This window comes from Stenotrophomonas testudinis (assembly GCF_024499815.1).
Classification (GTDB): domain Bacteria; phylum Pseudomonadota; class Gammaproteobacteria; order Xanthomonadales; family Xanthomonadaceae; genus Stenotrophomonas.
In genome coordinates this window covers 1-55705 of the sequence record NZ_JAMOKY010000017.1, presented here as the reverse complement: position 1 = coordinate 55705, position 55705 = coordinate 1, and the positions used below count along the sequence as shown (strand labels likewise).

The 55705-nt window shown below is 67.0% G+C and carries 51 protein-coding genes (1 of these 51 cut by a window edge); 25 read left to right on the top strand and 26 right to left on the bottom strand.

Annotated features, from left to right (window positions below):
* From NQ204_RS11450 to NQ204_RS11440, 3 genes are all read right to left on the bottom strand, one after another.
* On the bottom strand, positions 1 to 1552 hold the 5' portion of the coding sequence (locus tag NQ204_RS11450; RefSeq protein WP_256643917.1) for a GMC oxidoreductase. The gene continues 134 nt to the left of window position 1, outside the view; the window shows 1552 of its 1686 coding nt (coding positions 1-1552); it begins with the start codon at positions 1550 to 1552; its stop codon lies off the left edge, out of view.
* Positions 1553 to 1579: 27 nt separating this feature from the next.
* The gene (locus NQ204_RS11445; protein WP_256643916.1) at positions 1580 to 2476 is read right to left on the bottom strand and encodes a hydroxypyruvate isomerase family protein; all 897 of its coding nucleotides are present in this window, start codon (positions 2474 to 2476) and stop codon (positions 1580 to 1582) included.
* A gap of 214 nt (positions 2477 to 2690) precedes the next feature.
* The gene (locus NQ204_RS11440) at positions 2691 to 3269 is read right to left on the bottom strand and encodes a single-stranded DNA-binding protein (protein WP_256643915.1); all 579 of its coding nucleotides are present in this window, start codon (positions 3267 to 3269) and stop codon (positions 2691 to 2693) included.
* A 375-nt stretch (positions 3270 to 3644) separates the two neighbouring features.
* Here NQ204_RS11440 and NQ204_RS11435 point away from each other — a divergent pair, with 375 nt between their 5' ends.
* Positions 3645 to 4676, top strand: a complete 1032-nt coding sequence (locus NQ204_RS11435; RefSeq protein ID WP_256643914.1) for a LacI family DNA-binding transcriptional regulator — start codon at positions 3645 to 3647, stop codon at positions 4674 to 4676.
* A 34-nt stretch (positions 4677 to 4710) separates the two neighbouring features.
* Here NQ204_RS11435 and NQ204_RS11430 read toward each other — a convergent pair whose 3' ends face one another.
* Positions 4711 to 5088 carry a hypothetical protein gene (locus NQ204_RS11430; RefSeq protein ID WP_256643913.1) on the bottom strand — a complete coding sequence of 126 codons (378 nt, stop codon included), beginning with the start codon at positions 5086 to 5088 and terminating at the stop codon, positions 4711 to 4713.
* Positions 5089 to 5257: 169 nt separating this feature from the next.
* On the opposite strand from NQ204_RS11430, the gene NQ204_RS11425 reads away from it, so the two are divergent.
* Together NQ204_RS11425 and NQ204_RS11420 are read left to right on the top strand one after the other, a co-directional pair.
* A complete protein-coding gene (locus NQ204_RS11425; RefSeq protein WP_256643912.1) occupies positions 5258 to 6157 on the top strand; it encodes an ABC transporter ATP-binding protein in 900 nt (299 codons plus the stop codon).
* 13 nt (positions 6158 to 6170) lie between these two features.
* Positions 6171 to 9749, top strand: coding sequence for an ABC transporter permease/M1 family aminopeptidase (locus NQ204_RS11420; RefSeq protein ID WP_256643911.1), 3579 nt, complete (start codon positions 6171 to 6173; stop codon positions 9747 to 9749).
* Between the two features lie 135 nt (positions 9750 to 9884).
* Here NQ204_RS11420 and NQ204_RS11415 read toward each other — a convergent pair whose 3' ends face one another.
* The 8 genes from NQ204_RS11415 to NQ204_RS11380 form a co-directional block, all read right to left on the bottom strand.
* Positions 9885 to 10187, bottom strand: a complete 303-nt coding sequence (locus NQ204_RS11415; protein ID WP_256643910.1) for a hypothetical protein — start codon at positions 10185 to 10187, stop codon at positions 9885 to 9887.
* A complete protein-coding gene (locus NQ204_RS11410; RefSeq protein WP_243402667.1) occupies positions 10184 to 10495 on the bottom strand; it encodes a hypothetical protein in 312 nt (103 codons plus the stop codon). The genes NQ204_RS11415 and NQ204_RS11410 overlap by 4 nt, the downstream gene beginning before the upstream one ends.
* A gap of 160 nt (positions 10496 to 10655) precedes the next feature.
* Entirely contained in the window at positions 10656 to 10826 is a 171-nt protein-coding gene (locus NQ204_RS11405; RefSeq protein WP_256643909.1) for a hypothetical protein, read from the bottom strand.
* Positions 10827 to 10838: 12 nt separating this feature from the next.
* On the bottom strand, positions 10839 to 11225 hold the full coding sequence (locus NQ204_RS11400; RefSeq protein ID WP_256643908.1) for an SseB family protein: 387 nt from the start codon (positions 11223 to 11225) through the stop codon (positions 10839 to 10841).
* 131 nt (positions 11226 to 11356) lie between these two features.
* Complete coding sequence (locus tag NQ204_RS11395) at positions 11357 to 11752, bottom strand: hypothetical protein (RefSeq protein ID WP_116864421.1); 396 nt, start codon at positions 11750 to 11752, stop codon at positions 11357 to 11359.
* Between the two features lie 86 nt (positions 11753 to 11838).
* Positions 11839 to 13554 carry an alpha-amylase family glycosyl hydrolase gene (locus tag NQ204_RS11390; RefSeq protein WP_256643907.1) on the bottom strand — a complete coding sequence of 572 codons (1716 nt, stop codon included), beginning with the start codon at positions 13552 to 13554 and terminating at the stop codon, positions 11839 to 11841.
* Positions 13554 to 15041 carry an MFS transporter gene (locus tag NQ204_RS11385; protein ID WP_116864419.1) on the bottom strand — a complete coding sequence of 496 codons (1488 nt, stop codon included), beginning with the start codon at positions 15039 to 15041 and terminating at the stop codon, positions 13554 to 13556. Before NQ204_RS11385 ends, NQ204_RS11390 begins: the two co-directional genes overlap by 1 nt.
* A complete protein-coding gene (locus NQ204_RS11380; RefSeq protein WP_256643906.1) occupies positions 15038 to 17230 on the bottom strand; it encodes a glucosidase family protein in 2193 nt (730 codons plus the stop codon). Before NQ204_RS11380 ends, NQ204_RS11385 begins: the two co-directional genes overlap by 4 nt.
* Positions 17231 to 17465: 235 nt before the next feature.
* Here NQ204_RS11380 and NQ204_RS11375 point away from each other — a divergent pair, with 235 nt between their 5' ends.
* Together NQ204_RS11375 and NQ204_RS11370 are read left to right on the top strand one after the other, a co-directional pair.
* Positions 17466 to 19517 (top strand): glycoside hydrolase family 97 protein, encoded by a 2052-nt coding sequence (locus tag NQ204_RS11375; protein WP_256643905.1) that lies wholly within the window; start codon positions 17466 to 17468, stop codon positions 19515 to 19517.
* 270 nt (positions 19518 to 19787) lie between these two features.
* Positions 19788 to 22550, top strand: coding sequence for a TonB-dependent receptor (locus NQ204_RS11370; protein WP_165835726.1), 2763 nt, complete (start codon positions 19788 to 19790; stop codon positions 22548 to 22550).
* Between the two features lie 207 nt (positions 22551 to 22757).
* On the opposite strand, the gene NQ204_RS11365 is transcribed toward NQ204_RS11370, so the two are convergent.
* The 3 genes from NQ204_RS11365 to NQ204_RS11355 all read right to left on the bottom strand — a co-directional run bounded on the left by NQ204_RS11365 (position 22758) and on the right by NQ204_RS11355 (position 25480).
* Positions 22758 to 22892: a hypothetical protein gene (locus tag NQ204_RS11365; protein WP_256643904.1), complete on the bottom strand. Its 135-nt coding sequence runs from the start codon at positions 22890 to 22892 to the stop codon at positions 22758 to 22760.
* Positions 22893 to 22910: 18 nt separating this feature from the next.
* On the bottom strand, positions 22911 to 23714 hold the full coding sequence (locus tag NQ204_RS11360; RefSeq protein ID WP_256643903.1) for a hypothetical protein: 804 nt from the start codon (positions 23712 to 23714) through the stop codon (positions 22911 to 22913).
* Positions 23715 to 23866: 152 nt separating this feature from the next.
* Entirely contained in the window at positions 23867 to 25480 is a 1614-nt protein-coding gene (locus NQ204_RS11355; protein ID WP_256643902.1) for an alpha-glucosidase family protein, read from the bottom strand.
* A 215-nt stretch (positions 25481 to 25695) separates the two neighbouring features.
* Here NQ204_RS11355 and NQ204_RS11350 point away from each other — a divergent pair, with 215 nt between their 5' ends.
* Positions 25696 to 26694, top strand: a complete 999-nt coding sequence (locus tag NQ204_RS11350; protein ID WP_116864415.1) for a polyprenyl synthetase family protein — start codon at positions 25696 to 25698, stop codon at positions 26692 to 26694.
* Positions 26695 to 26769: 75 nt separating this feature from the next.
* Here the strand turns inward: NQ204_RS11350 and NQ204_RS11345 are convergent, their stop codons facing one another.
* Positions 26770 to 27555, bottom strand: a complete 786-nt coding sequence (locus tag NQ204_RS11345; RefSeq protein ID WP_116864414.1) for a dienelactone hydrolase family protein — start codon at positions 27553 to 27555, stop codon at positions 26770 to 26772.
* Between the two features lie 131 nt (positions 27556 to 27686).
* Here NQ204_RS11345 and NQ204_RS11340 point away from each other — a divergent pair, with 131 nt between their 5' ends.
* Positions 27687 to 28283 (top strand): SMI1/KNR4 family protein, encoded by a 597-nt coding sequence (locus NQ204_RS11340; protein ID WP_116864413.1) that lies wholly within the window; start codon positions 27687 to 27689, stop codon positions 28281 to 28283.
* 33 nt (positions 28284 to 28316) lie between these two features.
* Here NQ204_RS11340 and NQ204_RS11335 read toward each other — a convergent pair whose 3' ends face one another.
* The 4 genes from NQ204_RS11335 to NQ204_RS11320 all read right to left on the bottom strand — a co-directional run bounded on the left by NQ204_RS11335 (position 28317) and on the right by NQ204_RS11320 (position 34385).
* Positions 28317 to 28850, bottom strand: a complete 534-nt coding sequence (locus NQ204_RS11335) for a hypothetical protein (RefSeq protein ID WP_116864412.1) — start codon at positions 28848 to 28850, stop codon at positions 28317 to 28319.
* A 108-nt stretch (positions 28851 to 28958) separates the two neighbouring features.
* Positions 28959 to 30368, bottom strand: coding sequence for a UDP-N-acetylmuramoyl-L-alanine--D-glutamate ligase (gene murD / locus NQ204_RS11330; RefSeq protein WP_116864422.1), 1410 nt, complete (start codon positions 30366 to 30368; stop codon positions 28959 to 28961).
* Positions 30349 to 31701, bottom strand: coding sequence for a UDP-N-acetyl-alpha-D-muramoyl-L-alanyl-L-glutamate epimerase (gene murL / locus NQ204_RS11325; protein ID WP_116864411.1), 1353 nt, complete (start codon positions 31699 to 31701; stop codon positions 30349 to 30351). Before murL ends, murD begins: the two co-directional genes overlap by 20 nt.
* 89 nt (positions 31702 to 31790) lie before the next feature.
* A complete protein-coding gene (locus tag NQ204_RS11320) occupies positions 31791 to 34385 on the bottom strand; it encodes a bifunctional aspartate kinase/diaminopimelate decarboxylase (RefSeq protein WP_256643901.1) in 2595 nt (864 codons plus the stop codon).
* Between the two features lie 75 nt (positions 34386 to 34460).
* Between NQ204_RS11320 and NQ204_RS11315 the strand changes: the two genes are divergently transcribed.
* Positions 34461 to 35339, top strand: a complete 879-nt coding sequence (locus NQ204_RS11315) for a PhzF family phenazine biosynthesis protein (protein WP_256643900.1) — start codon at positions 34461 to 34463, stop codon at positions 35337 to 35339.
* 112 nt (positions 35340 to 35451) lie between these two features.
* Positions 35452 to 36330: a PhzF family phenazine biosynthesis protein gene (locus NQ204_RS11310; protein WP_116863015.1), complete on the top strand. Its 879-nt coding sequence runs from the start codon at positions 35452 to 35454 to the stop codon at positions 36328 to 36330.
* Positions 36331 to 36403: 73 nt separating this feature from the next.
* On the opposite strand, the gene NQ204_RS11305 is transcribed toward NQ204_RS11310, so the two are convergent.
* Positions 36404 to 36835, bottom strand: a complete 432-nt coding sequence (locus NQ204_RS11305; protein ID WP_108768081.1) for an OsmC family protein — start codon at positions 36833 to 36835, stop codon at positions 36404 to 36406.
* A gap of 370 nt (positions 36836 to 37205) precedes the next feature.
* Here NQ204_RS11305 and NQ204_RS11300 point away from each other — a divergent pair, with 370 nt between their 5' ends.
* The 4 genes from NQ204_RS11300 to NQ204_RS11285 all read left to right on the top strand — a co-directional run bounded on the left by NQ204_RS11300 (position 37206) and on the right by NQ204_RS11285 (position 39455).
* A complete protein-coding gene (locus tag NQ204_RS11300) occupies positions 37206 to 37604 on the top strand; it encodes an HU family DNA-binding protein (protein ID WP_079220963.1) in 399 nt (132 codons plus the stop codon).
* A 268-nt stretch (positions 37605 to 37872) separates the two neighbouring features.
* Positions 37873 to 38181, top strand: coding sequence for a DUF3861 family protein (locus NQ204_RS11295; RefSeq protein WP_108768079.1), 309 nt, complete (start codon positions 37873 to 37875; stop codon positions 38179 to 38181).
* A gap of 56 nt (positions 38182 to 38237) precedes the next feature.
* Positions 38238 to 38780: a hypothetical protein gene (locus NQ204_RS11290; RefSeq protein ID WP_116863014.1), complete on the top strand. Its 543-nt coding sequence runs from the start codon at positions 38238 to 38240 to the stop codon at positions 38778 to 38780.
* 78 nt (positions 38781 to 38858) lie between these two features.
* Positions 38859 to 39455: a YceB family lipoprotein gene (locus NQ204_RS11285; RefSeq protein ID WP_116863013.1), complete on the top strand. Its 597-nt coding sequence runs from the start codon at positions 38859 to 38861 to the stop codon at positions 39453 to 39455.
* Between the two features lie 120 nt (positions 39456 to 39575).
* Here NQ204_RS11285 and NQ204_RS11280 read toward each other — a convergent pair whose 3' ends face one another.
* Both NQ204_RS11280 and NQ204_RS11275 read right to left on the bottom strand, forming a co-directional pair.
* Complete coding sequence (locus NQ204_RS11280; RefSeq protein ID WP_116863012.1) at positions 39576 to 40118, bottom strand: type 1 glutamine amidotransferase domain-containing protein; 543 nt, start codon at positions 40116 to 40118, stop codon at positions 39576 to 39578.
* A 175-nt stretch (positions 40119 to 40293) separates the two neighbouring features.
* Complete coding sequence (locus NQ204_RS11275; protein ID WP_116863011.1) at positions 40294 to 40761, bottom strand: SET domain-containing protein; 468 nt, start codon at positions 40759 to 40761, stop codon at positions 40294 to 40296.
* Positions 40762 to 40981: 220 nt separating this feature from the next.
* Between NQ204_RS11275 and NQ204_RS11270 the strand changes: the two genes are divergently transcribed.
* From NQ204_RS11270 to NQ204_RS11250, 5 genes are all read left to right on the top strand, one after another.
* Complete coding sequence (locus tag NQ204_RS11270; RefSeq protein WP_108768075.1) at positions 40982 to 41437, top strand: SUF system Fe-S cluster assembly regulator; 456 nt, start codon at positions 40982 to 40984, stop codon at positions 41435 to 41437.
* Positions 41438 to 41455: 18 nt separating this feature from the next.
* Complete coding sequence (gene sufB, locus NQ204_RS11265; RefSeq protein ID WP_116863010.1) at positions 41456 to 42931, top strand: Fe-S cluster assembly protein SufB; 1476 nt, start codon at positions 41456 to 41458, stop codon at positions 42929 to 42931.
* A 74-nt stretch (positions 42932 to 43005) separates the two neighbouring features.
* Positions 43006 to 43770 carry a Fe-S cluster assembly ATPase SufC gene (gene sufC, locus NQ204_RS11260; RefSeq protein ID WP_108764333.1) on the top strand — a complete coding sequence of 255 codons (765 nt, stop codon included), beginning with the start codon at positions 43006 to 43008 and terminating at the stop codon, positions 43768 to 43770.
* Complete coding sequence (sufD, locus tag NQ204_RS11255; RefSeq protein WP_116863009.1) at positions 43770 to 45032, top strand: Fe-S cluster assembly protein SufD; 1263 nt, start codon at positions 43770 to 43772, stop codon at positions 45030 to 45032. The genes sufC and sufD overlap by 1 nt, the downstream gene beginning before the upstream one ends.
* The gene (locus NQ204_RS11250) at positions 45029 to 46285 is read left to right on the top strand and encodes a cysteine desulfurase (protein WP_116863008.1); all 1257 of its coding nucleotides are present in this window, start codon (positions 45029 to 45031) and stop codon (positions 46283 to 46285) included. Before sufD ends, NQ204_RS11250 begins: the two co-directional genes overlap by 4 nt.
* Before the next feature lie 179 nt (positions 46286 to 46464).
* Here the strand turns inward: NQ204_RS11250 and NQ204_RS19680 are convergent, their stop codons facing one another.
* From NQ204_RS19680 to NQ204_RS11235, 3 genes are read right to left on the bottom strand one after another with little or no spacing between them, the layout of a single operon-like run.
* Positions 46465 to 46713, bottom strand: coding sequence for a transposase (locus NQ204_RS19680; RefSeq protein WP_488192359.1), 249 nt, complete (start codon positions 46711 to 46713; stop codon positions 46465 to 46467).
* Positions 46714 to 46769: 56 nt separating this feature from the next.
* Positions 46770 to 47096 carry a hypothetical protein gene (locus tag NQ204_RS11240; RefSeq protein ID WP_116863007.1) on the bottom strand — a complete coding sequence of 109 codons (327 nt, stop codon included), beginning with the start codon at positions 47094 to 47096 and terminating at the stop codon, positions 46770 to 46772.
* Positions 47097 to 47147: 51 nt separating this feature from the next.
* Positions 47148 to 47648 carry a hypothetical protein gene (locus tag NQ204_RS11235; protein WP_133249387.1) on the bottom strand — a complete coding sequence of 167 codons (501 nt, stop codon included), beginning with the start codon at positions 47646 to 47648 and terminating at the stop codon, positions 47148 to 47150.
* Between the two features lie 95 nt (positions 47649 to 47743).
* On the opposite strand from NQ204_RS11235, the gene NQ204_RS11230 reads away from it, so the two are divergent.
* From NQ204_RS11230 to NQ204_RS11200, 7 genes are all read left to right on the top strand, one after another.
* Positions 47744 to 48283 carry a GNAT family N-acetyltransferase gene (locus NQ204_RS11230; protein WP_116863005.1) on the top strand — a complete coding sequence of 180 codons (540 nt, stop codon included), beginning with the start codon at positions 47744 to 47746 and terminating at the stop codon, positions 48281 to 48283.
* Entirely contained in the window at positions 48280 to 48612 is a 333-nt protein-coding gene (locus NQ204_RS11225) for a non-heme iron oxygenase ferredoxin subunit (RefSeq protein WP_116863004.1), read from the top strand. Before NQ204_RS11230 ends, NQ204_RS11225 begins: the two co-directional genes overlap by 4 nt.
* A 266-nt stretch (positions 48613 to 48878) precedes the next feature.
* Positions 48879 to 49280: a hypothetical protein gene (locus NQ204_RS11220; RefSeq protein ID WP_116863003.1), complete on the top strand. Its 402-nt coding sequence runs from the start codon at positions 48879 to 48881 to the stop codon at positions 49278 to 49280.
* Positions 49281 to 49395: 115 nt separating this feature from the next.
* Positions 49396 to 51720: a catecholate siderophore receptor Fiu gene (locus tag NQ204_RS11215; RefSeq protein WP_116863002.1), complete on the top strand. Its 2325-nt coding sequence runs from the start codon at positions 49396 to 49398 to the stop codon at positions 51718 to 51720.
* A 52-nt stretch (positions 51721 to 51772) separates the two neighbouring features.
* On the top strand, positions 51773 to 52450 hold the full coding sequence (locus NQ204_RS11210; protein ID WP_116863001.1) for a Fe2+-dependent dioxygenase: 678 nt from the start codon (positions 51773 to 51775) through the stop codon (positions 52448 to 52450).
* A gap of 176 nt (positions 52451 to 52626) precedes the next feature.
* A complete protein-coding gene (locus NQ204_RS11205) occupies positions 52627 to 53028 on the top strand; it encodes a hypothetical protein (RefSeq protein ID WP_116863018.1) in 402 nt (133 codons plus the stop codon).
* A 157-nt stretch (positions 53029 to 53185) separates the two neighbouring features.
* Positions 53186 to 55606, top strand: coding sequence for a TonB-dependent receptor domain-containing protein (locus tag NQ204_RS11200; protein WP_256643899.1), 2421 nt, complete (start codon positions 53186 to 53188; stop codon positions 55604 to 55606).
* Positions 55607 to 55705 lie beyond the last annotated feature (99 nt).

Genomic DNA, 55705 nt, shown 5'->3' with positions numbered 1-55705 from the left:
CATCCCAGACCTGGTTGTTGGCATTGAGGACCGAGGTCTTCCGGTCACGGCCCATGCGTGCGGTGCCCATTTCGTGGATGCCCTTGCCCGGCGCATAGTCGTTGTCGTGCATCTCCACGTCCTTGACGCCGGCCGCTTCCAGCATTTCCGCCGCATCAGCCGCCATGTCCTTGCGCATCGCCTTCTCGTTCTCGCGCATGGCAACGTCCATCGCCAGCACCGGCAGCCCCCAATTGTCCTTGCGTTCGTGGTCCAGGCGGATGGTGTTGTCGTGGTGCGGCAGCATCTCGCCGAAACCGGTCATGCCGATGCGCCAGTCACCCGGCAGGCTCAGCGCCTCCTTCAGGTCGGCACCGATGTTCAGCTCGGCGATCTCGCGCGACCAGCCGTTGCGGCTGGCGCCGCCCTGATAGCCGAAGCCGCGCAGGTAGCCACGCTTGTCCGACGCCACGTTGCGGAAGCGCGGAATATAGAACCCGCAGGGGCGACGCCCGAAGTAGTACTTGTCGTCGTAGCCTTCCACCCGGCCCGATGCACCCGCGCCAAAGTGATGGTCCATCACGTTGTGCCCAAGCTCGCCGGACGATGAACCCAGTCCTCCCTCCCAGACATCGGTGGCCGAGTTCATCAGCAGCCACGTCGAATTGAACGAGGACGCGTTGAGGAAGATGACCTTGGCCGTGTACTCATAGGTCTGCCCGGTCTCGGCGTCGATGATCTCCACGCCGCGCGCACGCTTGCGGTCCTTGTCGTAGAGCACTTCCTTGACGATCGAGAACGGCCGCAGCGTCAGGTTGCCGGTCTTCATCGCCGCCGGCAGCGTGGCCGCCTGGGTCGAGAAGTAGGCGCCGAAGGGACAGCCGAGAATGCACTTGTTGCGGTACTGGCAGTTGACCCGGCCCTGCTCGGGCATCGGCTTGGTGATGTTGGCGGTGCGCGAGTGGATCATGTGGCGCGTGCCACCAAACGCCTTCTGGATCCGCGCGGCGACGTCCTTCTCGACGATGTTCAGCGGGATCGGTGGCAGGAACTCGCCATCAGGCAGCACATCCAGCCCCTCGCGCGTGCCGGCGATGCCAGCGAACTTCTCCACGTGGTCGTACCACGGCGCGATGTCGGCATAGCGGATCGGCCAGTCGGTGGCGATGCCTTCCTTGAGGTTCGCTTCGAAATCCAGATCGGAGAAGCGGTAGCTCTGACGCCCCCACATCAGCGAACGGCCACCGACGTGGTAGCCACGAAACCAGTCGAAGCGCTTGGTCTCGATGTAAGGCGAGTCCTGTTCGTCGGCCCACATGCCTTCCAGGTTCTCGGCAAGGGCGTAGTCGCGCATCAGCACCGGGAACGCGGCCTTCATCGCCTGTGTCGGCCGGTTGCGATGCGGGAAGTCCCACGGTTCCTTCATCGCATTGACGTAGTCCTTCACGTGCTCGATGTTGCGCCCGCGTTCCAGCATCAGGACTTTGAGACCTTTTTCGGTCAGTTCCTTCGCCGCCCAACCGCCACTGATTCCCGAGCCAACAACGATGGCGTCGTAATGATTATCTGCCATGGGTCTATCACCTGGGTGGATATCGTTTCAGACGTCGCAGAGACGGATCGCCTCGCGCAATGAGCCAACGGGATCGGGCGCTGCAGGCATGAATTCCTGCGCCAGATACCCATCAAAACCGGTGTCGCGGATCGCGCGACAGATGGCCGGATAGTTCAGTTCCTGCTGGTCACCGATCTCGTGCCGGCCAGGCACGCCTGCGGTGTGGTAGTGCTTGAAGTACGCGTGGTCCCGACCGATGGTGGCGATGATGTCGCCCTCCATGATCTGCATGTGGTAGATGTCGTAGAGCAGGCCGAAATTGTCCGAGCCGAGCCGCTTGCACAGCTCCACGCCCCAGGCCGAGTGGTCGCACAGATAGTCGGGATGGTCGACGCGCGAGTTCAGCAGCTCCATCACCAGTACGACGCCACGCTTCTCGGCATGGCCGAGAATGCGCTTGAGGCCAGCCTCGGCGTTGGCCATGCCCTGCTGGGGGTCCATGCCGTTGCGGTTGCCGGAGAAGCAGATGAGGTTGCGATAGCCGGCATCGGCGACCCGGTCGATGTGCTGGGTGTAGCGCGCCACCAGCACATCGTGGAATTCTCGGCCGGCAAAGCCCTTGGTCAGGCCCAGCTCGGCGCCGTTGCACATCGCGCTGTCCACGCCATGCGCTTTCAAGGTGGGCCAGTCCTCCGGGCCGACCAGGTCGATGGCGGCAAAGCCGAGGCCCTTCACGGTCTGGCAGAGCTGGGCGACCGACAACTGCGGAAAGGTCCAGCGGGCGACGGAGTGCTTCAGCCGGCCCTTGAGGGACGCAGCAGACGCGACAGAGGGCAGAACGCCTGCAGCCGCCAGGCCCAGGCTGCCGGCGACGGCCATGCGCAGCGCATCGCGCCGCGTGAGCCCCGGCGCAGGCGCCGGTTCGATGGAATGGATCGACATCCACTTCCCGGCCTCCCAACCGGTGCAAACACTGAGCATTCACAGCAATGCAATCGATTGCACCATACGGGAGGAATTATTTTTTTTGCAAGACGCGGTGCACGAAAAGCCATGCTGCGGAGCACAACGTTTCTCACCAGACGCGCAAAAAAAAAAGAGCCCCACGAATGGGGCTCCTTCTGGATTCACGCCTGTGCCTGTTGCCAGGCATGCATCAGAACGGAATATCGTCGTCAGCGAAGTCGTCCATCGGCGGTGCCTGCTGCGGCTGCGGGCGCTGGTTGCCGCCCTGGTTGCCGTAGCCGCCACCCTGGTTGCCACCGCCCTGGTTGCCGTAACCACCGCCCTGGCCGCCACGATGGCCGCTGCCACCGCCGCCGTACTCCTGGCGTGGGGCCTGCTGGCGCTGCGGACGGTCGCCGCCGAAGTTGCCACCACCGCCGCCACCGCCGCCTTCACCGCGGCCGCCCAGCATCTGCATTTCGTCGGCGATGATGTCGGTGGAGTACTTCTCCACGCCATCCTGGCCGGTGTACTTGTCGTAGCGCAGGCTGCCTTCAACGTAGACCGAGCTGCCCTTGCGCAGGTATTCGCCGGCGATTTCGCCGAGCTTGCCGAAGAACACCACGCGGTGCCATTCGGTGCGCTCCTGCTGGTTGCCGTCCTTGTCCTTGCGGACGCTGGTGGTGGCCAGGCTGATGCGGGTGATCGCCATGCCGCCCTGGGTGTACTTCACGTCCGGGTCGTTGCCGAGGTTGCCGACCAGGATGACTTTGTTGATGCCACGCGCCATAGGTGTGTTCGTCCGTTGTACAGGGGCAGACCACGATTGATAGCACGTCCTCCTGGCAGGAGGCAGTGGCCCGGGGCCGCCCCCGATGCATTTGGGGGAATTCAAGAATGTCCCATCTTATCATCGCCACCGCCTTCCGCCCGGTCAGGGAAGCCCCCGGCGGCGGCCGGATTGCCCCCTAGGCCCTTGTCCTGTCAGGCCTGGGGGGCCGTTCAACCCAGCCGACAGCAGGAATGGTCTGGACCTGTCCGCACCGGGCGGGTCCGGTCGCGTCACAGCCAAGCGCTGTCCGATCCGTCTCCCCGGCAAGACATCCACAGGGCCAGCAGCAGCCACCCGTGGCATCATCCGTGAACCTCCCCGCCTGCTCCCTCCATGACCATCAAAGGCAAAGCCACGTCCCTGGACATCGCCCACCTGGCCGGGGTTTCCCAGCCCACGGTGTCGCGTGCCCTGCGCGGCAGCCCGATGGTCAACGCCGAAACCCGCGAGCGCATCCTGCGCATCGCCCGCGAGCTGAACTACAAGGTCGACAAGAACGCCTCCAGCCTGCGCCTGCGCAACGCCGGCACGCTGGCCCTGCTGTTCTTCGAAGACCCGACCAACGATGACTCGCTGATCAACCCGTTCTTCCACTCGATGCTGGGCTCGATCACCCGCGCCTGCGCGCTGCATGGGCAGGACCTGCTGGTGTCCTTCCAGCAGCTGTCCACCGACTGGCAGGCCGATTACGAGGACAGCAACAAGGCCGATGGCATCATCCTGCTGGGCTACGGCGACTACCACCAGTCGCGCGACCGCCTGCAGCGACTGGTCGAACAGGGCACGCATTTCGTGCGCTGGGGCGCGGCCCTGCCCGGCCAGCCGGGTGTGTCAATCGGCAGCGACAACTTCCAGGGCGGGCATGACATCACCACCCACCTGCTGCAGCAGGGCTGCCGTCGCATCGCCTTCCTCGGCCATGCGTCCAGCCACTACCCGGAATTCGAGGAGCGCTACCGCGGCCACGTCGAGGCGCTGCGCACCCACCGACTCGCCGCCGACCCGGCGCTGCAGCACGATGCGATCACCACCGAGGCCTCCGGGCAGGAAGCCTGCCAGGCGCTGCTGGCACGCGGTGAACGCATCGATGCGATCTGCGCCGCCAGCGACCTGATCGCCATCGGTGCGATGCGTGCATTGCGCGAGGCCGGCCTGCGCGTGCCGCAGGACGTGGCGGTGACCGGCTTCGACGATATTCCGCTGGCAGCCTCGGTGTCGCCGGCGCTGACCACGGTGCAGCAGGACACCAAGCAGGCGGGCCAGCTGCTGGTGGAGAAGCTGTTGGCGCTGATCGGCCGGCAGCCGGTGGAGAGCCTGAGCATTCCGGTAAAACTGGTGGTGCGCGAGTCTTCCGTGCGGATGTAGAGCCGAGCAACGGCAGCCGAGCATGGGGTCGGCTCTACAGGGTCTCGTGGAGGCCGGTAATCCGCGTGACTTCCCCTACTGCGGACACGTGCGGGCCCCCATGGCGATGGAACCGGATACCCTCGGCGATCCGATCGCGATGCAGGGTCTGCCGCAGTTCCCGGTTCACGATCCGCATCTTGGCCCGCAGCCACGGGCCGACCGGCAGTGCGATGTCTTCGGCCAGCGGCTGGCCATCCTCGCCAAGGAACTCCGGGAAGATCATGAACGGCTCGAGCTCGCCCGACGCATCGGCATAGGCGAAGTCCCAGCGGATGCCGTTGTACGCGGGCTGGCGGCGGCCGCCTTCTTCAGGTGCCAGCAGGCGGATGCGCGCCTCGGAATCGTCCTTCAGCAACAGATACACGCCCACGCCCTGCTCTCTTTCCCCTGGATAGCGGCCGATGGTGATCGATCCGCGGGCGAAGGGGAATCGCGCGGCAGGCACGCCCGGCCACGCCCGCAACCATGACCATTGGCATTGACCGGCGCCGCATTCAGCGCGATAAACCGCTATTCACACAGGGAAGAGGTGTACGCGCATGCTGCAGATCGACTCGCTGTCCAAGACCTACGCCAACGGCGTCCACGCGTTGAACGCGGTCACCCTGGACATCCCGCGCGGCATGTTCGGCCTGCTGGGCCCCAACGGCGCCGGCAAATCCTCGCTGATGCGTACCCTGGCCACGCTGCAGGAAGCCGACAGCGGCACCGCGGTGTTGAGCATTCCCGGCGAAGCGCCGATCGACGTGCTGCGCGACAAGGACGCCGTGCGCCGCCGCCTGGGCTACCTGCCGCAGGATTTCGGCGTCTACCCCAAGGTCAGCGCGCTCGACCTTCTGGAACACTTCGCCGTGCTCAAGGGCCTGACCCAGCGCGCGCAGCGCCGCGAAGTGGTGGATGGCCTGCTGCAGCAGGTGAACCTGTGGGACGCGCGCAAGCGCAAGCTGGGCACCTACTCCGGCGGCATGCGCCAGCGCTTCGGCATCGCCCAGGCCCTGCTCGGCGACCCGCGCCTGGTCATCGTCGATGAACCCACCGCCGGCCTCGACCCGGAGGAACGCAACCGTTTCCTCAACCTGCTGGCCGCCATCGGCGAGAACGTCGCAGTGATCCTGTCCACCCACATCGTGGAGGACGTGACCGACCTGTGCCCGAGCATGGCCATCATGAACAAGGGCCAGGTGCTGCTGACCGGCCGCCCGACCGATGCCATTGAAGCGCTGGCAAACCAGGTCTGGCGCAAGCAGGTCGATCCGTCCGAGCTGGCCGACCATGAAGCACGCTACGTGGTGCTGTCCACGCGCCTGGTCGGCGGCCGCCCGGTCATCCATGTCCACAGTGCCAACGATCCCGGCGATGGCTTCCGCGCCGTGGCCCCCGATCTCGAGGACGTCTACTTCCAGCGCCTGCGCCTGCAGGCGCGTGCCCGCGCGGCCTGATTCGGAGTAGACCATGATCCTGACCTTCTTCCGCTTCGAGCTGCGCGAGCAGCTGCGTTCGCCGCTGCTGTGGCTGCTGGCCTTCCTGTTCGCCGCGCTGGCCTTCGCCGCTGCTTCCACCGAAGCCGTGCAGATCGGCGGCGGCACCGGCAACGTGCACAGCAACGCGCCCATCGTCATCGCACGCTTCATGGGCATCTTCACCATGGTGTGCATGCTGGTGTCCACGATGTTCGTCAGCGATGCCCTGCTGCGTGACTTCGAGCTGGGCACCGCCGAACTGATCTTCGCCAGCCCGATCAAGCGCCGCGACTACCTGGCCGGGCGCATCCTCGCCGCGATCTGCGCCAGCCTGGTGGTCTACCTGATCATCGCACTGGGCATCTTCCTGGGGCCGTTCATGCCGTGGGTGGACAAGGCGCGGGTGGGACCGGTGTCGCTGGCTGCGTATGCCTGGACGTTCACCTGGATCGTCCTGCCCAACGTGGTGTTCACCACCGCGCTGCTCTCGCTACTGGCGGCGGTGACCCGCTCGATCCTGTGGGTCTACATCGGCCTGGTCGGGTACTTCGTGCTGTACGGGGTGAGTGCCTCGTTGCTGAAAGATATCGACAACGTCTGGATCGCCACGCTGACCGAACCGCTGGGCGTGCGTGCGCTGGGCCGCGCCGTGCGCTACTGGGCGACCGAGCAGAGCAACACGCAGCTGCCACCGGTAGCCGGTTACCTGCTGGCCAATCGCGCCCTGTGGCTGGGTGTAGCCGCCGCGCTGTTCGCCGCCACCTTCGCCCTGTTCCGCACCGAACGCGCGGGCAGCGCCCGCAGCCGCTGGGGCCGGCGCAAGGTCGTTGCCAGCACCGAACCGGCACGGCCGACGCGTATCGTGGCACCGCGCGTGCGCCCGGTCTTCGGCGCCGGCACCAGCCTGCAGCAGTTCCTGCGACAGGTACGCTTCGATACCTTCGGCGTGCTGCGCAGCGTTCCCTTCATCGTGCTGCTGATCCTCGGCCTGGCCAACTTCATCCCCGGCGCGCTGCAGCAGCGAGCGCTGTACGGCACGCCGATATGGCCGGTGACCGCCGAAATGCTGTCGTCCCTGCAGGGCGCCTACAGCTGGCTGCTGGTGATCATCGTGCTGTTCTATTCGGGCGAACTGATCTGGAAGGAGCGCACCGCGCGCCTGAGCGAAGTGAACGACGCCATGCCCGTGCCCAACTGGGTACCGCTTCTGGCCCGGCTCACCACGCTGGTGGTCATTGTTGCCGCGTTCCAGTTCATCGGCGCAGTGGTGTCGATGGCGATGCAGCTGGTCCAGGGCTTCACCCACCTTCAGCCACTGCTTTATCTGAAGGCCCTGGCGCTGGGTTCGGTGTTCTACGTCCTGATGGGTGGGCTGGCACTGGTCCTGCAGGTGCTGACCAACAGCAAGTTCTTCGGCTACGCGCTGCTGATCGTGGTAATGATCGCCCAGGTCGCACTGGGGCTGCTGGACTTCACCCAGAACCTGTACAACTTCGGCAACTGGCCCAACGCCCCGTATTCGGACATGAATGGCTACGGCCACTTCCTGCCGGGCCAGCTGGTGTTCCAGGCTTACTGGGCCCTGCTGCTGATCGCACTGCTGTTCCTGGCCTCTGCGTTCTGGGTGCGCGGCGTCGGCACACGTCTGCGTGAGCGGATGAGGCTGGCCATGCACCGCCTGCGCGGTCCGACCGGCGCGGGGTTCGCTGTATCGCTGGTGGCCTTCGTTGCCCTGGGCAGCTGGCTGTACTGGAGCACCAACATCCGCAACGAGTTCGTGTCGCCGGACCAGCAGCGTGACCTGCAGGTGCGCTACGAGCGCGAGTTGTCCAAGTACCGGAACCTGCCGCAGCCTCGCATCATCGCCATCGACAACCACGTGAACCTGCGTCCGGAAACGCAGACGGTGACCATCGATGCCGACTGGACCATCCGCAATCCGCACGCGGCGCCGATCAACGACATCCACATCTCGATGGGCGACGACCGTGAGCTGATCAAGGTCGACCTCGGCGGGCAGACCCTGAGCTACCACGACGTGGACCTGGGCTACCGCATCTACCGGCTGGCCACGCCGCTGCAGCCCGGCGAGCAACGCACGGTTCATTTCCGCGTCGAGCAGAAGCCCAACGGCATCACCGCCGGGCAGGCGCCCAGCAACATCGTGGACAACGGCACGTTCTTCAACAGCGGATTGCTGCCGTCCTTCGGCTACGACGAGAACAGCGAGCTGAAGGATCGCAACGAGCGCCGCAAGCGCGGGCTGGGCGAACCGACCCGCATGCCGAAGCTGGAAGATGAAGCCGCGCGCGCCAACAACTACGTTTCCAACGACGCCGACTGGCTGGATTTCCGCACCACCATCTGCACCGCTCCGGATCAGGTGGCACTGGCGCCGGGCTACCTGCAGAAGGAAGCCACCGTGGAGGGGCGGCGCTGCTTCAGCTACGCAATGGACCGGCCGATGCTGAACTTCTATGCCTACCTGTCCGCACGCTGGCAGGTGAAGAAGGGCATGTACAAGGACATCCCGATCGAGGTGTACTACGACCCTGCCCACCCCTACAACGTGGATCGGATGATCGAGGCCGTGCAGAAGTCGCTGGCCTACTACGAGGCGAACTTCACCCCGTACCAGCACCGCCAGGTGCGCATCATCGAGTTCCCGGGCTACCGCAGCTTCGCCCAGTCCTTCGCCAACACCATTCCCTATTCCGAGTCGATCGGTTTCATCGCCGACCTGCGCGACCCGGACAACGTGGACTACGTGTTCTACGTCACCGCGCATGAGATCGCCCACCAGTGGTGGGCGCACCAGGTGATCGGCGCCAACGTGCAGGGCGCCACCATGCTGTCCGAATCACTGGCGCAGTACTCGGCACTGATGGTGATGGAACAGGAGTATGGCCGCGCGCACATGCGCCAGTTCCTGAAGACCGAACTGGACCGCTACCTGGCCGAGCGTGGCAGCGAGCGCATCGAGGAACTGCCGCTGGAGCGGGTGGAGAACCAGCAGTACATTCACTACCGCAAGGGTTCGCTGGTGTTCTACCGCCTGCGCGAAGAGATGGGCGAAGCCGCCCTGAACCGCGTACTGAAGCGCTTCCTGCAGGACAAGGGCTACCAGCAGCCGCCGTACACCACCTCGCGCGAACTGCTGGGCTACCTGCGTGCCGAAGCACCGGCCGACCGCCAGCAGTTGCTGACCGATCTGTTCGAGAAGATCACCCTCTATGACAACCGGCTGGAGACGGCCAGCGCGAAGAAGCGTGCGGATGGCCGCTACGACGTGACCCTGAAGCTGCACGCCACCAAGGTGCATGCCGATGGCCAGGGCAAGGAAACCCCGGCCACGCTGGATGACTGGATCGAGATCGGCGTGTTCGCCAATGCGCCTTCCGGCAAGGAACGCGACCAGAAGGTGCTGTACCTGCAGCGCCAGCACATCACCGATGCCGCTCCGACGATCACCGTGACCGTGGGCGGCAAGCCGGATGAGGCCGGGTTCGATCCGTACAACAAGCTCATCGACCGCGACAGCGACGACAACCGTAAGAAGGTGTCGATGTGATGCCTGCGGAGGTGCCGGTGATTGCCGGCACCTCCATCACTCCGATACCCGCTGTTCGCCCCATACGGGATGAGTCGAGCATGCCTCGAGCCTATTCCAGTAGTGCCAGGCCATGCCTGGCAGAGCTTGCCCACGTTACCGCTGTGGCGATGCGCCGCGCTTAGGCCCCAGCAACGCCAGCAGCACATACACCACGATCGAAGCGACCGTGCCCAGCAGCGCTGGCCCACCGAGGGCCCAGGCCGGACGGCCCTGCTGCCGCGCCCATTGGCCGAGATGCCAGGCCGCACCCAGGTTGACCAGCCAGGCAAGGGCAAACACCGGCCACTGCGCCATGCCCACGGCACGCAGCAGCGGCAGGGCCAGCAATGCAGCGACGATGGCTGCGATCAGGAAGATCAGGGCGTTACGGGAATGCCGGGATGCAGGTGTGTTCATGCCTGCAGCCTACGCACCATCACCAACACGCGATAGCGATGGCTGTCGGCCACGAATACACTGCCCAGCCAATGCTCATACTGCGGGAACGCCTGCATTTCCCGACGCTTGAGTTGCACCGCACCGATTATCTGACCTTCATGAAATGCAGCAATCCGGTGCGGGAAACCGCCGACGTCCTGCGGCTGGTTGAGCCGCTGCAGTTCCTGTTCCAGCGACAGGCCAGCTTCCTTGCCCCATTGCGTGTGGTACCACTGGGCCAGCTGCAGATTCTCCGGCGCGCCGCTGGGTAGTTCCCTGAATTCCATGACAGAGCCTGCATCCCGATGTCGCCCAAGCGAATCACGGATGGCGCGCGAAGGGAAGCATCCTGCAACGTTGAATCATGCCCGCCTGATGCTTTTGTAGAGTCGAGCCATGCTCGACTGCCGTTCGCACGATGCCAGATAAGTCGAGCATGGCTCGACTCTACACCTGCGCGAGATCCTTCAGGATCGCGCCAACGCCTTGGCCACCGGGCAAACGGAGCCCATGAAGACCAAGCGTCAGCCCTGTCGCCAGCGACACAGCCACGCCCGTCACCAGCCAGGTCGCGGCCCGACGTTCATGCTGGGAGGCGGTGCGATCAATCGAATCCATGGGAGATCCTGCTCAGCCCTGCGCGAAATCCTTCAGGATCTCGCCCACGCCGCTGGCGGAGATCTCGAAGCCCAGCGTGGTGCCGGGGTTGACCACCACGCCGTAGCCACCGGGCACTCGGCGCAGCACGTCCAGCATCCGCCAGCGGATCTGGTGCGGGGCCTGCTGGCTGTGGATGCCCACCCGCGCCGGATCGGTGAACACCGCCACGTGCAGGGTGCCCTGCTTGTCGAACAGCAGCGGGTCGAAGCCGCTGCCATCGGGGGTGACCAGGCTGCCGGTCAGCAGCACCACCTCGGAGGCCACGAAGGCTTCCATGAAGGCACGGATCGGTACGGCTCCGTCCATGGCGGCCTTCAGCAGGATTTCGATCGGGGTCTGCGGGACAAGGTCGGTCATGGCGGCTGCGGCAGGTAGGTAGGGGGGACCTATTGTAGAGCCGAGCCCACGCTCGGCTGCCTTCCCAAGCGCAGCCGAGCGCAGGCTCGGCTCTACAGCTTGTGCGGGCTCCAGCCAGGCATGGCCTGGCTCTACTGGGGCTGGGCGTTCAGCGCGGGGGACGGCTGCCAGAAGCCGTGCACCAGCACGGCCAGCAGCATGCCCACCGCCCACGCCAGCAGCACGCTGCCGCCGCCGTCCAGCGCGTCCACCATTTTCAGGGCTGCCACGACAGCGAAGATGGCTGTTACCAGCATCGCGGGCACCTCAGCGCCACGCGCCCGGGTCAGGCGCAGGCCCAGCAGCATGAGCGGCAGCGCCACCACGCTGGCGCCCAAGCCAAACACCACCAGTGCATCCCACAGATGGACGTTGAACGTGCGCGGCATGGCAATGGCGGCGGTGCGCGCAAGCCACGGGAAGGTCACTGCAGCGATCAGGGCACCGGTGACCGCACCACCGCCCAGCGAAACCAGCAGACGTCGCATCCTTCAACCCATCCTTGTCGTAGTACCGGCCGCTAGCCGGCAGTTGAACATGCCATCCATCTGCGGCGGCTGGCCAGCGGCCGGCACTACCGCTTCAACCGCAGGTCGCGTGCCTGTTGGTCGGCCACGGCCTTGTCCAGCTCGGCCTGCAGCGCCGGCTGCTGCACCGGTGCATCCAGCACGTAGACCTTCACGCCGTGCGGCGGCAACTCCACCTTCAGCGTGCGCTTCACCTTCCGTTCGCCGCCGCCCAGCGCGTCGCGCCAGGTGCCGGGCTGCAGGTAGCGATCCACTTCGATGCTGCGCGCGGCATCGCCCTTGTTCAGCAGCACCAGCGCGGTCTGCGCCACGTCGCCGTGCTGCAGCACGCGGAAGAACACCGCCTCATCCCCCTGCAGGCGCTCGTTCACCTGCAGGCCGCGCTGCAGGGCCGGGGTGGCCTCGCGCAGCTTGGCGATGCGCTGCAGTGGCGCGAAGATCGGGCTCTGCGGCGCGTCATCCACGCGCTGCTGGCCGAAGTACGCGCGGTTGCCGGCATGTTCGGCGCGGCCGCGCATGAAGCCGGTTTCAGAACCGTAATAGACCACCGGGATGCCGCGCGCGGTGAACAGCCAGTTGTGCGCGTCGATAAAGCCGGTGTCGCTGGCCTGCAGGCGCGGCATGTCGTGGTTGTCGTAGAAGCTCATCAGCTCGTACGGGTTGGCATACGGGCCACCGGTCAGGTGCAGCGGTTCGGCCAGCGTTTCAAAGCCCTTGCCGGTGGTGCCGAAGGTCTGTTCCAGTGCGCCACGCAGCGGGAAGTCGAGCACGCTGACGTTGGCGTTGGCCGGCCAGGTGTGTTCGGCGATGCTGGCCGCGTTGTAGTCGAACGCTTCGCCAAACATGAACATGCCCGGATGCGCGGCACGGATGCGATTGACGAACTCGTGCCACCACGGATGCGGCAGCCAGCCGATGGTGTCGATGCGCAGCGCGTCCACGCCCTGTGCGGTCCACTGCAGGTAGGCGCCGACCAGGTAGTCCATCACCGCCGGGTTGTCCTGTTTGAAGTCGGACAGCTCGGCCAGGTTGCCATCGAAGATCGAACCATCCTTGCTGTCGACCGGGCCGATGGTGTTGTAGAACGCGTGCAGCGGGTTGTGCTTCGGGTCCAGCTTCTGCGGCGGCAGGTTCTGGTGGTCGGCGATCAGCGTGCCGTCCTTGTCGAAGATCTGGCCGAACTGCGGCTGCCGCTTCGGCATGGTCCATGCCGGCGAACCATGGTTGCCGACGATGTCCAGTACCACCTTCAGGCCGGCATCGTGCAGGCCTTTGTTGAGGCCGGCGAAATCCAGATCCTTGCTCGGCAGGTGCTCGTCGAGCTTGTAGAAGTTGATGCCCCAGTAGCCGTGGTAGCCGGTCTTGCCGCGGTCGGTCAGCGTGCTGGTGCAGCTGATCGGCTTGCTGCCGGTGAAGGCCTCGTCCGGGTTGTCGACGATGGGCGTGATCCACACCGCGCCGAAGCCCAGATTGCGGATGTACTGCGCGTTGTCGAGCACGCCGCGGAAATCACCGCCGAGGTAGCCGATGTTGCCGTCGACCTTATCCGGGCACGGCACCGGGATATCGAAGGTGCGGTGCTTGCCGCCCTGGTCGCGGTGGTCATTGGAGGTATCGCCGTTGACGAAGCGGTCGGTGACCACGAAGTACACCGCGTCGCTGGCGAACGGCTCGGTGGTGCCGACGTAGTCCGGGCGCGGCGCGGCCTCGGCCTGGCCGACGAACAGGGCAAGGGAAACAGCAACAGCCAACACACCACGCATCACACCACCTCCGGACGGGAAGGAACCCGCAGCACGCACAGGCCGGCGACGAGCAGGCTGCAGCCGCCCAGCACCAGCACGTGGATCGGCTGGTCACCCAGCCACGCACGCAGGGCAAAGCCCAGCGCACTGGCCGCGACCAGCTGCGGGATCACGATGAAGAAATTGAAGATGCCCATGTACACGCCCATCTTCGCCGCCGGCACGCTGTCCGACAGCAGGGCATACGGCAGGGACAGGATCGAGGCCCAGGCGAAGCCGACGCCGACCATCGACAGCAACAGCCAGCGCGGATCATCGATGAACATCATCGAGATCAGCCCTGCCCCGCCCAGCCACAGGTTGACCAGGTGGCTCCAGCGCAGGCCCAGCGCGCGCACCATCGGCGGAATCAGCAGTGCGGCCAACGCGGCAAAACCGTTGTAGGCACCGAACAGCACGCCCACCCAGTTGGCACCTTCGTTATAGGCCGCTGACTGCGGATCGGTGGAACCGAAGTGGGTACCGGCCACCGCAGCGGTGGTGAAGATCCACATGGCAAACAGCGCGAACCACGAGAAGAACTGCACCCAAGCCAGGCGCCGCATGGTCACCGGCATCGCCCGCAGGTCGCCGACGATGGCGGCCAGCATGTGCGTGCCGGGCAGCGCACGGGCCAGTGCCAGCAGCAGGCCGTAGCCCGCGCACAGGCCAGCCAGCACGTAGAGCATCTTGTCGCCCTGGCGCCAGGCGATCAGCGCCGCCAGCAGCACGCCCAGGCCCAGCCACAGCACCACCTGCCCCCAGGGCGCGGGCCCGGTGATGGTGGCGCCGGCATGGTGCGCCGGCGGTTCGGCATCGTCGAAGGAGGCCAGTTCAGTGGGGGAATACTCGCGCGTGCTGAACACCGTCCAGCTGATCGCGGCCAGCAGCACCACCGCACCGAAGTAGAACGCGTAGCGCACCGAATCGGGCACTTCGCCCGGTGCCGCCGTGTTGCTGACTCCAAAGTGAGTGAGGATGAAGGGCAGGAAGCTGGCGACGATGGCGCCGACGCCGATGAAGAAGCTCTGCATCGCATAGCCGGTGGGCCGCTGGCGGGGCGCCAGCTGGTCACCGACGAAAGCGCGGAACGGTTCCATCGACACGTTGATGGAGGCATCGAGCACCCACAGCGTGCCGGCGGCGATCCACAGCGTGGGCGAGTTCGGCATCACCAGCAGGGCCAGCGTGGTCAGCACCGCACCGACCATGAAGAACGGGCGGCGCCGGCCCCAGCGCGTCCACGTGCGATCAGAGAGATAGCCCACAACCGGCTGCACCAGCAGGCCGGTCAACGGCGCGGCGATCCACAGCCCCGGCACCGCGTCCTGCGATGCGCCCAGCGTTTCGAAGATGCGGCTGGCGTTGGCGTTCTGCAGGGCAAACCCGAACTGGATGCCAAGGAAGCCGAAACACATGTTCCAGATCTGCCAGAACGACAGCTGCGGCTTGGCGGGACGGCTCATCGTGCGCCCTCGACCGCTGCAACCGGTGCCACCCTCAGCGCCTGCACCTGGGCCTGGTTGAGCACGCCTTCCCGCCCGCCCTTGCCACCGGTGTAGTGCGCGAAGTGCTGCAGTGCGCTCATGTTGAAGCCTTCCTCAAGCGTGACCGTGCAACGGCCCTTGGGCACGGCGAAGCTCACCGCCGTGGATTCCTGCGCGGCCACACTGTGCGGCAGGGTGACGGTCTGGCGCTGCGCCGGCTGGCCTGCGCACTGCAGGTTCAGCTGCTTCACGGCTGCGGTCACGCCGGTGTTGATCGGCCCGTTAGGGTTGTTGTATTGCAGGCGCAGGCGCACATGGCCGGCCTTGGCCGTGGTGAAGCGCCACTGCCGGTCACCGCGCAGCACCTGCTGCGGGCCCACGCACAGCATCGGGCTGTGCAGCGATTCCAGCGTGCCCTCGCGACGGGTCAGGCTCAGGCAATGCTGCAGGCCATCGTCGCCCACGCGCGCCACGCCCTTGGCCGGCTGCACGGCCTTGCCGTCCTGCCACAGCACCTGGCCGGCGGCCACGGCCACGGTCCAGCCCTTGCCGCTGCGCCTGGCCTGCGGCGCGGCCGGCGTGGCCGGTGCCCGTGCATTGGCATCGGCGCTGGCCATTGCAGCGCGCGGCGTGGCAGCGGCCGGCACCAGCTGCACGGTGGTGGTCGTACCGCGCGTCTTGACCTTGCCGGCCACCAGCAGGCCCTCGCCCAGCTGCTTCGGCCGCTCCAGCACGTAGCGCTTGCCGTTAGCGTCCAGGCTGATGCGGCGCTGCTTTCCGAACAGGTCCGGCACCAGGCTGGCCGGGAGCTTGGGCTGCACACTGCCATCGCCCTGCAGGCCGAACACGCCTTCGCTGACCATGGTCAGGTAACCGGCCACCGACCACAGCTGGCGCTCGGAATTGACCACCGGGCCGCTGAGCGCGCCTTCGTCGACGTGCACGGCCTGGGTGACCAGTTCGTAGTTCTCCATGTTGGAACCGGCCAGCGCCGCGCCCTGCATCAGCGAACGGATCTCGGCGGCGATGCGCGGGGCATCATCGAGCTTGCGCGCGGCGCGCAACGAATAGGCGCTGACGAACGGCCAGATGGCGCGGTTGTGGTAGATCGGCTGCTGCGCTTCCTGCGGCCACACCACCGGGCTGCCGGCCGGCCCCATAGGATAGGCGGCCAGCGCACGCTGCGCGCGTTCGGCCGGCAGCACGTCGGCGAGGACGCCCAGCGACAGGCCCAGCAGGTCGACCTTGGCGTAGGGCACCGGGTGCGCCGCTTCGCCGATGTAGCTCATGTACTGGCCCATGTCCTCGCGCCAGAAGCGCGCATCGATCTGCAGCGCCAGCGCATCGGCCCAGGCCTTGTACTGCTCGCTGCGCTCGTCACCCAGCTGCGCGGCCATGTGCTGGCCCAGGCGCAGGGCCTGGTAGTGCAGCACGTTGGTGGACAGCGCGTAGGAATCGCCGATGAAGCGCACGTTCTCTCGCGTCCAGTCCGGGTAGGTCTGCTCGCGCCAGTCCAGGAACGAGGTCTCGCCTCGGTACAGGCCCATCTGCGCGTCGAACACCATCGCCCGGTCCTGCACCAGGGTGCCCTGAAGCGCTTGCCAGACCTGGTCGGCGAAGGCCGGATCATCCAGCAGGTGGCGCGCGGCCAGGAACCACACTACGCGGTCGCTGCTGATCGGCCAGCTGCCACCGGAGCCGGTGTCCTGGGCCACGAACAGGCCGGGGGTATGGCCATCGCGCGCGGCCGACAGCTTGAACTGCAGCGACTGCCGGGTGCGCTGCGGGTCCAGCTTCGCCAGCGCCAGATCGGCGGCGAAGCTGAGATCGCGTGTCCACACATAGGGCCAGCGCGCGCCGGTCTGGAAGCACTCGCACGGCACCGGGCGGCCTTCGTCGAAGGACGGATCGCGGATCGCATCGACGCGGTCCTGGTCCATTTCCTGCTGGGCCAGTGCGAACAGCGCGTCGAACATCACGCTGGCGGTCTGGCTGCGCATGGGCGCGGCAGCAATCTGCACCTCACCCTTGGGCGCATGCAACACGAAGCTGCCCTTGGCAGCGGCTTCGGCACGCGCATGGCGGCCGTTGAATTCCAGGTCGGCCGCATGCGCGGTCGTTCCCAGCGCTGCCCCGAGGGCAGCCGTCAGGCAAATGATCTTCAGCATCGAAGCGGCAGACCGGCTTGCGCCCGTCGACCTCCCTCCCTCTCTGCACCGTTGTGGGTCCGCGCCACCATGACGGTGCGCGGGCGCGGCGCCTCCCTCAAGGTGCCTTGGCCCCATGGTAGACGCGGCGCTGCGGCCTGCGGCCAGTTGCATACGTATTCATCGCAGTTGCGCGAAGACCAACCGCCGCGCTGGCTTATGGTCCGGGTCTGCCAATGGCGCCTTGGGAGGGGAAATGCCGGCTTCAGCTGCTGCACTACGCGCGGTGTTCGCGCATCTGTTCGGGCTGGCCCTGCTGGGCCTGGCCACCCTGGCCCAGGCTGCGCCACAGGTCGCCAGCGTTGAATCACCGGGCAAGGTGCTCACGGTCAGCCTGGTGCTGGACGGTGGCACCGCGCGCTACCGCGTCGAACGTTTCGGCGAACCCGTGGTGGCCGATTCCAAGCTCGGCTTCGAACTGCGCGACGGCCGCCTCGACCGCGATTTTGCCCTGCTCGGCCAGCAGCGGCGCAGCGTCGATGATACGTGGGAACAGCCCTGGGGCGAGCGCCGGGTCACCCGCAACCACTTCAACGAACTGACCGTGCAGCTGGCCGAGACCACCGGCAGCAAGCGCCGCCTGGACGTGGTGTTCCGCGTGTACGACGACGGCCTCGGCTTCCGCTATGTGTTCCCCGAGCAGCCCAACCTGCGCGAGGCGATCATCGATGACGAACTGACCGAGTTCGCCATCGCGCCCGACTCGACCGCCTGGTGGATTCCGGCCGGCGAACCGATCCACTACGAGTACCTTTACCAGCGCACGCCGCTGCGTGAAGCGCCGCTGGTGCACACGCCGATGACCCTGCGCAGCCACGACGGCCTGCACGTGGCCATCCACGAGGCCGCGCTGGTGGACTACGCCGGCATGTGGCTGCGCCGCACCGAGGGCCAGCGCCTGCGCGCGCAGCTTTCGCCCTCGGCCGAAGGCTGGAAAGTGCGCCGCGCCCTGCCCTTCGCCACGCCGTGGCGCACCCTGCAGATCGCCGACCGTGCCGGTGGCCTGGTCGAGTCGGACCTGATCCTCAACCTCAACGAGCCCAATGCGCTGGGCGACGTCAGCTGGGTGAAGCCGGCCAAGTATCTGGGCGTGTGGTGGTCGATGCACCTGGATAACGAAAGCTGGGCGACCGGCCCGAAGCATGCCGCCACCACCGCCAAGACGAAGAAGGTGATCGACTTCGCCGCTGCTCACGGCTTCCGCGGCGTACTGGTGGAAGGCTGGAATCCCGGCTGGGACGGCATGTGGGTGGGCAACGGTTACGACTTCGATTTCACCCGTGCCACGCCCGATTTCGATATCGAGGCGCTGTCCGCCTACGGCCTGAAGAAGGGCGTGCACCTTATCGGCCACCATGAAACCGGCTGCGCCATCGAGCATTACGAGGACCAGCTGGGCGCCGCGCTGGACCTGTATGCGCGGCTGGGCGTGGACCAGTTCAAGACCGGCTACGTCTGCGATGACGGCCAGATCGACCGCCGCAATCCGGCCGGCGGCCCGCTGTGGCGCGAGTGGCACGACGGCCAGTTCATGGCCCGCCACCATCTGAAGGTGGTGCAGGAAGCCGCACAGCGGCACCTGTCGGTGAACCCGCACGAGCCGATCAAGGACACCGGCCTGCGCCGCACCTACCCGAACTGGATCTCGCGCGAAGGCGCGCGGGGCATGGAATACAACGCCTGGGGCCAGCCGCCGAACCCGCCCGAACACGAGGTCAACCTGGTGTTCACCCGCATGCTGGCCGGGCCGTTCGATTACACGCCCGGCATCCTCAGCCTGAAGGGCCGCCACGGCCAGGCCATTCCAAGCACGCTGGCCCGCCAGCTGGCGCTGTACGTGGTGCTGTACAGCCCGATCCAGATGGCCGCCGATCTGCCCGAGCATTACCTGCAGCACCGCGAGGCGTTCCGCTTCATCGAGGACGTGGCGGTGGACTGGGAACAGAGCCGCGTGCTCGATGGCGAAGTGGGCGACTACGTGACCATCGTGCGCCGCGACCGCAACAGCCGCGACTGGTTCCTGGGCAGCATCACCGATGAGCACGGCCGTGTGCTGCCGGTGTCGCTGAGCTTCCTGGAGCCGGGCGTGCGCTACCGCGCCGAGATCTACCGCGATGGCGAAGGCGCGGATTTCCGCAGCAATCCGTTCGCGTTCAAGCGCGAGACGCGCGAGGTGACCAGCGCCGATGCACTGACCCTGGTGCTGGCACCGGGCGGTGGCCAGGCGATCCGGTTCACCCCGCTCTGAATCGCGGGCCGATGGAAACGCAGCCGAGCATGGGCTCGGCTCTAGACGGTAGCGCCCGAGCCCACGCTCGGGCGGCGGCGCCCAGCGCCGGGATACGGGCACTGGAATCGATTACAACGCTGTGAAAGCCATTGAATACGTATGCAGGGTGATTCCCGCGGAGAAGCCGCTGCCTACCATAGCGGCGACGACAGCGGCCACCGCGTCGCACGTCCACGGCACCGCCGGGACGACCACAAGATGCTCTACAACATTGCCTGGGAGGGGAAAATGTTGAACCACAAGCGCACCGCGCTGAGTCTGGCGCTGGCCGTTGTACTGGTGCCGTCACTGGCATCGGCACAGTCCACGCAGTCCACCGAAACCGCCACCACCACCGGTACGTCCGCCACCAACCTGGACACCGTGCAGGTCACCGGCATCCGCCGCGGCATCGAGAACGCCATCGCGATCAAGCAGGACGCCACCTCGGTGGTCGAAGCGATCTCGGCCGAAGACATCGGCAAGCTGCCCGACGTCAGCATCGCCGAGTCGCTGGGCCGCCTGCCCGGCCTGGCCGCCCAGCGCGTGGCCGGCCGTGCCCAGGTCATCAGCGTGCGCGGCCTGTCGCCCGACTTCGCCACCACCCTGCTCAACGGGCGTGAAGTGGTCAGCACCGGCGACAACCGCAGCGTCGAGTTCGACCAGTACCCCTCGGAACTGGTCAACGGCGTGACCGTCTACAAGACCCCGGACGCAGCCCTGGTCGGCCAGGGCCTGTCAGGCACCATCGACATGCAGACCGTGCGTCCGCTCAGCTTCCCCGACCGCGTGATCGCGGTGAGCGGCCGCCTGCAGAAGAGCTCGCTCGGCGAAGCCGCCAACGTCGATGAATTCGGCAACCGCTTCAGCGCCAGCTACATCGACCAGTTCTTCGACAAGACCCTGGGCATCTCGATCGGCTACGCGCACAGCGACAACCCGATCCAGGAAAACCAGGTCGGCCTGTACGAGCCGTGGACCACCGAGCAGACCACCAACGGCAACCGTCCGGGCGTGGCTGCGGGTACCTACTTCTCCGATGGCATCAAGGCGCTGCGCCGTACCGGCAACAACAAGCGCGACGGCGTGATGGCCACCATCCAGTTCCGGCCGAACAACGCCTGGACCAGCACCTTCGATGCGTTCCACACCGAAGCCGAGCAGATCGACACCGCCAACCAGTTCGAGCTCAACCTGAGCAACTACAACGGTGGCTATACCCCGGGCCTGCTGATCAGCAACCCGCAGGTCAACGCCGATGGCACCTTCACCGGTGGCACCGCCAGCGGCGTGTACCCGCTGGTGCGCGGCATGTACAACAAGCGCAAGGACAAGATCGACGCGTTCGGCTGGAACAACGAGTTCACCTTCGGCAGCGTCAAGCTGGTCGCCGATGTGAACTACTCCAAGGCCACGCGTGATGAGCTGAACCTGGAAAACAACCTGCAGCTCACCCCGATGCCGCAGCTGGACACCATCGGCCTGCAGATCCGTCCGAATGGCTTCTCGCAGATCACCCCGGGCCTGGATTACTCCAATCCCGATGCGCTGTTCCTGACCAACACCATCTACGGCTCCGGCTACGGCAAGGTGCCGCAGGTGGAAGACCGCCTGAAGGGTGCCAAGCTGGCCGCGACCATCGCCCTGCCCGAGGCCATCGCCTCGTGGGCGCCGGACATCGATGTGGGCGTGAACTACGCCGACCGCCGCAAGGTGAAGACCCAGTCCGAAGGCAACATCCTGCTGGGCGCACAGGGCGATGCCAACATCGCCTCGGACCTGCAGTATTCGCCGGTCAACCTGGGCTTTGCCGGCATCGGCTACATCCCGGCCTGGAACGTGCCGGCGGCCGTCGGCCGCTACATGACCTTCGATCCGGTCGACAACCTCGATTACCTGATCCCGAAGTCGTGGGTCGTGCAGGAAAAGATCACCACCGCCTGGGCGCGCCTGAACCTCAACACCGACATCGGTGAAGTGGGCGTGCGCGGCAACATCGGCGTGCAGATGCAGCACACCGACCAGAGCTCGGATTCGCGCTACTGGGACAGCTCGCAGCCGGCCGGCAGCAACATCCAGCCGTATTCCAACGGCAAGACCTACAACGACTGGCTGCCGAGCTTGAACCTGGCCTTCATGTTCCCGCACCAGCAGACGCTACGCTTCGCCGCGGCCAAGCAGGTCGCGCGCCCGCGCGTGGACCAGATGCGTGCCGGCCTGGAATTCGGCGTGGATACCGCCACCGGCAAGCCCGGCGGCAGCGGCGGCAACCCGCTGCTGGATCCGTGGCGCGCCACCGCGCTCGACCTGTCCTACGAAAAGTACTTCGGTGAAAAGGCCTACGTGGCTGCCGCGATCTTCTACAAGGACCTGAAGAGCTACGTCTACACCCAGTCGGTGGACGACTACGACTTCACCGACCTGCTGGGCAGCTACGTGCCGCCGCCGGGCATGACCGTGCCGGTGCTGACCACCGGTACGTTCTCCACCCCGGAAAACGGCAAGGGCGGCACGCTGAAGGGCCTGGAACTGACCGCATCGTTCCCGCTGGACATGCTGACCGAGAGCCTGCGTGGCTTCGGCGTGCAGGCCAGCGCCACCTTCAACAAGAGCGACATCAAGATCCTCGACCCGGAAAGCGCCTCCAGCGTGGGTTCGGATCCGATCAGCCTGCCCGGCCTGTCCGACCGCGTGTACAACTTCACCGCCTACTTCGAGCGCAACGGTTTTGAAGCACGCGTGAGCCAGCGCCGTCGTTCGGACTTCATCGGTGAGATCGGCAACTTCAACGGCAACCGCACGCTGCGCTACGTGGTGGGCGAGAACGTGACCGATGCGCAGATCAGCTACACCTTCAGCGACAGCAGCGCCATGCGTGGCCTGACCCTGCTGCTCCAGGGAAGCAACCTGACCAATGAACCGTATCGCACCTACGCCGGTACCAAGGACCGCCCGCTGGAATACATCGAGTGGGGCCGCACCTACGTGCTGGGCGTGAACTACAAGTTCTGACCAAGATCGGTAGTGCCGGCCGCTGCCGGCAACCCATCGGCAGCGCCGGGCCATGCCCGGCGACGCAACAAGGGGAGCAGGACCGGAAACCCGCTGCGCAGGCAGCGGGTTTTCTTCTTGCGCCCCGTGCGGACCAAAGGTCCGCACCCACCAAGACCAAACTCCTCCAGTAGATCCACGCCATGCGTGGATGCGCCCGCCAGAAGATTACGGGATGAGAAAGGCGCAGCTGATCGCAATGACCAGCATCAGCGCCAGCAAGACACGACCACTGAACCTGCCAAGCGCGTGGCCCACATTGTTGAGGACAACGGAAACAATCTGGCCCAGCAGTTCCCACACGATGCCCTCGCTCCGTGCTCAGAACCCGCCCGAGGCAAACTCGATGAACGAGCGCTGGCGACTGGCGGTAGCAATGACACAGGATCGGTAGACCCTATGCGCCGACGCACCCGTGACATAGGCGACGATCTGGACCGATGTCTGCGCAACATACGCCCAACCTGGCACCCAGCCCGCAGGCTTTGGCACGAGGCTGAAGGCGGCAGAGCAGTCCATGATCTGCTTGGTGGCCTCACCGAGAACGCGCCCCACTTCGGTATTCATGTTCCAACCCGAGGCCAGCTCGGCAGACCAGATCGCGGCGGCCACCGATCGCATGGCTGCCTGCTCTTCCAAACTCGGCACTGCCAGCACGGATGCTCTGGGAGTCTCTTCCACAGAACGGTGAGGGGAAGGCGATTGATCCAGAGGCAGGTCAAATCGCTTTGCCCAAACCAGCAGTGCGCGGTGCTGAAGTCCACCCGATGTGGAGAAGTACCGCGCCGCTCGATCTTCAGCGTTGTAGTAGGCCGCATGCAGCGTCCCATCGGGGTAGACCACCACGGCAGCTGCGTGATGTGAGGGAAACCCCAATCGCCACCCATCAAGCAGCAGGCCCCCATCCTTCAACGGCACCGGCACCGCCGACTCATCGAAGTTGCGCCGGAACGCCAGGTACTCCGGCCCGAGCAGCTGCTTCAGGCCAGGTACCACGTCAGACCCCTCAAAGGCATCCTCCAGCGCGGGCCCCACGATCACGATGGGTGTGGCGGAGAGGGGGCATGCAGCGGAAAGCGCCACTGCCAGCAACAACACTCGGGTCAGGGAAGCAAAGGAACGCATCGGAGGTCCACCATGTAGGCGCCACCAGTGTCCACGCCCATCCCGGCCGATTCCATTCCAATAGTTGGAAAGTGACGGCCAACAGCCACCCACAAAAAAGGGACGGGGCGCTTCGGCCCCGTCCCCGCAAGTACCGCCACCGGAGAAATCGGTCAGCTGCGTCGTGCGCAATACACCGCGCGCGGCGGCAGCCGCAGTTCAGTGTCCTCGACCGTGCCCGCATCCGGGCCCGGCACGTCCAGCTGCTGCCAGGTACCGGCCGGCAGCGGATGGCTGACCGCCTCGGCCGACAGGTTGAAGGCCAGCAGGAGGGTTTCATCTGCAAGCATACGCTCGAACAGCAGCACTGGCTCGGCACTGTCCAGGAAACGGATGTCCCCGTGCTGCAGGGTCGGCTGGGTCCGCCGCCAGGCCAGGAAGGCCCGGAAGGCCGTCAGGACCGAACCCGGGTCGGCGTCCTGCACCGCCACCGCCGCCGCCCGGTGCTCGGCCGGGATCGGCAGCCAGGGCTTGCCGGTGGTGAAGCCGGCCAACGGGGCGTCGGTCCAGGGCATCGGCGTGCGGCAGCCGTCGCGCCCCTTGAAGTTCGGCCAGAAGGTGATGCCGTAGGGGTCCTGCAGGTCCTCGAAGGCCACCTCGGCCTCGGCCAGGCCCAGTTCCTCGCCCTGGTACAGGCAGACCGAGCCGCGCAGGCTGCACAGCATCGCCACCAGCATGCGGGCCAGGCGCGGGTCGGACGGGCGGCCGCCCCAGCGGCTCACGGCCCGCTCCACGTCATGGTTGGACACGGCCCAGCACGGCCAGCCCTCGGTCATCACCGCTTCCAGGCGCGAAACCGTGTCGCGGATGTAGGCCGCGCTGTAGTCGTCCACCAGCAGCTCGAAGCTGTAGCCCATGTGCAGGCGGCCGTCCTGGGTGTACTCGGCGGTGGTGGCCAGCGAGTCCTCCGAGGAGATCTCGCCCAGGCTCACCGCCCCCGGGTACTCGTCCAGCAGCGCGCGCAGCTGCTCCAGGAACGGCAGGTTTTCCGGCTGGGTGTTGTTGTAGTAGTGGTACTGGTACGCGTACGGGTTGTCCGGGCTGAAACCGCGGCCCACGCGCTTGTCCGCCGGCTTGGGCGGGTTGTCGCGCAGCTGCGCGTCGTGGAAGCAGAAGTTGATGGCGTCCAGGCGGAAGCCGTCCACGCCACGGTCCAGCCAGAACCGCACGTTGTCCAGGGTGGCCTGCTGCACGTCCGGGTTGTGGAAGTTCAGGTCCGGCTGGTCGACCAGGAAGTTGTGCAGGTAGTACTGCTCGCGGCGCGGCTCCCACTGCCAGGCACCGCCACCGAACAGCGACAGCCAGTTGTTGGGCGGGGTGCCGTCTTCACGCGGGTCGGCCCACACGTACCAGTTGGCCTTGGGGTTGGTGCGGTCCTGGCGGCTCTCGCGGAACCAGGCATGCTCGAGCGAGGTGTGGCTGAGCACCTGGTCGATCATCACCTTCAGACCCAGGCCATGCGCCTTGGCCAGCAGGCGGTCGAAGTCCTCCAGGCTGCCGAACAGCGGGTCGACATCGCGGTAATCGGCGATGTCATAGCCGAAATCGGCCATCGGCGACTTGAAGAACGGCGAGATCCAGATCGCATCGGCGCCCAGCGCCGCGATGTGGTCCAGGCGCTGGATGATGCCCGGCAGGTCGCCCACCCCGTCGCCGCTGGCGTCGAGGTAGCTGCGCGGGTAGATCTGGTAGATGACGGCTCCGCGCCACCATGGATTGTGCGACATCGACAGCCCCCCTCCGGGCATGCGGGACCCACCGGAAGCGGGCCGAAAACCAACTCCAGCAAGCTTAGCGGTGGCTTCCGGGGCATGGCGCTGCCTGCATACGTATTCACGCCGCAGCGCCGGCCAACGGCCTGCGAAATGGCCGGTCGTGCCGGTTTCCGCCCGATTTCACGGCCAGACCCTATAATTGGCGGTGAGCCTGAAAGCCTGATCGCATGACCATCACCGAAGACACCCGTCCCGCCCTGGGCCTGCCCCAGATCCAGTCGCTTGCTGCGGCCGACATGGCCGCCGTCGATGCCCTGATCCGGGACCGGCTGTCCTCGGACGTCGTACTGATCAACCAGATCGCCGACCACATCATTTCCGCCGGCGGCAAGCGCCTGCGCCCGATGCTGGTGATGCTGGCCGGCCACGCGGTCGGCCAGGCCGGACCGGAGCACCACCAGCTGGCGGCGATCATCGAGTTCATCCACACCTCGACCCTGCTGCACGACGACGTGGTGGACGAATCCAGCCTGCGACGCGGCCGCAGCACCGCCAATGCCCTGTGGGGCAACGCGCCGAGCGTGCTGGTGGGTGACTTCCTGTATTCGCGCAGCTTCCAGCTGATGGTGGAACTGGACCGCATGCCGGTCATGCGGATCCTGGCTGACACCACCAACCGCATCGCCGAAGGCGAAGTGCTGCAGCTGCTGCACGTGCACAACCCGGACACCGACGAAGCGGCCTACCTGCGCGTGATCGAGCGCAAGACCGCCGTGCTGTTCGCTGCCGGCACCCGCCTGGGCGCGCTGGCCAGCGGCGTGGACGAAGCCACCCAGCAGGCCCTGTACGACTACGGCATGAACCTGGGCTACGCCTTCCAGATTGCCGATGACGTGCTGGATTACTCGGCCAACGCCGAGGAACTGGGCAAGAACCTGGGCGACGACCTGGCCGAAGGCAAGGCGACCCTGCCGCTGATCCACGCCATGGCCCATTCGGACGACGCGACCCGCGAGCGCCTGCGCAGCATCGTGCAGGACGGCGACGCCTCGGCCATGCCGGAAGTGCTGGCGGCCATCCGCGCCACCGGTGGCCTGGATTACAGCCGCCGCCGTGCCGAGGAATACGCCGACGCCGCCGAACGCGCGCTCGACGGCCTGGGCGACAACGATGCCGTTGCAGCCCTGCGCGGCCTGGCCCGTTACGCGGTGCAGCGCTCGCATTGACCGGTAGTGCCGACCAACGGTCGGCACCCACCCAAAGCGGTGGTAGGTGCCGACCGTTGGTCGGCACGCCTTTGATTACCGGAACCGCTCCTCGAAGAACTCATCCAGCGCCTTCCACGCGCGCTTGGCCGCCCGTTCGTTGTACTGGCAGCCCGGCGGGCTGTTGGCATCGCGCTCGGCGAAGCAGTGCACCGCGCCGCTGTAATTGGTGAATTCCCAATCGACCTTGGCCGCGTCCATTTCCTTCTGGAAGCTGCCAATGTCCTCGGCGGTCACGCTCTTGTCGTCGGCGCCGTTGAGCACCAGCACCGACGGATGGCTGCCACCGGCCTGTGCAGGCAGCGGCGAACCCAGCCCACCGTGCAGGCTGACCACACCCGCCAGCGGCGCACCGGCGCGGGCCAGTTCCAGCACCGTGGTGCCGCCGAAGCAGAATCCCACCGCACCGATCCGGCTGGCATCCAGCGGCGCCTTGCCGGCCTGGGCCTTGAGCACGTTCACCGCTTCCAGCGCACGCGCACGCAGCAGCGGCCGGTCGTTGCGCAGCTTGGTCGCCACCGGGCCGGCCTCGGCATCGGTCTTCGGCCGCACGCCCTTGCCGTACACGTCGGCCACCAGCACTACGTAGTCATCGCCGGCCAGCTGCTTGGCCTTCTCGATGGCCGACTCATTCACGCCCTTCCAGTTGGGCACCATCACCAGGCCCGGGCGCTTGTCGTTGTCGCCGTCGTCATAGACCAGCACGCCACTGAACGTCGTGCCCTCGTGCTTCCATTCCACCGGCTGGGTCTTCATCGCCGCCCAGGCCGGCATCGCCGCCAGCCCCAGCACCATCGCCACACCACAACGCCATCGGTTCATGCGCCTGCTCCAATGAAAAGGGGACGGAGGGAATCAAGTCGCAGAACGCCCTCCCGGGTCGCATTCTGCATTGGCGACGTGACGCAGGTGTGGTTGGATACGACCTGGTCCCCTCCGTCCCCCTTTATTGCATGAACCTTGTTGATCGCTTTCTGTCTGGCCTTGTCCCACGCCTGCCGGCCGAGGACGCAGCGCAATGGGCGCACGTCCAGGGCGCCAGTGCCGAGGATCTGCAGGGCCTGCGCGCGCAGTGGCCGCTGGTGCCCGAGAGCCTGCTGGCGTTGCTGTCGCGGGTGGATGGCACGCACTTCCGCGAGTATCCCGGCGGCAAGGTCGTGGTCTACATGCTGGGTTCGGACGTCGAGGACGGCGGCTATCCCTACTACCTGCGCTCGGTCGCGCAGATCTTCGAAGACCAGCAGCAGTGGGACGACAGCATCCGGTCCATCTACGAGGAATGGCTGGACGACGAGCCGGAGATCCTCGGCGATGGCATCGACGCCGATCTGCCGATGGACCGCCGCCTGTGCTTCTCGCACTGCATGAACAACGGCGGCACCTCGATGCTCTACCTGGATTTCGACCCGGCACCGGGCGGCACCGTCGGCCAGGTGGTTCGCTACCTGCATGATCCGGACAGTTATGCGGTCATCGCGCCCAGCTTCGATGCGTACCTGCAGCAGCTGATGGAGGGCGATTACGCGTTCATCGATCAGGACGTCGATTGAATAGTAGATCCACGCCATGCGTGGATAACGGTCTCACCCGCGCTCGATCCAATGCAACGTGCCCGGCGCGAGCGCCAGCAGATCCGCTGCGGCCAACTGGCCCCGCGACCAATGGCGTTCCGGCGGCGCCGGCTGCCGGGCGCCCACCGCGCCGTCGTAGTCGCGTACCAGCAGGCCAATGCGCGCGGCCCCGGGCTGCAGCAGGGCATCGATGCGCTGCAACCACTGCCCGGCATCGCCCAGGGCTTTATCGCGACGCAGCTGTTGATCCTGCGCATGTCGCGCCAACTGCTCGGCCAGCGCGCGGGCGATCTTCGCTTCGCTCCAGCCCTTCTTTCGCCAGCGGTCGGCATCGCCCTTCCATTCCGGCTCGGCCTGCGCCGACGCCAGCGCCGTGCCGCAATCGCAGTGCGCGGCGCTCAGCCACGGCTGCCAGCCGGGCCCGACCGCGGCCTGCAGGCTGGGCGAATCCTGCGCGAACAGGCAACGGCCACTACGCTCCATGATCGCGGCGGCGTCAACGTGCGCAAACGAGGTGGGCAGGAACAGGGTGATGAAGGTGCACATCGGGCTTCTCGAATCCGTCCGGGAATGTGCGCATCGTAACGCGCCCCTGCAACGCGCCGGGGTCAGGGCCCTTTCCTGCGGAAAGGGATCCGACCCCGGGCGGGTAGATCATGCGATGCCCAGGCCCGGAATCGCGCTGATGCTGTCCGGCTCGAACCCGGCCAGCTCGGCAAAATGGCGGCCGCGGGCCACGTAATCGCGGTAGGCACCGAAACTCGGCGCGCCCGGCGACAGCAGCACCACCCCGCCCTGCGCACCGAGCGCCGCGCGTGCCAGCGCCATCGCTTCAGGCAGGTCGCCGGCCGCGTGCAGGCCGAAGCGGCCGGCATCGGCCAGCGGCTGCAGCATCGCGTGGATGCGCGGGCCGTTGCTGCCCATGGTCACGATCTCCACCGGCGGCACGTCGTGCGCCATGTGCTGCATGAAATCGGTCCAGTCCAGGCCACGGTCGTGCCCGCCCACCAGCAGCGCGATGCGCTGGCCGGCGAAACATTCCAGCGCGGCCAGGCTGGCGTGCGGCGTGGTGCTGATCGAATCGTTGACGTAGGTCAGGCCATCGGCCGCGCCGATGCGCTGCAGGCGGTTGGGCAGCGGGCGGAAATCCTGCACCGCCGGTGCCAGCGCCACGGCATCCAGGCCCAGTGCTTCCAGCGCGGCCAGCACCGCGCACAGGTTGCCGCGGTTGTGGCGGCCCGGCAGCGGTGTGTTGCGGGTATCGAACACGGGCTGTTCGCCACGGTGCACGATGTCGCCGCGCATATGCCAGCCCTGCGGCTGGTTGAACCAGACCACGTCGCTGTCGGGCAACGAGAGCGCGGCCAGGTGCGGATCGGCGGCGTTGAGCACGGCGATGCGCGGCGCAGCCTCGGTCACCAGCCGCAGCTTGTCCTCGATATAGCGCTGCTCGCTGCCGTGCCAGTCCAGGTGTTCCGGGAACAGGTTCAGCACCACCGCCACCTGCGGGCGGGCGCCACTGCGTGCCACTTCGCCGGTCTGGTAGCTGGACAGCTCCACCGCCCAGTACGCGGGCGCGGGCTGCGGGTCCAGCACTTCCAGCAACGGCAGGCCGATGTTGCCGACCAGTCCGGTGCGGTGGCCGGCCGCGCGCAGCAGGTGCGCAACCAGCGCGGTGGTGGTGCTCTTGCCCTTGGTGCCGGTCACGCACACGGTGTCGTGCACGATGCCATCTTCAGCCGCGTGTTCGGCAAACCACAGCGCGGTGCCACCGATGAAGGCCGTGCCCTGCCCTGCCGCCGCCAGCGCGATCGGCTGGTAGGGGCTGATGCCGGGCGACTTGATCACCACGTCGAACGCGGCCAGCGCCTCGGCAGAGGGCTCGCCACGCACGTCCAGCTGACCCTGCGTTTCCGCACGCGCCGCCTCGGCCTCGGCGGCCGGGCAGAACAGGCTCAGGGCCAGCGCAGGCAGGCGCGCGCGCAGCACGGCAAACGCCGCGCGGCCCTCACGCCCCCAGCCCCACAGCGCAACCCGCTTTCGTTCAAGCTGTGAAATCTTCACGCACACGTTCCCACAGCGCGGCCGGAATGCGGTGCTCGCCCTGCAGCTGCAGCAGCGGTGCCAGTTCCAGTTCAGCGGCATCCAGCTGCGGCTGGATCTCGTTGCAGAAGCGCTTCACCAGCACGTCTTCCTTCCATTCCGGGCGCTGCGCCAGGGTCGCCATCGCCGCGCGCGATTCGCGGCCTTCGCCCACGCATTCAAACGGCTTGTGGTCCTGGAACTCCAGCAGCGCGTCGAAGCCACCGGCCTGGCCGGCGTCGTCCAGCAGGTTGCGACCGAAGATGCGCACCAGGCGGGTCTTGGGCATGAACGGGGCCAGCGCCAGGAACACGAAGTGGCACTTGGGGCAGACGCCGCACCAGCGGTTCACCGGGCGCTCGCCGAGGATGTGGAAGTTGCGGTTGCAGCTGGAGAAATGCGCGTCGTAGAAATCGCTCTTGGCGAACTGGCGGGCCACCGCCAGCTCGGACATCGGGCGCAGCAGCGAGTAGTACTGCAGATCGGCGGCCACCTGCTTCTGCACGTGGTTGCCGAAGGCCTGCTCGAACGCCCAGCCCTTGGACCACTGGTGGTTCACTTCGCCGGTGCCCGGAATCTGGCTGCCGTAGCTGGCCGAACGCTCGTTGGAGAACACCACTTGGTCCACGCCCTGCAGCAGCGCGGCCAGCACCATGATCGCCGAGTTCACCGCAGTGACCGGGATATGCCCGTTCCACGCGCCCTGGCGGTTCAGCTCGAACAGCTCCGGCGCCAGCGCGCGGCCCAGGTTCAGGGTCGGCAGGCCGGTGCGCTCGGCACAGGCGCGGATCAGCTGCGAACCGCCGATCCAGGTCACCGTCTCGTCCACGCCGGCACGGCGCAGCGCTTCGATGCTGACCAGCGAATCCTTGCCGCCGCCGATGGCCACCAACGCATGCGGCTGCAGGCCCAGCACCGGCGCCTGCACCGCGTCGCCCTGCACCGGCAGGCGGAAACGCCCGCGCAGGTTCAGGCCGTTGCGGTAGGCGAATTCACCCAGGCCGTTGAGGAAGACCGTTTCCACCAGCGCCGCGGTCTCGGCATCGATGGCATAGCTGTCGATGCTGACCGTCTCCGGCACGCCCGCCTTGTAGTAGCTGACACCGGCGATCAGGTGCAGCAGCTGCAGCGCACGCTGCACCGCGGCCGCACGCGCCTCGTCCAGCACGAACGGGGCGCCGGGCACGGTGATGGTTTCCACCATCTCCGGGCCGTCGTCGAAGGCGTAGACCAGCTTGGCCACGCCGGTATCCGCGGCGAATTCGCAGCGGACGAAACGGAAGCGGGAAACCTGGTGTTTATCGAAAGCAGTCATGGTGGATCCAGTTCAAGCGCGGTCAGGCACGCCCCGCGCGAAGGCGCAGGACGTGTCGGTGGGCGGGTGCAGGGCGCGAAGGGCGGCGATCACTCGATCACGTCTTCGCGCGGCATCGCCCGCTGGTTGTAGGTGTTGGACATCACGTAGCCGTAGGCACCGGCATCGGCGATCAGCATCACGTCCTCCGGCGCGGTCGACACCGGCAGCTTGCGGCGCTTGCCGAATACATCGCTGGACTCGCAGATCGGGCCCACCACATCGAACGCCGCTTCGGCATAACCGCCCTGGCGGCTGAGGTTCTCGATGTCGTGCCAGGCGTCGTACAGGGCCGGGCGCATCAGCGTGTTCATGCCGGCATCCAGGCCGACGCGGCGCACGCCGTCCTTTTCCACCACCTGGGTGGCATGGGTCAGCAGCACGCCCGATTCGGCCACCAGGTAGCGGCCCGGTTCGATCGCCAGGCGGAACGCCGGGTGCAGCGCCTTGACCTCGGCCAGGCCCTCGGCCCAGGCGTCCAGGTCGAACGGCTCGTCTTCCTCGCTGTACGGAATCGGCAGGCCACCACCGATGTCGATGGTCTGCACGCTGCCGATGCGGCGGGCGAAACCGGCCAGCTCATCGCACATCAGGCGCCAGTGCTGCGCGGTTTCCACGCCGCTGCCCAGGTGCGCGTGCAGGCCGACCACGCGGGTGCCCAGATCGGTGGCGGTGCGCACGAACTCGTCAACGCGCGCCATCGGCAGGCCGAACTTGGAATCCTTGCCGCCGGTGCGGACCTTGGCGTGGTGGCCTTCGCCACGGCCGAGGTCGACGCGCAGCCAGATTTCGCGGTTACGGAACAGGTCCGGCCAGCGCTGCAGCGCTTCCAGGTTGTCCACGGTGACGGTGACGCCGAGCGCGAAGCCGGCTTCGTACTCTTCGCGCGGGCAGAAGCTGGGGGTGAACAGCACGCGCTTGGGCGACAGTTCCGGCAGGTGCTGGAACACGTGCTTCAGCTCGCCGTGCGACACGCATTCCAGGCCGAAGCCTTCGGCTTCCAGCAGCTGCAGGATGGCCGGGTGGCTGTTGGCCTTGATCGCGTAGTAGCGCTGGTCGATGGGCTTGATCGCGGCCAGCGCACGGGCGCGGGCACGCACGGTCGGCAGGTGGTAGACGTAGCGCGGCGTACCGGCGTCGGCCAGCTGCAGCAGGTGCGCACGCTGGCCACGCCACCACGGCGTGCCCCGCGGGCGCACGGTGCCGGCGATCTCGCGCCAGCGCGGCCCGAACACTTCGGTCTCTTCCACCGGCATCGCGCCGCTGTCGATCAGCTCGGCATGCAGGATCGGCAGCAGGCCATCGGCATCGGCCTCGTCGATGACGAAGGTCAGGTTCAGGTCGTTGGACGACTGCGAGATCATGTGCACGCGCTCGCGGCCGAAGGTGGCCCACACGTCCGACAGCTTGTGCAGCAGCGAACGCATGCCGCGGCCGACCAGGGTGATGGCCGCGCACGGCACGATCACCTTCACCTTGCAGATCTGCGACAGGTCAGCCGACAGCGCGGCCAGCACATCGGTGTTGACCAGGTTCTCGGACGGATCCAGCGACACGGTGACATTGGTTTCGGCCGAACCGATCAGGTCCACCGACAGGCCGTGCTTCTTGAACAGGCCGAACACATCGGCCAGGAAGCCGACCTGCTGCCACATGCCGATGCCTTCCATCGACACCAGCACGATGCCGTTGCGGCGGCTGATCGCCTTCACGCCCGGTACCGGTGCAGCACTGCCGTCGATGCTGGTGCCCGGCAGTTCCGGGCGCTCGGTATCGAGGATGGCCATCGGCACGCCCGCGTCGCGGCACGGCTTGATCGAGCGCGGGTGCAGCACCTTGGCACCGGTGGTCGCGATTTCCTGCGCTTCGTAATAGTCCAGGCGGGTCAGCAGGCGCGCGTCCGGCACATCGCGCGGATTTGCACTGAACATGCCCGGCACGTCGGTCCAGATTTCCACGCGGCTGGCGCCAAGCAGCGCACCGAAGTACGCCGCCGAGGTGTCCGAGCCACCGCGGCCGAGGATGGCGGTGCCGCCGTCGGCGTGGCGGGAAATGAAGCCCTGGGTGATCAGCAGGCGGGTCGGCTGCGCGCGGAAGCGCTGCATCCAGTCCGCGTCGGCGCGCCACTGGCAGTTCACCGACAGGCGCTGCGACCACTCGCTCTGGTTCGGCTGCGGCGGCATCGCGTCCAGCCACTGGCGGGCATCCATCCAGCCCATGTCCAGGCCCGAGGCGTGCAGGTAGGCCGCGCCCAGGGTCGAGGACAGCAGTTCGCCCTGGCCCAGCACTTCGGCCTGCCATTCCAGCGGGCGGGTGGTTGCGCGCGGGTCATCCAGCAGGCCCTGCAGGGCGGCCAGGCGTTCGCCCAGCACCTCGCGGCCCAGGCCGAGCTCGACCAGGAAGCCCTCATGGCGTTCGACCAGGGCGGCCACGCGGTCGCGGCTGTCCGGCGCGCCATCGGCGATCGCGGTCAGTTCGTTGGTGACCCCGGACAGCGCCGAGACCACCACCAGCACGCGCGAGCCGGTCTCTTCCGCGCGTTTTTTCGCCAGCTTCCCGATCGTGTCCCAGCGGTGGCGACGCGACACCGAGGTGCCGCCGAACTTCAGTACGATCCAACGATCGACAAGGGGGGAAGCTGACATGGATAGGCTATGTGTAATGTGGGGGAGCCGCCCGAGGGGACGGAACCTTCGATTCTAAGCCCAATGGACCCGCCGATGGCCGCCTTCCGCTACCTGCAGCTTGATGTCTTCGCCCACCAGCCCGGCAGCGGCAACCCGCTGGGCGTGGTGCTGGGCGCTGGCGGGCTGTCCGCCGGGCGCATGCAGGCGCTGGCCGCCTGGCTGAACCTGTCCGAGACGGTGTTCTTCCTGCAGCCCAGCGTCGCCGGTGCCGACTACCACATCCGCATCTTCACCCCGGGCAGCGAGCTGCCGTTCGCCGGCCACCCAAGCGTCGGCGCGGCCTGGGCAGCGGTCACCTGCGGCCTGGCCACGCCGGGTGAGGGCGGCGCCCTGGTCCAGCAGTGCGCCGCCGGCCTGCTGCCGGTGCGGGTAAGTGGCCCGGCCGACGCGCCGACCATCGAACTGGCCAGCCCGCCGGCCCACCACCTGCCCACCGCCCCCGGCCAGGTGCCGGAACCGCTGCTTGCCCTGGCCTCCGACGGCCATGCCCCCGAGCTGTGGGACAACGGCCCGCGCTGGTGGCTGCTGCCGCTGTGCGATGCCGCCGCCGTGCGCGGCCTGGCCCCGGACATGGCCGCCCTGCGCAATTGGACCAACGCCACCGGCGCGACCGGCGTGGCGGTGTTCGCCGATGAACCCGCTGCAGGGCACAGCCGCGTGGTGCGCGCGTTCTGCCCGGGCGATGCGGTGAACGTGCCCGAAGACCCGGTGACCGGCAGCGCCAATGCGCTGATCGGCGCCTGGCTGCGCGAACGCGGCGCCCTGCCCGGCGACGCGGGTGCTTACGTGGCCAGCCAGGGCCGCGAAGTCGGCCGCGACGGCCATGTCCGTGTCCGCGTCGATGCCGAAGGCACGGTGTGGATCGGCGGCCAGGTGCAGCCGGTGATCGACGGCCAGATAACCTGGATGTAGAGCCGAGCCCACGCTCGGCTGCTTTTTTTTACGTCCCGACACGGCCGAGCATGGGCTCGGCTCTACAACGGCGCGCTAAGCTGCGCGCTATCTGAATCTGGAGTTCCCCCCGATGTCCGCACGCCGTTTCCTGCAACTGGATGTGTTCTCGCCGCGCGCCGGCGCCGGTAATCCGCTGGCCGTGGTGCTCGATGCCGAGGGCCTGGACGACACCGCCATGCAGGCCATCGCGCGCTGGACCCGGCTGCCGGAAACCACCTTCGTGTTCGCGCCGCAGACCGCTGGCAGCAGCTACCGGCTGCGCATGTTCAGCCCGCAGAAGGAGGTGCCCTTCGCCGGCCACCCCAGCGTCGGCACCGCCCATGCGGTGCTGCAGGCCGGCCTGGCCGCGCCGGTGGAGGGCGTGCTGGTGCAGGACGGCATCGCTGGACTGCTGCCGCTGCAGGTCATCGGCGAAGGCGCCGGACAGCGCATCGCCATCCGCACCCCGCGCGCGCAGCTGGCCGAAACCGCGCAGGCAGATGATCCGCGCCTGGAGGCCGCGTTGCAGGGCTGGCCGCTGGGCGAATTGCCGCCGGCGCGCATGCAGGGCGGCCGCAGCTGGTGGGTGGTGCAGGTGGCCGACGAGGCCGCGCTGCGTGCACTGCAGCCGGACTGGGACGCGGTCGCCGCGTTGGCCGAATCCACCGACAGCATGGGCGTGTTCGCCTATGCGTTCAGCGATGGCAGCGAAGGCTTCGAACTGGCCGTGCGCGCCTTCGTCGGCAACGGGCGCCGGTTCGAGGATGCCGCCTCGGGTGCGGCGAATGCCGTGCTGGCCGCGTGGCTGGACCTGCGTGGCGTGCTGCCGCGCGGCCGCGAACCCTATGAAGTCAGCCAGGGACGCGAGGTCAGCCACGATGCGCGGCTGACCCTGCGTGTGGATGAGGACGGCGAGGTGTGGTCCGGCGGACAGGTGCAGACGGTGATCAGCGGAACCATTGATTGGTGATTGCGATGAGGCGCCGGGCGGTGCCCGGCTCCTTTCCGCTGCGCTCGCCGGGCATGGCCCGGCGCTACCGCCCTCAGCCCAGCTCGGCTTCCAGGCTGATCGGCACCGCGCTCAGTGCCTTGGACACCGGGCAGTTCTGCTTGGCGTCATCGGCGATCGCGCGGAACTGCGCGGCGTCGATGCCCGGCACCACGGCCTTCACCTTCAGCCGGATCTGCGACAGCTGCGGGCCACCTTCCATCGACAGATCGACCTTGGCTTCGGTATCCAGCGAGGTCGGTGTAAACCCGGCGTCACCCAGTTTGGCCGACAGCGCCATGGTGAAGCAGCCGGCGTGCGCGGCGGCGATCAGCTCCTCCGGGTTGGTGCCTTTCTCGTCGCCAAAACGGCTGTTGAAGCCGTAGCGGGTCTTGTCCAGCAAGCCGCTCTGCGGCGTGTTCAACTGGCCCTTGCCCGACTTCAGGTCCCCTTCCCAGTGCGCGGTGGCGTGTCGCGAGATTCCCATGTGCTGCTCCTGTTTGGCGGTGATGAACGGCCACCCTCGCACGGCACGCGTTAGCCCTGCGTCGCCCCGCCGCAGGCAATTCAGCTGTCCCGGGCCAGCCCGCTGGACACTTCCTCGCCAGCACGAAACGGATTTTTCCCTTGTTTTCAGCGGTTTCGCGCAGTTCCTGCTATCCCCACCGCGTATTGCGCAGTGCAGCGCAGGCCCCGTTTTCCTGCATCCGGACATGTACTCAATCGGCCTGGATATGAAAAAACATGCACTTTCCGCGCTCCGGGCTATTGGCGGCGCTCGAGAGTTGCCCTACATTGCGCTTGCCGACGGGGTTCGGCGCCGACCACACAACCAACCGTTCACGGAACAGGAAACCATGGCAAAGACCGCTAAGAAGGCTGCCCCGAAAAAGGCAGTGAAGAAAGTCGCGACGAAGGCTGCCGCCAAGCCGGCCGCTCCGAAGCCGATCAAGGAAGTGCTGACCAAGTCGGGCCTGGTTGCACACATCGTGGAAGCGTCCGGCGTTGTCGCCAAGGACGTGCGCGCGGTGCTGGCCTCGCTTGAAACCGCCGTTGCTTCCTCGGTGCACAAGAAGGGCGCTGGCTCCTTCACCCTGCCGGGCCTGCTGAAGATCTCGACCGTCAGCGTGCCGGCCAAGCCGAAGCGCAAGGGCATCAACCCGTTCACCAAGGAAGAGCAGTGGTTCGCTGCCAAGCCGGCCACCACCAAGCTGAAGGTGCGCCCGCTGAAGAAGCTGAAGGACGCCGCGCTCTAAGCGCGCGCCCAACGGCATCTTCCGACGGGACGGCGCAGGCCGTCCCGTTTTTGTTTGTGCCGGCACCACGCCCCCGCGCAAACCGCAACACAGCGTTTCCGTGCACGCACCGTCTCCGCCGACAGCCGCACCAGCATTGGCTGTGGCCCGGTTTTCCCGTGTCGGAAACGGGCCGGGTGGAACACTGCGTGCAGCCCCGGCCGTCGCCGCCGGTCGCGGCCTTGCCTATGGTGGGCACATCCCTCCAGACCCAGGCGAGCACACCCTCATGGCCAGCCCCTCCACCCGCTACCGGATCTCGGTGACCCCGATCGAAAAGGACGGGCACCAGTGCACCGGGCGCTGCACCATCGAACTGGAACATCGCGCCAGCCGCGACCTGATGCGCCTGCTGGAAAGCGCCCCGCGCACGGCCGGCCTCAGCGGTGACGAGCGCGCCACCCTGGTGGTCGCCACCCAGCTGCTGCGCGATATCGTGCAGCGCCACGCCGACACCGACGGCCATGCGCTGGCCGCCGTGGCGGCGCAGGTGCTGCCGGCGCTGGACGCACTGGAACAGCTGCCCACGTCGCGCTGATCCGGACGCTGCCGATACACTGCCCTCCTCTAGGTCGCCTCGGGGAGGAGGCAGACATGCGCAGTGCCATGTTGTTGATGATGACGGTGACCCTGCTGGGCTGTTCCAGGCAGACGCCGTCCGATCATGCCGCCGCCGTGCCGCCGCCCGCCGAAGCGCCAGCGGCCGACGCAGGCCGTCCCGCTGCCTCACCCGACGCAGCCACCGTCGCATCGACGGCCATCGATCCGTTGTATGGGGCGGTCGCCACGGATGGTGAAACACCTTCCCGGCTGCTGAACCGCTATGTGCTGGACCTGCTCAACCGCAACACGGCCGGCATCGATGCCGCCTGGGCCATCGCCCCGCCCGACGCGCGGCGTGCCGACGATGCGGCACTGCGCCTGCTGCCGGACGTGCGCAACCTGCGCCTGGACAGCGACCCCGCCGTGCCCCGCGACCAGCAGCAGCCGCCGCGCCTGCTGGAGGTGCCGGTGCGCATCCGCGCCTCCACCGGCGAGGGCGTGTTCCGCTACCACGGCTGGTACCGCGTGCAGCCCCGCGCCGATGGCCAGGGCTGGCAGATCCAGTCGGCGCAGCTGCAACCAACGCTGGACTGAACCGTTGCAGCGGCATGCACGCAGGATTCAGCGTGCAAAGCTACTCTGTAGCCCTCATTCATCGCCCCGGTCACCGCCATGCGCCTGCGTTCCCTGATGACCCGCCTTGCCGCGTCCACCGTGTTGATCGCCGCCGCGATCGGTGCGCAGGCGGCCCCCTCGATTTCCGGGCGCGAACTGGCGGTCGGCGCCAGCGACGTGCAGCAGTATCTGGATGGCAGCTTCCCGCGCACCCAGGATGCGTTGGGCGGCCTGATCGCACTGACCATGAGCCACCCGCAGCTGAGCCTGCCGGCCGGCGAACGCCTCGACCTCGGCATGGACCTGGCACTGGCCACCGCCGGCGGCACCCCGACCAACCTGGGCAAGGTGAAGCTCAGCAGCGGCCTGCGCTATGACGCACAGACCCAGGGCTTCCACCTGCAGGACCCGACCGTGGATGACTTCACCCCGGCCAGCCAGGGCGGTCGCCTCGACTCGCGTACGCGCGGCCTGCTCAACGCTGCGCTGAGCGATTACGCCCGCCGCGAGCCGATCTACAAGCTGGACCCGGCCGTGGCCGGCGTGCTGGGTGCGCTGCAGGTGCAGTCGGCACAGGTCAAGAATGGCAAGCTGGTGGTCACCTTCAACCAGAACCTGGGCAACCTGGTGCCAGCCGGCATTCTCGGCAAATAAGGCAGCGCCGGGCCGTGCCCGGCGGCCTCTGATGTTCCCGCGCTTCGCGCTCTCCGGGCATGGCCCGGCGCTACCGCATCACATCGACGTAGCGCCGGGGCCATGCCCGGCGGCACACCATCACGCAGCCAGCGCCTTGACCACCGCCTCGCTGAAGGCCGGAATGTCATCCGGCTTGCGGCTGGTGATCAGGTTGCCGTCCACTACTACCTCGGCATCACGCCAACGTGCGCCGGCATTGACCAGGTCCTGCTGCAGTGACGGCCACGAGGTCACTTCGCGCCCCTTGGCCAGCCCGCTGTTGATCAACAGCCACGGCCCATGACAGATCGCCGCCACCGGCTTGCCGGCATCGGCCACGCTGCGGATGAAGCCCAGCGCTGCCTCGTCGGTGCGCAGGCTGTCGGGATTGATGACGCCGCCGGGCAACACCAGGGCATCGAAACGCCCGGCATCGGCCTCGGCCAGCGGCAGGTCCACCGTCACCACGCCACCCCAGTCCTTGTCCTTCCAGCCCTTGATACTGGCCTCCTGCGCAGGAGAGACCACGGTGACGATCGCGCCCTGCGCTTCCAGCAGGCGCTTGGGTTCGATCAGCTCGGACTGTTCAAAGCCGTGGGTGGCGAGGATGGCGACCTGCTTGCCGGCGATACGCTGTGTCATGTCGTGTGCTCCAGTGAGGGAGCACACAGGGTCGGCGAACAGACATTGAACGGCGGTGACCCGGTCGTGCACGGCAGGTGGAGGCGGCCCTTGTAGAGTCGAGCCATGCTCGACTGCTTTTTGCTGTCGGCCACCGCCGGGGGAGTCGAGCATGGCTCGACTCTACAAGTACCGGTCAGCGCTTGGGCTGCAGCATCGTGCCGGTGCACTTGGGCGAACCGCAGCGGCACTCCCAGATCTTCTTCAGCTTGGCGGTGTGGCGCTCGGCCAGCACGATGCCGTAGTTGTAGGTCAGCTCCTCACCGGCGGGGATGTCGCGCAGCGCTTCGATGAAGACCTTGTCGCCACGGCTGTCGCCGTCCTCGTCTTCCTCGATCACCGCCTCGCAGTTCGGGTCGCAGCTGTGGTTGATCCAGCGTGCGTCGTTGCCCTTGTAGTTGGCGTCGATCACCCAGTCATCGTTGAGGGTGAACAGGAAGGTATGGCCACTTTCCACGTCGCCGCTGTCGTCGGCATCGACGTCGCCGTGGCTGCGCAGCAGACCCTTGTACTGGATCACGCGCTCGCCCTGCTTGATCGGGGCCACGGCGAACACGCCGTTGCCATGGATGGCGGACTTGCGGGCTTGGATCTTCTTGGGCATCGGCAAGGGTGGGTCTGCAGCGAAAGGAACCCCGATTCTCACTCATTCCGGGTGATTGCGAAAACAACCCACATGCCGCAGCATTACGCCCCGGTCGCCCCCGGTGTGTTGTTCCCGGCAGATCGACGAGCGCCCCCAGCGCCGCCTGAATGGCCGGGTTGGATGCTGGCGAAGAAAAGCGTACAATTTCAGTCCGCTTTAAGAACCACTCGCATCCCCCATGTTGCGCGTCACCAAACTCACCGATTACGCCACCGTCGTGCTGACCGTACTCGCCGCCCGCCCGGGTGAAGTGCTGAGTGCGACCGAGCTGGCCGAATTCACCGGTCTGGAACCGCCTACCGTCAGCAAGGTGCTCAAGCCGCTGGCCCAGGCCGGTCTGGTCGAAGGCCTGCGCGGTGTCCGCGGCGGCTACCGGCTGACCCGCCCGTCCATCGAGATCTCGCTGTTCGAAGTGGTCGAAGCGATGGAAGGGCCGCTGGCCCTGACCGAATGCAGCCACGACCACCACCAGTGCAACATGGCGCCCAAATGCGGTGCGCGCAGCAGCTGGCGGCTGATCAACGACGTGGTTTCCGAGGCCCTGCGCGATGTCACCCTCGCCCAGATCCTGCCCCCCCTTCCCCTTGTCGATGACGAACAGCGCCGCACCATCGCTGTCGACGTCGTCTCCTGATCCGTAGGCAGCCCCCCCATGGCCACCGAAACCATCGAAACCGTCGCCCACGACGACACCCCCAACCGCGAGATCCATGAGCAGCTCGGCCGCAAGTATTCGGCCGGCTTCATCACGGAGATCGAATCGGACTCCCTGCCGGCGGGCCTGGACGAGGACACCATCCGTGCCCTGTCGGCCAAGAAGGAGGAGCCGGAGTGGATGACGCAGTGGCGCCTGGACGCCTACCACCACTTCCTGACCATGCCGATGCCGAACTGGGCCAAGCTGAAGATCGCCCCGATCGACCTGCAGGCGCTCAGCTACTACTCCGCGCCGAAGGGCCCGAAGTACGCCTCGCTGGATGACGTCCCGAAGGAACTGCTGGACACCTACGACAAGCTGGGCGTGCCGCTGCACGAGCGCGCCAAGCTGGCCGGCGTGGCGGTGGACGCCGTGTTCGACTCGGTATCCGTCGGTACCACCTTCCGCAAGGAACTGGCCGAGAAGGGCATCATCTTCTGCTCGATGTCCGAGGCCATCAAGGAACACCCGGAGCTGGTGCGCCAGTACCTGGGCACCGTGGTGCCGGTGGGCGACAACTACTTCGCCGCGCTCAACTCGGCGGTGTTCTCCGATGGCAGCTTCGTGTTCATTCCCAAGGGCGTGCGTTGCCCGATGGAACTGAGCACCTACTTCCGCATCAACGCCGGCCACACCGGCCAGTTCGAGCGCACCCTCATCGTGTGCGAGGACAAGGCCTACGTCTCCTACCTGGAAGGCTGCACCGCGCCGATGCGCGATGAGAACCAGCTGCATGCCGCGGTGGTCGAGCTGGTCGCGCTGGAAGATGCGGAGATCAAGTACTCCACCGTGCAGAACTGGTACCCGGGCGACGAAAACGGCGTCGGCGGCATCTACAACTTCGTCACCAAGCGTGCCGAATGCCGTGGTGCGCGCAGCAAGGTCACCTGGACCCAGGTCGAGACCGGTTCGGCCATCACCTGGAAGTACCCGTCCTGCGTGCTGCTGGGCGACGATTCGGTGGGCGAGTTCCACTCGGTGGCGCTGACCCACCACCGCCAGCAGGCTGACACCGGCACCAAGATGATCCACGTCGGCAAGCGCACCAAGAGCAAGATCGTCAGCAAGGGCATCAGCGCCGGCCGCGGCCAGAATACCTACCGCGGCCTGGTCAAGGTCGACCGCAACGCCGATGGCGCGCGCAACTACACCCAGTGCGATTCGCTGCTGATCGGCAAGCAGTGTGGTGCCCACACCTTCCCCTACATCGAGGTGAAGAACCCGGGCGCCACCGTCGAGCACGAGGCCACCACCTCGAAGATCTCCGACGACCAGCTGTTCTACTGCCGCGCCCGTGGCATCAGCCAGGAAGACGCGGTGTCGATGATCGTCGACGGCTTCTGCAAGCAGGTGTTCCGCGAACTGCCGATGGAATTCGCAGTGGAAGCCAAGAAGCTGCTGGAAGTCTCGCTGGAAGGTTCGGTGGGCTGACCGCCCGCCCCTGCCCCTCGCAAACGCATTCTCTTTATCGGCGGGCCGCGGCCCGCCCCACGGAAATCCCCACCATGCTGAAGATCGAAAACCTCCACGCCCGCATCGGCGACAAGGAAATCCTCAAGGGCCTGTCGCTGGAAGTGAAGCCCGGCCAGGTGCACGCCATCATGGGCCCCAACGGCGCCGGCAAGTCCACCCTGGGCAATGTCCTGGCCGGCCGTGACGGCTATGAAGTGACCGAAGGCAGCGTGCAGTTCGAAGGCAGCGACCTGCTCGACCAGGACCCGGAAGCACGCGCCGCCGCCGGCCTGTTCCTGGCCTTCCAGTACCCGGTGGAAATCCCGGGCGTGAACAACACCTACTTCCTGCGCGCGGCCCTGAATGCCCAGCGCAAGGCACGCGGCCAGGACGAACTGGATTCCATGCAGTTCCTGAAGCTGGTGCGGCAGAAGCTGGCCGTGCTGCACCTGAAGGACGAACTGCTGCACCGTGGCGTCAACGAAGGCTTCTCCGGTGGCGAGAAGAAGCGCAACGAGATCTTCCAGCTGGCCGTGCTCGAGCCGAAGCTGGCGATCCTCGACGAAACCGATTCGGGCCTGGACATCGACGCGCTGAAGAGCGTGGCCGACGGCGTCAACGCGCTACGCGCGGCCGATCGTTCGTTCCTGGTCATCACCCACTACCAGCGCCTGCTGGACTACATCAAGCCGGACGTGGTGCACGTGCTGGCCGATGGCCGCATCGTCAAGACCGGTGGCCCGGAGCTGGCCTTGGAACTGGAAGCGCACGGCTACGATTTCCTCAAGGATCGCGTGGTGCGCGAGGCGGCGGTCTGATGAGCGCCCTGCTCGACTCGATGGCCCAGGCCTTCTGCGGCAGCGACGCGCGCCGCGAAGTGCTCGACACGGTGCTGCGCGATGGCCTGCCGGCCGCCCGCAGCGAAGCCTGGAAGTACACCTCGCTGCGCCAGCTGGAGCGCCGCGTCTTCGCCGCCGCGCCGCTGTCACCGCCGGTGCTGGATGCGGCCGTGCTGGACGACATCCCGGCGCCGCGCCTAGTGTTCGTCAACGGCCGCCTCAGCGACGCACTGAGCGACACCCACGGCCTGCCGGCCGGCGTGCAGCTGGAACCGCTGTCCTCGGCGCTGGCCGCCGGTGAGGATGCCGCGCGTTTCCTCGGCCGCCGCTACGAGCGCAGCGACGAAGTGTTCGCCCGCCTGAATGCCGCGCTGGCCGATGAAGGCGTGGTGCTGCGCGTGGACGAAGGCGTGCAGGTCGAGGTGCCGCTGCAGCTGGTGTTTGCCAGCGTGGCCGGCGAGACCGACCTGGCCTGGCACCACCGCCACCTGATCGAACTGCGTGCCGGCGCCAGCCTGGGCGTGGTCGAACACTGCTTCAGCGTGGGCGACTCGGCGCACCTGGACAACACCGTGCTGCATGCCCACGTCGCCCGCGAGGCCGTGCTCAAGCACGCCCGCGTGCAGGCCGGCAGCGCACGCCAGACCAGCTTCCTGCGTACCGATGCGGTCCTGGCACGCGATGCCCAGTACCACCGCGTCGACCTGGAGCTGGGCGCCGCACTCAGCCGCCACGAACTGAACGTGCGCCTGGAAGGCGACAACGCCCAGCTGACCGCCAACGGCGTGCTGCTCGGCAATGGCCGCCGCCACGTCGATACCCGCCTGGGCATCGACCACATCGCCCGCGATACCAGCAGCGAGCTGCTGTGGCGCGGCGTGGCCGCCAACCGCAGCCGCGTGGTGTTCCATGGTGGCATCCAGATCCGCGAAGGCGCCGACGGCACCGACGCGAACCTGTCCAACAAGAACCTGCTGCTGTCGGCCGACGCCGAAATCGACACCCAGCCGGTGCTGGTGATCGACGCTGACGAAGTGAAGGCCGCCCACGGTGCCACCGTCGGCCAGCTCGATGCCAATGCGCTGTTCTACCTGCGTTCGCGCGGGCTGCCGCGGCCGCAGGCACAGGCACTGCTGAGCGCCGCGTTCTGCCACGAGCCGCTGAAGGTGCTGCCCGAAGCCCTGCGCGAGCAGCTGGCGCGCCGCCTGGACAAGGCCCTGGCCGAGGCAGGTGTGGCATGAATCTGTCCACCCCGCGCCTGATCGAAACCCCTGCCGGCACGCCGGACTGGGACCGCGTCCGCCTCGACTTCCCGCTGTTGATGCGCGAAGTGCACGGCAAGCCGCTGGTGTATTTCGACAACGCCAACACCGGCCAGAAGCCGGTGCAGGTGATCGGCGCGGTGGACGAGTTCTACCGCCGCTACAACGCCAACGTCAGCCGTGCCGTGCACGCGCTGGGCACCGAGGCCACCGACGCCTACGAGGGCGCGCGCAACAAGCTGGCCCGCTTCCTCAACGTGCGCAGCAACGAGCTGGTGCTGTGCAGCGGCACCACCTTCGCCATCAACCTGGTGGCGTACTCGTGGGCGCTGCCGCGGCTGAAGGCCGGTGATGTCATCCTGGTCTCGCGCATGGAGCACCACGCCAACATCGTGCCGTGGCAGCTGGTTGCCCAGCGCACCGGCGCGACCCTCCGTGTGGCCGAGATCACCCCCGATGGCGCGCTGGACCTGGACGCGCTGCGCAAGGCGATGACCCCCGAAGTCAAGCTGCTGGCCGTGGCCCACGTCTCCAACGTGCTGGGCACGGTCAACCCGGTGCGCGAGATCTGCCGTGAAGCGCGCAAGCGCGGCATCGTCACCGTGGTGGATGGTTCGCAGGCGGTGCCGCACCGCAAGGTCGACGTGGCCGCGATCGGCTGCGACTTCTACGCCATCACCGGCCATAAGATGTGCGGCCCGACCGGCACCGGCGTGCTGTGGGCCCGCCGCGAGCATCTCGACGCGATGCCGCCGTTCCTCGGCGGTGGCGAGATGATCAAGGAAGTCAGCTTCGACGGCACCGTGTTCAACGACGCCCCGCACAAGTTCGAAGCCGGCACCCCGAACATCGCCGGCTTCATCGGCCTGGGCGTGGCCGTGGATTATCTGCAGGGCCTGGGCCTGGAGCACGTGGAAGCGCGCGAGGCCGAACTGCTGGCGCACTTCACTGAAGAACTGCGCAAGGTCGATGGCCTGCGCATCCTCGGCGAAGCACCGGAAAAGGCTGCCGTGGTGTCCTTCCTGATCGACGGCGCGCACGCCCACGATCTGGCCACCCTGCTCGACCTGGAAGGCGTGGCCGTGCGTTCGGGCCAGCATTGCGCGCACCCGCTGCTGCAGTATTACGGCGTCGCGGCGACCTGCCGTGCCTCGCTGGCGTTCTACAACACGCACGCCGAGATCGAGCGCTTCATGACCGCACTGACCAAGGTGCGCAAGCTGCTGGGCTGAGCCCGCAATCCGGGGTCAGATCCCTTTCGCACCGCGAAAGGGCTCTGACCCCAACAGCTTCCCAGCGAACCGCCGCTGCGACTGCACCGCCTTCCGTATCGAAGCGAGATCCTGCGCAGGAATACCCTACTCGATGAACTCCGCATAGCGCCTGCGTCGCTCATCCCCATCGGTGGCAATCAGCTCGAACGCCGAATGCGGCACGAGCAATGCGTTCCTCTGCCTTGCGCATTCGCGCGATGGCTTGACCAGCGATAGTCTCCGGAATGCGCCACCATTCCCGCCCGAACCGGGTTGAGCTCTATGTAGCGCTGGCAGGCCAGCAGATAGCGATCGGCATCCACCAGCGTTGAATGGAAGCGCCGTTCCCACAGGGTTCCGGTGCGCTGCTGCCGTTCGTTCACACGCCGAACATAGGCACGGTTCATCGCCTGCATCATCCCTGACAACCCAGAGGCATTGGCGTCTCCGGAAGCGAAGGGGGTCAGAGCGCCTTGGCACTGCAAGAGGGCTCTGACCTCATCACGCACAGTATCCGGCCGCGCGCAATCGTCTTTCCCTCCCACAGCGAGACATCCGCCCCCACGTTGGCCACGGCAAGCGCCTCCTCCGGGCACAGAAACGCAACGGGAAGTTCGTAGCTCTCCCCAAGCACTGCGCGTCCTCCCTGCAACAGCAGGCGGCAATCAAATGCACGGCCCACCACGAAAAGCGGACAGGCGTATACCTGCCCCACGATGTCACCCCGCCTCCCACCCTCGGCGCTCGACAGGAAGCGAACAGAGACAACAGCGTCGAATCGCATGGTCATGCCCTCAAGAACCTCCCTGGATCCACGTTCCCATACTGCCGGCGGGTCTGATCACTGCTGCAACCGCCGCACCGACGACACGCACAGCTCGACCGGCCATTGGCCAAGATGCCCCTTGCCGCTCACCCCATCCGGTCGTGCCGCGGACACGATCCCGGTCATTTCAACGGCCTGCTCCGTCGGCAGCGTCATCGGCGCGATGCCCTCCACCCAGATGCCATCCGCCGCCCACGGGTCGCGTACCGGAGGCCCCGGATGCAGCGCCGACATTTCCCAGCCATCGACGTAGGCGCCACGCACCTTCACCACCCGGCCCTGGTGGCGGAGCGGGTGCGCACGCAGGTCCTCCAGCGCGACCGGCAGTGCACGTGCCGGATTGAACCTGGGGCAGGCAAAACTGTTGAAGGAAACGTCCCGGCCCGCGACGGAGGCATCCTGGCGCACAAGCAGGATGAGCATCGCCACGACCACGCCGAGCGTCACCACCCTCACCGCCACGCCGCCTTGCCTGTCCATTCGTGCCTCCTGCGGGAATGCGGTGAGCAGCAGCATAGCCGGCGCGCGGGAGTCAGAGCCCTTTCGCGCTGCAAAAGGGATCTGACCCCGCACCATTTTGCGGGCGCCCCTGCCCAACCTAGAATGGCGGCATGAGCACCCTGACTTTCCGTGCCGCCACGCCGGCCGACATCCCCGCCCTGATCACCTTGGTCACCTCGGCCTACCGGGGCGACGCCAGCCGCGCCGGCTGGACCACCGAGGCCGACCTGCTGGACGGTGCCCGCATCGACGCCGAGGGCATCCAGGGCGACCTCAACCGCCCGCGCTCGACCATCCTGCTGGCCGAACGCGAGGGCCGCCTCGTCGCCTGCGCCCACGTCGCCGATGTCGACGGCAAGGGCTACTTCGGCATGTTCTCGGTCGACCCGGCCCAGCAGGGCGGTGGCGTCGGCAAGCGGCTGATGGAAGCAGCCGAAACCCATGCGGCGCGCGAATGGAACGTGCCGGTCATGCAAATGACGGTGATCGACGTGCGCGACGAACTGATCGCCTTCTACGAGCGTCGTGGCTACCAGCGCACCGGCATCAAGAAGCCGTTCCCCTATGGCGACGAGCGCTTCGGCATTCCCAAGCGCGATGACCTGCGCTTTGAGATCCTGGAAAAGCCGCTGGCCGGGGCTTCGGCATGAGCGACACCTGGACCTTCGTCTGCGCCGGCGCCGAGCTGCTGCCGGGCGAAATGAAGACCGTGTTCGATGAAGTGACCGGCACGCCGATCGTGGTGTTCAACCTCGATGGCGAGCTGTATGCGCTGGAAGACCAGTGCACGCACGAGGAATTCGAGCTGTCCTCGGGCGAATTCAACACTGCCGAAGGCAGCATCGAGTGCGTGCTGCACGGCGCGCGCTTCGATGTGCGTGATGGCCGCGCCCTGTGCGCCCCGGCCTATACCGCGGTGCCCAAGTTCCCGACCAAGCGCGAGCACGACGCGATCTGGACCCGCGACGACCGGGAGTGACCCGAGCGGGGGCGCCCATGCCACCGCCGCCCCCTGCCGACCGTCATCCACCCATGGGGTGGATCTACTGGTGCGCGCAGCGCGCGCTTGAGCCGCCGCTCCGACCTGACCCAGCCCTCGGCACCGCCGGCCATCCAAACGCCATGAGCGCCCTCACAGCGCCTTGCGCGCCACCCATCCACGCCTGCCAAGATCGCAGATGCGAATCATTATCGTTGATGTTATCCTTCGGCCTGACTTCGTAACGGTTTGTAACGAACCGCACCATGGCTTCGCCTTCAACCACCGGCACGCTGTGCCAGCTCGCCCGCCAGGGGTGGCCGCTGTTTGTGGCCGCGCTGCTGACGCTGTGGCTGGGGTGGTCGGCGCTCAATGAGGGGCGCGATGTCCTCACGGACGTCATCCTGCAGCCGTCTGCGGCGGCGATGGATGCCCGCGCCAGCAAGCAGCCAGGCGAATCACCGCCACGCGAGCCTGTCGCGCCGCGCATCGAGTCCGGGGCAGAAGGTGGCCACGGCGATGGCACGCCCCTGCTGCATCACCTGTGCCTGCTCGTCCCAGAGTCGGGGCCGCAGACCCTGCGCGTGCCTGTGCGTAACGTGGCGCCGGTGCGCCTTGCGGCACGCCGTCAGCCCCCCTCGCATGCACCACCAGCACTGCTGAGCTGAGCCGCCCGCCGGCCCATCTGTCGCACCCGCGCGTCCGCGCCAACCCTTCCCACGCCTTCTGTCCCGTCGGCCACCGTGCCGACGGGCGCTGCCCGCATCCGGCAAAGCCCATCCCATGACCTCGATCAAGAGCCGCAAGCACGCCTCCCCGCTTCGTTCCCTGCCCCTGGCCACCGCCAGCCTGGCCGCCGGCCTTGGCCTGGCCGCGCTGCCCGCCGTCGCCATGGCAGACGTCACCGACAACGCACGCACGCTGGACAAGATCGACGTGCACGCCACGCGCGGCTACAAGGCCGACAAGGTCGCCTCGCCGAAGTTCACCCAGCGCCTGCAGGACACGCCGCAGACGATCCAGGTCATCACCAGCGACCTGTTCAACCAGCAGGGCGCCACCACCCTCACCGAAGCGCTGCGCAACAGCCCGGGCGTCGGCACCTTCTATGCGGGTGAGAACGGCAACACCACCACCGGCGATGCGCTGTTCATGCGCGGCTTCGACACGTCCAACAGCCTGTTCGTGGACGGTGTGCGCGATCTGGGCTCGATCTCGCGCGATGTCTTCAACATCGAACAGGTTGAAGTGACCAAGGGCCCGGCCGGCACCGACAACGGCCGCTCGGCGCCCACCGGTGCGATCAACCTGGTCAGCAAACAGGCCAACCTGCAGGATGCGACCTTGGCCAGCATTTCGCTGGGCAGCGACCAGCAGCGCCGCACCACCGCCGACTGGAACCAATCCCTGGGCGCAACCAGCGCGCTGCGCATCAATGGCGTGTGGCAGGACAGCGACCAGCCTGGCCGCGACCACGTGCAGAACAAGCGCTGGGGCATCGCGCCGTCGCTGGCCTTCGGCCTGGGCACCGCAACCCGCTATTACCTCAACCTGCTCTATGTGAAGCAGGACAACGTGCCCGACGGCGGCGTGCCGACCCTTGGCCTGCCGGGCTGGACGCCGCAACCGACGCTGGAAGCGCTGGCCGACCATCCGGTGGACCCGGAAAACTTCTACGGCACCCGTGCCGACCACGACGACGTGACCGCGAAGATGGCCACGTTCCGCTTCGAGCATGACTTCAACGACAGCGTGCGCCTGACCAACACCGCCCGCTGGGGCCGCACCGAACAGGACTACCTGCTGACCGCGTTCATGGGCACTGGCGTGCGGGGCGCTGGCGGACGGCCGACCGGCAACATCACCTATACCAACGCAGCGGATCTTTCGACCTACGCGATCGCCCGCAGCCTGCCGACCTTCAAGGACCAGCGCAACACCATCCTGACCGACCAGGTGAACCTGCGCGCCGACTTCAACACCGGCGCGGTGGGCCACGCACTGAGTGCAGGTCTGGAATTCACCCGCGAAGAACTGGACAGCTACGGCCAGGCTGCCACCGGTGGCAGCCGCTGGCCTGCGGCGAACCTGTACGACCCCGACTGGAACGTGGCTGGCCTGACCTGGGAACACAACGGTGCCGACGCGCATGGAAAAACCACCACCTCTTCGGCCTACGTGTTCGACACGCTGTCCTTCGGCGAGAGCTTCCTGCTGACTGCAGGCGTGCGTGCCGATCGTTACAAGACCGAGTACGCCAGCGCCTCGGTGTGTGGCGGCCGTGGCGGTCCGGTCTGCGGCAGCAACCCCACCGGCACCGTGCTGCGCAATCCCACGCTGGAAGCCTCCGATACGCTGCTGAACTGGAAGCTGGGTGCGCTGTACAAGGTCGGCGACACCGTCAGCATCTACGCCAACTACGCAATTTCGCAGCAGCCTCCGGGCGGTGCCAACTTCCAGCTGAGCAGTTCGGCCAGCAGCGCCGACAACCCGAAGCTGGACCCGCAGAAGGCCAAGACCTTCGAAGTGGGCAGCAAGTGGGCCTTCATGGGAGACGCGCTGGCGGTGAACCTGGCCCTGTTCCAGACCGACGTGGACAACGAGATCAACACCACCGTGCTCGACGACGCCGGCAACCCCACGCAGACGGGCAGCAAGCGGGTCAAGGGCGTGGAGCTCTCCGCGGTTGGCCGCCTGACCGACAACTGGTCGATCACCGCCGGGTACAGCCACCTGGATACCGAGGTCAAGGAAGGCGCCAAGGTCGCTGCGGATGGCACCACCAACCTCACCTATACGCCGGCCGACACCTTCACCGGCTGGACCAGCTACACCCTGCCGTTCGGCCTGACCCTCGGCGGTGGCGTGCGCTACGCCGGCGGCATGCACCGCGGTACCGACGGTGCCGTCGGCACCCCTGCGTTCACCAAGTCGTACGTGGTCTACGACGCGGTGGTGTCCTGGGCGATCAACGAGAACGTGTCGCTGCGCTTGAACGGCTACAACCTGTTCGACAAGCAGTACGTGGCCAGCATCAACAAGAGCGGCTACCGTTACACCCCGGGTGCCCCGCGCACCTTCCTGCTCAGCGCGGACGTCCGTTTCTGATGGCCACGGCGCGGGGGAGCCGGACTCTCCCGCGCATCAACGAGGAACCCGCATGCTGCTGCACATCCCCAACGTGCTGGTACCCGAAGAGGTCAGCCAGATCCGCCAGCAGCTGGACGCGGCGCAGTGGGCCGACGGGCGCGAAACCGTCGGTGCCCAGGGCGCGCAGGTGAAGCACAACGAACAATTGCCCGATGCCTCGGCATTGAAGGCCGAGCTCGGCCAGGGCGTGCTGGCCGCGCTGCGGCGCAGCCCGCTGTTCTTTGCGGCCACGCTCCCGCTGAAGATCCTGCCACCCCGATTCAACCGCTACAGCGGCGGCGGAACCTATGGCTTCCATGTCGATGGCGCGGTGATGCACCTGGCCCACGGCGAACAGCTGCGCTCGGACATCTCCTGCACCCTGTTCCTGTCCGCGCCGGAGGAGTACGACGGCGGCGAACTGGTCATCAGCGATACCTACGGCGAGCACGAAGTGAAGCTGCCGGCCGGCGACCTGATCGTGTACCCGTCCAGCAGCCTGCACCAGGTCAACCCGGTCACCCGTGGCGCGCGCGTGGCCTCGTTCTTCTGGGTGCAGAGCATGGTCCGCGACGATGTGCAGCGGCGTCTGCTGTGGGAGATGGACACTTCCATCGAACGCCTGCGGCAGACCGGCGGCGATGCCGGCGCGGTGTTGCAGCTGACCGGCGTGTACCACAACCTGCTGCGGCGCTGGAGCGAGGTCTGAGGCCTGCGCCACGGCCCTGCGGAACTTTGGCAATCATTCTCATTTGCAACTGCTAACAGCTCTCATTACAATCACGCCCCGTTGACGTCGGATGGTCCGGCGCACACCCAGGGGATTCCGCCTTGCGTCGCCCGTTCCGCCCTCGCCCGCTTCGCCTCGTGCAGTTCGGTACCGCCATGCGCGGTCATCGCCCTGCGCTGGCCAGCCTGTTGGCGTGGGTGGCGATGCTGGCGTTGTTGCTGGGCACCCTGCCGCTGCTGCCACACGCGCAGGCTGACGCCACCGCACAGGCCTGGCAGCAGCCGATGGAAGGCCGCGGCGGTGACGTGCCGGTGGAAGAAGACGCGCCGGCCAAGCTGCGCCGCTGCGTCTGCACGCCGACCAAGGCGGCCGACAAGGCACCTCCACCGCCGCTGCTGCTGGCCAGCCAGTGGCTGCGCAGCGAACTGGATCTGCTTCCCCTCGCCCCGGCCAACACCGGGGTGCGGCCGCATTGGCCGCTGGCCGCGCCAGACATGCCCTGGGCCGACGCGCCCGGGCGCCGCCAGCAACGCGGACAGGCGCCGCCGCTGGCCTGATCCTCGGCCCCGCGTGACCGCGCCTGCGGTCGCGCCTGCGCGCCGCTGCCTGCTCCATCCCCTGCCGCATTCCTGCTGCCCCTGACCGGGGCTCCCCGTGCATGCCGCGCATTCCGCGCCGACATCGCACCACCCTGCATCCCTCGAGGTTACTGCCATGGCCCAGCGCCATCGTGTCCGTTCGTCCCTGTCCCGCCACCTGCTGACCAGCGCCGTGCTGGCCGCCTTCGCCAGTCACGCCTTCGCCAATGGCGAGACCGCCGCCGCCCCGCAGACGCTGGACAAGCTGGTGGTTACCGCCGCCGGTTTCGAACAGAAGGTGGTCGACGCGCCGGCCAGCATCAGCGTGGTCAGCCGCGAGGAACTGGCCAAGCGCCCGTACACCAGCCTGGTCGATGCACTGCGCGACGTCGAAGGCATCGACGTCGGACTGGAAGCCACCGACAAGAACGGCCGCGCCACCATTTCCATGCGTGGCCTGCCGTCCGAATACACCCTGGTGCTGATCGACGGCCGCCGCCAGAGCAACGTCGGCCAGCTGTACCCGAACAATTTCGGCGGCGGCCAGTTCTCGTACCTGCCGCCGCTGGACGCCATCGAGCGCATCGAAGTGGTGCGCGGCCCGATGTCCACCCTGTACGGCTCGGATGCGATGGGCGGCGTCATCAACATCATCACCCGCCGCAACCAGGACAGCTGGCACGGCTCGCTCAGCCAGGGCTTCACCGTGCAGCAGGACGACCAGTTCGGCGATGCGCGCACCACCGACGTGTACCTCAGCGGCCCGCTGCTGAAGGACCGCGTCAGCATGGCCATACGCGGCAGCTACTACGACGCCAAGGCCTCCAACCCCGAGTGGGATGCGCTGACCCTGCCCGATGGCACGCTGTGGGAGCGCAGCATCGGCTTCGGTGGCGGTGGCAAGTCGGTGGCCAACACCAACTGGAACACCGGCCTGCGCCTGGACTTCCGCATCAACGACGACCACGAGCTGTGGCTGGACTACGACGTCTCGCGGCAGAAGTACGACAACAGTGAAGGCCAGACCGGCACCCTGGACAGCCTGGCCAGCCTGTGGCGCGTCGGCAACGCGGTCATCCCCAACCCGAGCGGCAGCGGCACGATCACCCGCCGCGTGGTGCAGCCGCGCGTGGGCTACACCGCCTACCAGCGCTACGAGCGCGACCAGCTGTCGCTGACCCATCAGGGCCGCTACAGCTTCGGCACCTGGCAGACCTCGCTGACCCACAGCAAGAGCAACAACCTCGGCCGCTCACTGCCGCTGACCCTGGACGAGCGCGCCAACCTGCAGACTCTATGGAACGACGTCTGCCAGCGCACCGGCGCGGCCAACAACTGCGCGGCCGGCCGCGGCAACGCGCTGGGTGCGCTCAACGCCGAAGAGATGGCGCGCCTGCAGGCCTTCCTGCCGCGCCCGCTGCGCACCATGGAACTGGAAGGTTATGTTCTGGACACGATGCTCGACCTGGACTTCGGCGCACACAAGCTGACCGTGGGCGGCCAGTACAACAACACCGACATGGTGGACGGCGTGTTCGGCATGGACGGCGCCGGCTACCGCAGCAACACCAAGCAGAAGCACCGCATGTGGGCGTTGTTCGCCGAGGACAACTGGTCGCTGACCGACACCCTGACCGCCACCTTCGGCCTGCGTTACGACGACCACAACATCTTCGGCAGCCATGTCAGCCCGCGCGGCTACCTGGTCTGGAACGCCACCGATGCCTGGACCTTCAAGGGCGGCGTCAGCACCGGCTACAAGACCCCGCGTCCGGACCAGCTGTTCCCCGGCATCACCGGCTTCGGTGGCCAGGGTGTGCTGCCGCTGGTGGGTTCGCCGAACCTGAAACCGGAAACCAGCACCAACTACGAGCTGGCCGCGTACTACGAGGGCCAGCGCTGGGGCCTGAACGTCACCGGCTTCATCAACACGTTCGAGGACAAGATCGCCAGCGGCGGCACCTTCCCCAACTGCGAACTGGCCCGCGCCGGCAGCGGCTACTGCGTGGACATCGGCCCAGGCTGGGCAGCACTGGGCTACAGCACCTTCACCCAGAGCGTGAACATCGACAAGGCCGAAACGCGTGGCGTGGAAATGGCCGCGCACGTCGACCTGCTCGACAGCCTGCAGCTGCGCGGCAACTACACGTGGACCAGGAGCGAGCAGACCAGCGGCGCGCAGAAGGGCCTGCCGATCGCCGGTACCACCCCGGCCAGGCACATGGCCAATGCCAGCCTCAACTGGCAGCTCAACGATGCCATCAGCCTGTCGCTGATCGGCGAAGGCCGCTACGACCGCTACCGCGACACGATCCTCGACGCCAACGGCGCCAGCCACAACCGCTACTACCAGGACTACACGATCTTCCACCTGGGCGGCAGCTGGGACGCCACCCCGTGGCTGACCTTCAATGCACGCATCAACAACCTGCTGGACAAGGACTTCGTCTCGCAGTCGTGCCTGCTGATCAGCCAGAGCGGGTTCAACTGCGTCGATGACTATGCGACCAAGGACCAGCGCCGTAGTTACTGGATCTCGTTGAACGCGAAGTTCTGACCGCGCCCTGGGTAGTGCCGGCCGCTGGCCCGCGATGCCGGCTACCTGGTCAACGAGCAGGGCTTCACCCTGGTCAGCGCAGGTGCCATGGACATGTTC

What these genes read in the sequence shown, in the direction of transcription:
- NQ204_RS11445 (WP_256643916.1), bottom strand. Translation starts at nt 2,476, where the DNA reads ATGTCGATCCATTCCATCGAACCGGCGCCTGCGCCGGGGCTCACGCGG.
- NQ204_RS11440 (WP_256643915.1), bottom strand. Translation starts at nt 3,269, where the DNA reads ATGGCGCGTGGCATCAACAAAGTCATCCTGGTCGGCAACCTCGGCAAC.
- NQ204_RS11435 (WP_256643914.1), top strand. Translation starts at nt 3,645, where the DNA reads ATGACCATCAAAGGCAAAGCCACGTCCCTGGACATCGCCCACCTGGCC.
- NQ204_RS11425 (WP_256643912.1), top strand. Translation starts at nt 5,258, where the DNA reads ATGCTGCAGATCGACTCGCTGTCCAAGACCTACGCCAACGGCGTCCAC.
- NQ204_RS11420 (WP_256643911.1), top strand. Translation starts at nt 6,171, where the DNA reads ATGATCCTGACCTTCTTCCGCTTCGAGCTGCGCGAGCAGCTGCGTTCG.
- NQ204_RS11415 (WP_256643910.1), bottom strand. Translation starts at nt 10,187, where the DNA reads ATGAACACACCTGCATCCCGGCATTCCCGTAACGCCCTGATCTTCCTG.
- NQ204_RS11410 (WP_243402667.1), bottom strand. Translation starts at nt 10,495, where the DNA reads ATGGAATTCAGGGAACTACCCAGCGGCGCGCCGGAGAATCTGCAGCTG.
- NQ204_RS11405 (WP_256643909.1), bottom strand. Translation starts at nt 10,826, where the DNA reads ATGGATTCGATTGATCGCACCGCCTCCCAGCATGAACGTCGGGCCGCG.
- NQ204_RS11400 (WP_256643908.1), bottom strand. Translation starts at nt 11,225, where the DNA reads ATGACCGACCTTGTCCCGCAGACCCCGATCGAAATCCTGCTGAAGGCC.
- NQ204_RS11395 (WP_116864421.1), bottom strand. Translation starts at nt 11,752, where the DNA reads ATGCGACGTCTGCTGGTTTCGCTGGGCGGTGGTGCGGTCACCGGTGCC.
- NQ204_RS11390 (WP_256643907.1), bottom strand. Translation starts at nt 13,554, where the DNA reads ATGCGTGGTGTGTTGGCTGTTGCTGTTTCCCTTGCCCTGTTCGTCGGC.
- NQ204_RS11385 (WP_116864419.1), bottom strand. Translation starts at nt 15,041, where the DNA reads ATGAGCCGTCCCGCCAAGCCGCAGCTGTCGTTCTGGCAGATCTGGAAC.
- NQ204_RS11380 (WP_256643906.1), bottom strand. Translation starts at nt 17,230, where the DNA reads ATGCTGAAGATCATTTGCCTGACGGCTGCCCTCGGGGCAGCGCTGGGA.
- NQ204_RS11375 (WP_256643905.1), top strand. Translation starts at nt 17,466, where the DNA reads ATGCCGGCTTCAGCTGCTGCACTACGCGCGGTGTTCGCGCATCTGTTC.
- NQ204_RS11370 (WP_165835726.1), top strand. Translation starts at nt 19,788, where the DNA reads ATGTTGAACCACAAGCGCACCGCGCTGAGTCTGGCGCTGGCCGTTGTA.
- NQ204_RS11360 (WP_256643903.1), bottom strand. Translation starts at nt 23,714, where the DNA reads ATGCGTTCCTTTGCTTCCCTGACCCGAGTGTTGTTGCTGGCAGTGGCG.
- NQ204_RS11355 (WP_256643902.1), bottom strand. Translation starts at nt 25,480, where the DNA reads ATGTCGCACAATCCATGGTGGCGCGGAGCCGTCATCTACCAGATCTAC.
- NQ204_RS11350 (WP_116864415.1), top strand. Translation starts at nt 25,696, where the DNA reads ATGACCATCACCGAAGACACCCGTCCCGCCCTGGGCCTGCCCCAGATC.
- NQ204_RS11345 (WP_116864414.1), bottom strand. Translation starts at nt 27,555, where the DNA reads ATGAACCGATGGCGTTGTGGTGTGGCGATGGTGCTGGGGCTGGCGGCG.
- NQ204_RS11340 (WP_116864413.1), top strand. Translation starts at nt 27,687, where the DNA reads ATGAACCTTGTTGATCGCTTTCTGTCTGGCCTTGTCCCACGCCTGCCG.
- NQ204_RS11335 (WP_116864412.1), bottom strand. Translation starts at nt 28,850, where the DNA reads ATGTGCACCTTCATCACCCTGTTCCTGCCCACCTCGTTTGCGCACGTT.
- murL (WP_116864411.1), bottom strand. Translation starts at nt 31,701, where the DNA reads ATGACTGCTTTCGATAAACACCAGGTTTCCCGCTTCCGTTTCGTCCGC.
- NQ204_RS11320 (WP_256643901.1), bottom strand. Translation starts at nt 34,385, where the DNA reads ATGTCAGCTTCCCCCCTTGTCGATCGTTGGATCGTACTGAAGTTCGGC.
- NQ204_RS11315 (WP_256643900.1), top strand. Translation starts at nt 34,461, where the DNA reads ATGGCCGCCTTCCGCTACCTGCAGCTTGATGTCTTCGCCCACCAGCCC.
- NQ204_RS11310 (WP_116863015.1), top strand. Translation starts at nt 35,452, where the DNA reads ATGTCCGCACGCCGTTTCCTGCAACTGGATGTGTTCTCGCCGCGCGCC.
- NQ204_RS11305 (WP_108768081.1), bottom strand. Translation starts at nt 36,835, where the DNA reads ATGGGAATCTCGCGACACGCCACCGCGCACTGGGAAGGGGACCTGAAG.
- NQ204_RS11300 (WP_079220963.1), top strand. Translation starts at nt 37,206, where the DNA reads ATGGCAAAGACCGCTAAGAAGGCTGCCCCGAAAAAGGCAGTGAAGAAA.
- NQ204_RS11295 (WP_108768079.1), top strand. Translation starts at nt 37,873, where the DNA reads ATGGCCAGCCCCTCCACCCGCTACCGGATCTCGGTGACCCCGATCGAA.
- NQ204_RS11290 (WP_116863014.1), top strand. Translation starts at nt 38,238, where the DNA reads ATGCGCAGTGCCATGTTGTTGATGATGACGGTGACCCTGCTGGGCTGT.
- NQ204_RS11285 (WP_116863013.1), top strand. Translation starts at nt 38,859, where the DNA reads ATGCGCCTGCGTTCCCTGATGACCCGCCTTGCCGCGTCCACCGTGTTG.
- NQ204_RS11280 (WP_116863012.1), bottom strand. Translation starts at nt 40,118, where the DNA reads ATGACACAGCGTATCGCCGGCAAGCAGGTCGCCATCCTCGCCACCCAC.
- NQ204_RS11275 (WP_116863011.1), bottom strand. Translation starts at nt 40,761, where the DNA reads ATGCCCAAGAAGATCCAAGCCCGCAAGTCCGCCATCCATGGCAACGGC.
- NQ204_RS11270 (WP_108768075.1), top strand. Translation starts at nt 40,982, where the DNA reads ATGTTGCGCGTCACCAAACTCACCGATTACGCCACCGTCGTGCTGACC.
- sufB (WP_116863010.1), top strand. Translation starts at nt 41,456, where the DNA reads ATGGCCACCGAAACCATCGAAACCGTCGCCCACGACGACACCCCCAAC.
- sufC (WP_108764333.1), top strand. Translation starts at nt 43,006, where the DNA reads ATGCTGAAGATCGAAAACCTCCACGCCCGCATCGGCGACAAGGAAATC.
- sufD (WP_116863009.1), top strand. Translation starts at nt 43,770, where the DNA reads ATGAGCGCCCTGCTCGACTCGATGGCCCAGGCCTTCTGCGGCAGCGAC.
- NQ204_RS11250 (WP_116863008.1), top strand. Translation starts at nt 45,029, where the DNA reads ATGAATCTGTCCACCCCGCGCCTGATCGAAACCCCTGCCGGCACGCCG.
- NQ204_RS19680 (WP_488192359.1), bottom strand. Translation starts at nt 46,713, where the DNA reads ATGAACCGTGCCTATGTTCGGCGTGTGAACGAACGGCAGCAGCGCACC.
- NQ204_RS11240 (WP_116863007.1), bottom strand. Translation starts at nt 47,096, where the DNA reads ATGACCATGCGATTCGACGCTGTTGTCTCTGTTCGCTTCCTGTCGAGC.
- NQ204_RS11235 (WP_133249387.1), bottom strand. Translation starts at nt 47,648, where the DNA reads ATGCTGCTGCTCACCGCATTCCCGCAGGAGGCACGAATGGACAGGCAA.
- NQ204_RS11230 (WP_116863005.1), top strand. Translation starts at nt 47,744, where the DNA reads ATGAGCACCCTGACTTTCCGTGCCGCCACGCCGGCCGACATCCCCGCC.
- NQ204_RS11225 (WP_116863004.1), top strand. Translation starts at nt 48,280, where the DNA reads ATGAGCGACACCTGGACCTTCGTCTGCGCCGGCGCCGAGCTGCTGCCG.
- NQ204_RS11220 (WP_116863003.1), top strand. Translation starts at nt 48,879, where the DNA reads ATGGCTTCGCCTTCAACCACCGGCACGCTGTGCCAGCTCGCCCGCCAG.
- NQ204_RS11215 (WP_116863002.1), top strand. Translation starts at nt 49,396, where the DNA reads ATGACCTCGATCAAGAGCCGCAAGCACGCCTCCCCGCTTCGTTCCCTG.
- NQ204_RS11210 (WP_116863001.1), top strand. Translation starts at nt 51,773, where the DNA reads ATGCTGCTGCACATCCCCAACGTGCTGGTACCCGAAGAGGTCAGCCAG.
- NQ204_RS11205 (WP_116863018.1), top strand. Translation starts at nt 52,627, where the DNA reads ATGCGCGGTCATCGCCCTGCGCTGGCCAGCCTGTTGGCGTGGGTGGCG.
- NQ204_RS11200 (WP_256643899.1), top strand. Translation starts at nt 53,186, where the DNA reads ATGGCCCAGCGCCATCGTGTCCGTTCGTCCCTGTCCCGCCACCTGCTG.